Origin of the sequence: Roseofilum capinflatum BLCC-M114 (genome assembly GCF_030068505.1) — a bacterium.
GTDB classification, from domain to species: Bacteria; Cyanobacteriota; Cyanobacteriia; order Cyanobacteriales; family Desertifilaceae; genus Roseofilum; species Roseofilum capinflatum.
This window is the reverse complement of sequence record NZ_JAQOSO010000017.1, coordinates 1-57,671: the sequence shown is the minus strand read 5'-3', so window position 1 is coordinate 57,671 and position 57,671 is coordinate 1. Positions and strand designations below refer to the sequence as shown.

35 protein-coding genes (1 of these 35 running past the window's edge) are annotated in these 57,671 nt (G+C 45.5%); 16 read left to right on the top strand and 19 right to left on the bottom strand.

Annotation, left to right across the window (positions count from 1 at the left end):
- Both PMG25_RS04330 and PMG25_RS04325 read left to right on the top strand, forming a co-directional pair.
- Positions 1–1,042, top strand: part of the annotated coding region (locus PMG25_RS04330; RefSeq protein ID WP_283765684.1) for an XDD3 family exosortase-dependent surface protein (this coding region is incomplete at its 5' end). The annotated region extends 4,376 nt beyond the left edge of the window; 1,042 of its 5,418 annotated nt are in view.
- A 233-nt stretch (positions 1,043–1,275) separates the two neighbouring features.
- Positions 1,276–1,875 (top strand): hypothetical protein, encoded by a 600-nt coding sequence (locus tag PMG25_RS04325; RefSeq protein ID WP_283765683.1) that lies wholly within the window; start codon positions 1,276–1,278, stop codon positions 1,873–1,875.
- 92 nt (positions 1,876–1,967) lie between these two features.
- Here PMG25_RS04325 and PMG25_RS04320 read toward each other — a convergent pair whose 3' ends face one another.
- Entirely contained in the window at positions 1,968–2,966 is a 999-nt protein-coding gene (locus PMG25_RS04320; RefSeq protein WP_283765682.1) for a hypothetical protein, read from the bottom strand.
- 94 nt (positions 2,967–3,060) lie between these two features.
- On the opposite strand from PMG25_RS04320, the gene PMG25_RS04315 reads away from it, so the two are divergent.
- A complete protein-coding gene (locus PMG25_RS04315; RefSeq protein ID WP_283765681.1) occupies positions 3,061–5,850 on the top strand; it encodes a beta strand repeat-containing protein in 2,790 nt (929 codons plus the stop codon).
- 110 nt (positions 5,851–5,960) lie between these two features.
- Here the strand turns inward: PMG25_RS04315 and PMG25_RS04310 are convergent, their stop codons facing one another.
- A complete protein-coding gene (locus PMG25_RS04310; protein WP_283765680.1) occupies positions 5,961–6,782 on the bottom strand; it encodes an acyl-CoA desaturase in 822 nt (273 codons plus the stop codon).
- Between the two features lie 81 nt (positions 6,783–6,863).
- Between PMG25_RS04310 and PMG25_RS04305 the strand changes: the two genes are divergently transcribed.
- Positions 6,864–8,096, top strand: coding sequence for a methionine gamma-lyase family protein (locus PMG25_RS04305; protein ID WP_283765679.1), 1,233 nt, complete (start codon positions 6,864–6,866; stop codon positions 8,094–8,096).
- Positions 8,097–8,133: 37 nt separating this feature from the next.
- On the opposite strand, the gene PMG25_RS04300 is transcribed toward PMG25_RS04305, so the two are convergent.
- Entirely contained in the window at positions 8,134–10,998 is a 2,865-nt protein-coding gene (locus PMG25_RS04300) for a calcium-binding protein (protein WP_283765678.1), read from the bottom strand.
- Positions 10,999–11,742: 744 nt separating this feature from the next.
- Between PMG25_RS04300 and PMG25_RS04295 the strand changes: the two genes are divergently transcribed.
- Entirely contained in the window at positions 11,743–14,691 is a 2,949-nt protein-coding gene (locus tag PMG25_RS04295; protein ID WP_283765677.1) for a GGDEF domain-containing phosphodiesterase, read from the top strand.
- Here the strand turns inward: PMG25_RS04295 and PMG25_RS04290 are convergent.
- Positions 14,666–16,303: a Ppx/GppA phosphatase family protein gene (locus PMG25_RS04290; RefSeq protein WP_283765676.1), complete on the bottom strand. Its 1,638-nt coding sequence runs from the start codon at positions 16,301–16,303 to the stop codon at positions 14,666–14,668. The genes PMG25_RS04295 and PMG25_RS04290 overlap by 26 nt on opposite strands.
- A gap of 68 nt (positions 16,304–16,371) precedes the next feature.
- Here PMG25_RS04290 and PMG25_RS04285 point away from each other — a divergent pair, with 68 nt between their 5' ends.
- Complete coding sequence (locus tag PMG25_RS04285; protein ID WP_283765675.1) at positions 16,372–16,680, top strand: Dabb family protein; 309 nt, start codon at positions 16,372–16,374, stop codon at positions 16,678–16,680.
- 193 nt (positions 16,681–16,873) lie between these two features.
- The gene (locus tag PMG25_RS04280) at positions 16,874–18,328 is read left to right on the top strand and encodes a RecQ family ATP-dependent DNA helicase (protein ID WP_283765674.1); all 1,455 of its coding nucleotides are present in this window, start codon (positions 16,874–16,876) and stop codon (positions 18,326–18,328) included.
- Positions 18,329–18,428: 100 nt separating this feature from the next.
- Here PMG25_RS04280 and gltD read toward each other — a convergent pair whose 3' ends face one another.
- The 4 genes from gltD to PMG25_RS04260 all read right to left on the bottom strand — a co-directional run bounded on the left by gltD (position 18,429) and on the right by PMG25_RS04260 (position 26,100).
- Entirely contained in the window at positions 18,429–19,913 is a 1,485-nt protein-coding gene (gene gltD / locus PMG25_RS04275; protein ID WP_283765673.1) for a glutamate synthase small subunit, read from the bottom strand.
- Between the two features lie 145 nt (positions 19,914–20,058).
- Positions 20,059–24,648: a glutamate synthase large subunit gene (gltB, locus tag PMG25_RS04270; protein WP_283765672.1), complete on the bottom strand. Its 4,590-nt coding sequence runs from the start codon at positions 24,646–24,648 to the stop codon at positions 20,059–20,061.
- 396 nt (positions 24,649–25,044) lie between these two features.
- Entirely contained in the window at positions 25,045–25,488 is a 444-nt protein-coding gene (locus tag PMG25_RS04265) for an SRPBCC family protein (protein WP_283765671.1), read from the bottom strand.
- 57 nt (positions 25,489–25,545) lie between these two features.
- Positions 25,546–26,100: a hypothetical protein gene (locus PMG25_RS04260; protein ID WP_283765670.1), complete on the bottom strand. Its 555-nt coding sequence runs from the start codon at positions 26,098–26,100 to the stop codon at positions 25,546–25,548.
- Positions 26,101–26,284: 184 nt separating this feature from the next.
- Here PMG25_RS04260 and PMG25_RS04255 point away from each other — a divergent pair, with 184 nt between their 5' ends.
- A complete protein-coding gene (locus PMG25_RS04255) occupies positions 26,285–26,560 on the top strand; it encodes a hypothetical protein (protein WP_283765669.1) in 276 nt (91 codons plus the stop codon).
- Between the two features lie 100 nt (positions 26,561–26,660).
- A complete protein-coding gene (locus PMG25_RS04250; RefSeq protein ID WP_283765668.1) occupies positions 26,661–27,044 on the top strand; it encodes a hypothetical protein in 384 nt (127 codons plus the stop codon).
- 266 nt (positions 27,045–27,310) lie between these two features.
- Here PMG25_RS04250 and PMG25_RS04245 read toward each other — a convergent pair whose 3' ends face one another.
- The 3 genes from PMG25_RS04245 to PMG25_RS04235 all read right to left on the bottom strand — a co-directional run bounded on the left by PMG25_RS04245 (position 27,311) and on the right by PMG25_RS04235 (position 29,612).
- A complete protein-coding gene (locus PMG25_RS04245) occupies positions 27,311–27,697 on the bottom strand; it encodes a hypothetical protein (protein ID WP_283765667.1) in 387 nt (128 codons plus the stop codon).
- Positions 27,698–27,800: 103 nt separating this feature from the next.
- Positions 27,801–28,727: a LysR family transcriptional regulator gene (locus PMG25_RS04240; protein ID WP_283765666.1), complete on the bottom strand. Its 927-nt coding sequence runs from the start codon at positions 28,725–28,727 to the stop codon at positions 27,801–27,803.
- Positions 28,728–29,027: 300 nt separating this feature from the next.
- Entirely contained in the window at positions 29,028–29,612 is a 585-nt protein-coding gene (locus PMG25_RS04235; protein WP_283765665.1) for a Uma2 family endonuclease, read from the bottom strand.
- A gap of 305 nt (positions 29,613–29,917) precedes the next feature.
- Here PMG25_RS04235 and PMG25_RS04230 point away from each other — a divergent pair, with 305 nt between their 5' ends.
- Positions 29,918–33,829: a hypothetical protein gene (locus tag PMG25_RS04230; RefSeq protein WP_283765664.1), complete on the top strand. Its 3,912-nt coding sequence runs from the start codon at positions 29,918–29,920 to the stop codon at positions 33,827–33,829.
- 10 nt (positions 33,830–33,839) lie between these two features.
- Positions 33,840–36,173: a hypothetical protein gene (locus tag PMG25_RS04225; protein ID WP_283765663.1), complete on the top strand. Its 2,334-nt coding sequence runs from the start codon at positions 33,840–33,842 to the stop codon at positions 36,171–36,173.
- Between the two features lie 74 nt (positions 36,174–36,247).
- Here PMG25_RS04225 and PMG25_RS04220 read toward each other — a convergent pair whose 3' ends face one another.
- From PMG25_RS04220 to PMG25_RS04195, 6 genes are all read right to left on the bottom strand, one after another.
- A complete protein-coding gene (locus PMG25_RS04220; RefSeq protein WP_283751587.1) occupies positions 36,248–36,694 on the bottom strand; it encodes a PIN domain-containing protein in 447 nt (148 codons plus the stop codon).
- A 2-nt stretch (positions 36,695–36,696) separates the two neighbouring features.
- Entirely contained in the window at positions 36,697–36,918 is a 222-nt protein-coding gene (locus PMG25_RS04215) for a hypothetical protein (protein WP_283751586.1), read from the bottom strand.
- 60 nt (positions 36,919–36,978) lie between these two features.
- On the bottom strand, positions 36,979–38,106 hold the full coding sequence (locus tag PMG25_RS04210) for a CO2 hydration protein (RefSeq protein ID WP_283765662.1): 1,128 nt from the start codon (positions 38,104–38,106) through the stop codon (positions 36,979–36,981).
- A gap of 32 nt (positions 38,107–38,138) precedes the next feature.
- Positions 38,139–39,623, bottom strand: coding sequence for an NADH-quinone oxidoreductase subunit M (locus PMG25_RS04205; protein ID WP_283765661.1), 1,485 nt, complete (start codon positions 39,621–39,623; stop codon positions 38,139–38,141).
- 164 nt (positions 39,624–39,787) lie between these two features.
- Positions 39,788–40,750 (bottom strand): hypothetical protein, encoded by a 963-nt coding sequence (locus PMG25_RS04200; RefSeq protein ID WP_283765660.1) that lies wholly within the window; start codon positions 40,748–40,750, stop codon positions 39,788–39,790.
- 39 nt (positions 40,751–40,789) lie between these two features.
- Positions 40,790–43,513, bottom strand: coding sequence for a DUF3536 domain-containing protein (locus tag PMG25_RS04195; RefSeq protein WP_430540948.1), 2,724 nt, complete (start codon positions 43,511–43,513; stop codon positions 40,790–40,792).
- Positions 43,514–43,891: 378 nt separating this feature from the next.
- Between PMG25_RS04195 and PMG25_RS04190 the strand changes: the two genes are divergently transcribed.
- Both PMG25_RS04190 and PMG25_RS04185 read left to right on the top strand, forming a co-directional pair.
- Positions 43,892–49,150: an AAA family ATPase gene (locus tag PMG25_RS04190; protein WP_283765658.1), complete on the top strand. Its 5,259-nt coding sequence runs from the start codon at positions 43,892–43,894 to the stop codon at positions 49,148–49,150.
- 263 nt (positions 49,151–49,413) lie between these two features.
- Entirely contained in the window at positions 49,414–52,533 is a 3,120-nt protein-coding gene (locus PMG25_RS04185) for a tetratricopeptide repeat protein (RefSeq protein WP_283765657.1), read from the top strand.
- On the opposite strand, the gene PMG25_RS04180 is transcribed toward PMG25_RS04185, so the two are convergent.
- Entirely contained in the window at positions 52,514–52,903 is a 390-nt protein-coding gene (locus PMG25_RS04180; protein ID WP_283765656.1) for a nucleotidyltransferase family protein, read from the bottom strand. The genes PMG25_RS04185 and PMG25_RS04180 overlap by 20 nt on opposite strands.
- Before the next feature lie 75 nt (positions 52,904–52,978).
- Between PMG25_RS04180 and PMG25_RS04175 the strand changes: the two genes are divergently transcribed.
- Complete coding sequence (locus PMG25_RS04175; protein WP_283765655.1) at positions 52,979–53,506, top strand: hypothetical protein; 528 nt, start codon at positions 52,979–52,981, stop codon at positions 53,504–53,506.
- A gap of 46 nt (positions 53,507–53,552) precedes the next feature.
- Here PMG25_RS04175 and PMG25_RS04170 read toward each other — a convergent pair whose 3' ends face one another.
- Positions 53,553–53,804 (bottom strand): hypothetical protein, encoded by a 252-nt coding sequence (locus PMG25_RS04170; protein ID WP_283765654.1) that lies wholly within the window; start codon positions 53,802–53,804, stop codon positions 53,553–53,555.
- Between the two features lies 1 nt (position 53,805).
- Here PMG25_RS04170 and PMG25_RS04165 point away from each other — a divergent pair, with 1 nt between their 5' ends.
- Positions 53,806–53,934, top strand: a complete 129-nt coding sequence (locus tag PMG25_RS04165; RefSeq protein WP_283765653.1) for a hypothetical protein — start codon at positions 53,806–53,808, stop codon at positions 53,932–53,934.
- A gap of 52 nt (positions 53,935–53,986) precedes the next feature.
- Entirely contained in the window at positions 53,987–57,274 is a 3,288-nt protein-coding gene (locus tag PMG25_RS04160; protein WP_283765652.1) for a tetratricopeptide repeat protein, read from the top strand.
- The last annotated feature ends 397 nt before the right edge of the window (positions 57,275–57,671 follow it).

The window sequence follows — 57,671 nt, the reverse complement described above, 5'->3', positions numbered from 1 at the left end:
TCAAGGAACAGCAACTAATGGCACAGATTATCAAACTTTAACGGGTAGTGTAACCATTCCAGCAGGTTCAGTTTTTGCTCCCATCTGGATTAATCTCCAGGATGACGATCAATTTGAAGGAGATGAAACCGTCGTCATTACGTTAGCAGAAGGAACGGGTTATGTTGGCGATACAAACACCAGTCATACCATTACTATCCTGGATGACGAGGTAGCCGATCCCTTGAAGGGTTGGACATATGCCACTGATGTTGGTCATGATAGTGTCGCTGGTACAGAAGCCTTTGATGGTACTACCAAGGTTGGTGGAACCATTTATGAAATGTATGGAATGGCAGTTAAAGAAGACCCAGAGACAGGTAGAATTTGGGTTGCGTTGAATTCTAATCTACCGATTACTGGACGCACGGTTCCTACCTCCTGGTCACAAACTTTTTCTCCTTTCTTAACATTTAATGTGCCTGATGGTAATGTGGGCTGGGGCGATATGTTCTTTGATTTCTCTGGTACAGGTAATTTCCAAAATGCTTTAGATTCTGGACAAATGTTTGGAGTTCGATTTGCAGATACTAACGATTCTGGAGTTGAAGCAGGAGTATATCGCGGAGTCTCTGGAAAGAGCGTGGTCAGTGAAAATGCGGGATTCTGGAATCTAGATTCTCATAATAGCTATGTCGTTAACAATGGCATAGGATTAGATTCATCAATGGGAGATCTAGCTTGGCATGATTCCTATTATTATCCGTATGATCGCCCCGGTCTAAAGATGCCCAATGTGATTGACTCTGGCGAACGGGTTGGAGCTGTAGCGATTCACAACCGTACAGAACTGGAAAATCAAGGATTCGATCCCAGCCAATTCACCCAATTGGGAGATGAAATCTTTGGCTTTAGCTTCCAGAAACCCGATGGCATGACCGGTGATTTTATTGCCACCATTCTAAAGGAATGCATCAATGATGGCATGGCGCTTCGTAGTTCTTTTGCTTCAGGAACAAAGGGCCCAAAAGCAAGTGTTGGAATAGGTGCAATACGTTTATAGCCCATTGATCCCCGATTTGTATCCTTATTCACTTTATTTTCCTATGTTCAACCCACGAGATCCGCCCATCCTTTTCCAGCCTACAAGCCTACTAAGGCAATCCTTGTGGCTCGATAATGTAACGTTTTATTACAAGTTTATGCATCTGGCATAAAAACCGCCCCAAAAAACCGAGAACCCTATAGGGGGGTTCCTCAACCGATTCAACCTCAGACAAAACAGGAGACTTTACCATGTACGATTGGAAAACAGAAATCCGCAGCTATAGCCAAACTACCGGCTATGGAATGGACGACTATGATAGTTACTTCTTAAATATAGAAACCAGCGGCCAAGAATCTGTAGCGATTCCCTTTCTGCACTGGAGAGCGAGTTATTCTCCTCGGCCATGGTGGCAAGAACCTGGTCTTGTTCCTGAAGGAACTGCAACTCAACCCGGATTAGATGTTCTCAGCTACATTCAAATCACCAGCGATGACGATCCCGATGAATTCTTCCATTTAATCTTCCCCAGTTTCGATCAGTATAGTCAGACATTCATCGATTTCAATCAGACGTTCATTGACTTGGAGGCACAGTATCGAGACGATCTTGAGATCGAAAATATATTAGCTGAAACGGTTAGATGGGATGTATCGTACAGTTTCGAGGAAGGTAATTTTGATGTCACTTGCATGTTGCATTATGAAAGCAATCCTCAAAGCTGTTCGCCGCAATCCGTACCAGGAGACCCCACTCCAGTGCCAGAGGGTTCCTCAGTTGTGGGTATTGTAGCCATTGGCTTGGCGCTAGTGGGAATGGCGATTCGGCGTTCCTTTTTCCAGAGAGCATAGGGGTTGAAATAGCTCCCTATTATTTAGGTATGTAGGGGCGAACGGCTGTTCGCCCCTACAGATTTTGTAGTAGTGCGTGTCATTTAAAAAGTTTAAGGTTCAAGGGAATTGGGGCCAAATTGCTCCAATAATTCCTCACGAGAAGCATTTAAGCACAAGGGCATAAACTCATCTGGAGATAATGCTAGTAAAGAGTCAATGATAGCCAAGAGCGCCTCATCCAATTGACCAAACCGAGTCCTGAGTAAGGCTTCAATGAGCGATCGCTGTCCCTGTTGAACCCCCTGCTCAAGTCCTTGTTGAACTCCCTGCTCAAGTCCCTGTTGAACTCCCTGCTCAAGTCCTTGTTGAATTCCTTGTTGAACTCCTCGCTCAAGTCCTTGTTGAATTCCTTCTTGTAGGGTATCTTCTCTCCACTTTAGATAAGCTGGTGATAACTCCATAATTAACTCCCTTTCCTCTGGTTCTAACTCTATTTTAGTTTCTACATTAATCCGCCATATTCCTACCAGTTCTAGGATATTGCGACGCTGAGGATCTTCTCTAGGCAGTTCCAGCACTTGCTCAATGGCTCTTTTCTGAGTTCCTCCTTTCCCCAGCATCCTCAACCATAAGGTTTCTGGGATTTCTGGTAGTTTGTTGATGGCAATGATTCCGGTTTGGTTAATTGGGGGTAGCCGATACACTCCTGTATACGGATACTCGGAATCCGGATTAGCGCCCAACTCTTTCAAGAGTCTCTTGGATGCTGTAGGCGTTAAAATCCATAATTGAGGTAATCGCTGTTCATCCAGTGTACGATCTTGACGGTGCAGCTCGGCATGAACGTGAAAGAGTTTGAGAATACAGTTGCGAATTTCTGAATTACTGGGACAGTTGCGATAGGGTTCTAGTAAACAAGGTTTAGAAGCGAGTTGAGCGAGTAAACCCAGGGAAGGTGGGTTATTTACAGGTTCTGGAGAGGGATCGAAAATCAGATCGATTTGTAGGGTTTCCCCTGGAATTTCCCGGCTAATTTCCACTGTTCCCAAGGGTTCGAGCAGTTCCTTGAGATATTGCTTGGCAAATTGGTCGTGGGGTTGACGAGTCACAGAAGAGATATTTTAAGAGGACTAAAGATACTTTACATTTTCCGATACAATTTTACTGGCGATCGCCGGAATAACCCCCCAGGAGTAATCCCCCATGACCCAACCTTGGAAAACTTTACTGAGTCTGCCCCTAGTCCTCAGTGTATTCCCAACCCTCGCAAGTGCCCAAATTATTCCCGACCAGACTTTACCTAATCCCACCCTAGTTGCTCCTGGAAATAATCAATTCACGATTAACGGAGGGACTCAAGTCGGGGGCAACCTGTTTCATAGCTTCAGCCAATTTTCCCTACCCACCAACAATACCGCCATCTTTAACAACTCCCTCAATATTGAAAATATCATTACCCGCATTACAGGAGGGAGTCTTTCTAACATTGATGGCATGATTGAAGCTCATGGTAGTGCCAACCTGTTTCTCCTCAATCCTAATGGTATTGTCTTTGGCCCCAACGCCACGCTCAATATTGGCGGTTCATTCCTCGCCACCACAGCCAATAGTTTTACCTTCGCCAATGGCACAGAGTTCAGTGCGACCAACCCTCAAACCACACCCTTATTAACCGTTAATGTACCCATAGGCTTAAAGTTTGGCGCAACACCCGGCGGAATTGTGGTTCAAGGAACCGGCCATGATATTGTCCTCGAACCCGATGGAGCGGTTATCCGTCAATCGACCCCTGGTTTACGAGTCTCTCCCGGTCAAACTTTAACTCTAGCTGGAGGGCCCATTACTCTGACAGGCGGAAATGTAGGGGCTGATGAAGGTCAGGTCGTTCTGGGAAGTGTCGGCCCTAATGCTGAAGTTGGTCTTACCCCAACCCTAGATCTTAACTATGACAATTCTGTTAATTTCCAAGATATCCAACTGTCTGAGAGCGCTTCTGTGGATGTGAGTGGAGAAGGAGCTGGGGATATTTCTGTTCAAGGTAGACATATAAGCCTTACGGGAGGGTCGCTCATTCTCGGCATTACAGAGGGAGAAAATCCGGGTGGGCTAATTTCGGTCAATGGCTCAGAATCGATTAACCTATCAGGCTTTTCAGAAGATGGGATGATTCCCACTGCCATCCTCAGCGAAACCATCAACACAGGATCGAGTGGTGATATTGTTCTCAATACCCATCGATTAATCATCGGAGAGGGGGCACAAGCTTCGACTTCTACCTTTGCTCCTGGTGAGGGGGGACAGTTAACGGTTAATGCTTCGGGTTGGGTGGAAATGAGTGGAAGAGATCCCTCTGGATTTCCGAGTGGCTTATTCTCAGGAACATTAGGGTTTGGTTTGGGTGGCAGCGTGGTGGTTAATACCAATCGCTTGATTGTTCAAGACGGAGCCGTGATATCGAGTGTTGTAATTCCATCTCCATTTGAGGATGCAGATGCACCGGGCGGGAATATTCGCATTGATGTGAGGGAATTAACGGTGCAAAGGGAAGCGCAGATTAATTCGGATACGTTTGGTTTGGGGAATGCTGGAACAATTAATATCCGAGCTACAGATGGTATTCGTCTGAATGGAGGAACTCCAGAAATTCCGAGTGGTATTTTTTCTCAAGCTGATTTTATCCTGTTGGAGGATGGTGAAATTGCTCCCACAGGTGGCAATGCTGGAACGATTCGGATTGAAACACCATGGTTAAGCGTCGAAGATGGAGCGATTATCTCTTCGGCTACGTTTGCTGAAGGGGAAGGGGGATTAGTAGAAATTCAGGCTTCTGGGGGAATCCAGATTGCAGGATCGACTCCAGATCGGGAATTTGTGAGTTCAATTGCGGCTTCGACTCTCGGCCCCGGACGGGCGGGCGATGTGACCATTGCCACGGGTTCTTTGCTCCTGAGAGATGGGGGACTGCTGACTGCGGGAGCTGCGGATACGGCGACGGGAGATGGGGGAACCTTGCGAGTGACTGCTTCGGAGTCAGTGACGTTGAGTGGAGTAGCTTCCGAGACGCTGCCCACCCGGATAACGGTACGCACGGAAGGGGAAGGGAATGCAGGAGATTTGATTCTGGCAACGGAACGGTTAACGGTGGAGAATGGGGCGCAGATTAATCTGGATGGAATTGGCAGAGATGAAAATAGAAACATCGTTATTGACCAAACTGTGGGCAGTGCGGGGAATATTGTGATTACTGCGCCGCAAGTACAGTTAACTGGAGGACAAATTACGGCGAATACAACTTCGGGCGCTCAGGGTAATATTTTTCTCAATGGTGAAGATATCCGCTTGCGGGAGGGTAGTCAGATTGTGACGAATGCCTTCGGAGAATCCACGGGCGGTAATATTAATATCAATACGGATCTGTTAACTGCTCTGGAAAATAGCGATATTAGCGCCAATGCGGAGCAAAACTTTGGCGGTCGCGTAACGATTACGGCTCAAGGGATTTATGGGACGGAGTTTCGCAATCAGTTAACCCCAGAGAGTGATATTACGGCCACTTCGGCATTGGGCCCCCAGTTTAGTGGTGTAGTCGAGATTAATACCCCAGATATCGATCCGGCTCAGAATGCGGCGGATTTGCCCCAGGCAATTGAAACACCGCAAGGAATTCGCCCCATTTGTCGGCCGGAGGCCGAATTGCGTTCCGGGGAGCGCGAATTAAACGTCGAAGGACGGGGCTTACCGCCAAACCCCACTCAACCGGTGAATCCCGGTTCTGTGGAGGTGGAGATGATTCAACCGGTTACTCCTTCAAGAGAATTTGAAGAGCGATCGCCTCTACCAACCCAGAGCAATTTAACAACCTCTCGCCCTCAGTTACCCATTGCCACCGGATGGGTTATCAATGAGAAGGGAGAAATCTTTTTAACGACAACGCCAGAAAAGGTAACTCCCCATCGCTCCCTACAACCCGATCTAGATTGTGTGCGGGAATGAGACCATGAGTCATAGACGTTATAGTGTCTTATTCCAGTTTTTGATTCAAGGGTCAAAAATAATTAGGGTTGCTCAATGGCAACCCTTAAACCGATCGGTTAGTCAATCATCTACTGACTTGATTTCGGTTCTAGCTTCACATTAGTGGCTAATCCCAAAATCTCAAGCAGTCGAATCGTCATCCAAGTCATATCAAATTCCCACCATTGCAAACCATGGCGAGCTGAATATTGATAGGCATGATGGTTATTGTGCCATCCTTCACCATAGGTGACGAGGGCAACCCACCAGCAATTTTTGGAGTGGTCATGACTTTCATGACTCACATAACCGAACTTATGGGTGGCACTGTTGACAAACCAAGTACAATGGAAAACAACAGCCAAGCGGACAAATATTCCCCAGACAACGAAGGGCCAACCACCAAGGGCATACAATAGAAGACCAAAGGCAACTTGGATGAGGACAAAATTCTTTTGTAAAAACTGATATACAGGGTCGTCCCCAATATCTTTGGTAAAGCGGGGGACTTCACTGCGTTTGGGAATAACATGCAAAAGCCATCCCATATGACTCCACCAGAATCCAGAATTAGAATCATGGGGATCGGCTTCAGTATCGGAATAAAGATGGTGCATTCGATGAAGTCCGACCCAATCTAGCACGCCACCTTGACAGGCCAAACTGCCGCAAAAAACGAGGAAATATTCTAACCATTTGGGAGCTTGGAAGCTTCGATGGCTGACTAAACGGTGAAACCCTAGGGTAATGCCTAAGCCACCAGTAATCCAGTGGAGGGCTAGAGCTAATCCGATGGCCGACCAACTAAAGTTACTGGGTAGGAAGGCAAATAAGGCCGCTAGGTGAATTAAAAGGAAGTAGCCAATGTTGACCCAATCTAGGGGATATTTATTGGTTGTCGCAACACTCATGCAGTAATCTCAATCTATAACAATGCAGGGTTATCCTGCTATTTAGAACGATCGCGCCCCTCTACCTATTATCCGAGAAAGATGAATCCCTCAGAACAGATCCAAGAGGCACAACATGCACTCGCCCCTACTTTTTCTAGCGTGGATGCTCAGATTAAGCAAAATCTCCGAAAAGTTTTGGATGCTTTTCGATCGCAGAAAGTGGGGGTGCATCATTTTTCCAGTGTAACGGGTTATGGTCATAATGACTTAGGGCGGGAAACCTTCGATCGGGTTTTGGCTCAGGTGATGGGAGCCGAAAGCGCGATCGCCCGCGTGCAGTTGGTGTCGGGAACCCATGCGATCGCCTGTGCCCTCTTTGGGGTATTGCGTCCAGGGGATGAGCTACTGTCGGTTGCGGGCGCTCCCTATGACACCCTGGAGGAGGTGATTGGCTTGCGGGGAAAAGGCGCAGGATCGCTGATGGAGTATGGCATTACCTATCGGCAGTTGGAGTTAACCCCAGAGGGTGAAATCGATTGGGAGGCTCTCGCGCAAGGGGTAAGGGAGCAGACGCGGATGGTGTTGATTCAGCGCTCTTGTGGCTATTCCTGGCGATCGAGTTTGTCAATTACGGATATTGCCCAAATTGTGGAAATGGTGAAGCGCCAAAATCCCGATACGGTCTGTTTTGTGGATAACTGCTATGGGGAGTTTGTGGAAGAACTCGAACCGACGCAGGTGGGCGCGGATCTGATGGCAGGGTCGTTGATTAAGAATCCCGGCGGAACCTTGATGACGGCGGGCGGGTATCTGGCCGGTCGGTCTGAGCTTGTAGAGCGGGCTGCTTGCCGCTTGACGGCCCCTGGAATTGGCAGCACGGGAGGGGCCACATTTGACCAGCATCGCCTCTTATATCAGGGTTTATTCTTGGCTCCGCAGATGGTGGGGGAGGCACTGAAGGGGAATTATTTGGTCGGGTATGTGTTCGATCGCCTGGGATATGCCGTAAATCCCGCTCCTTTGGCTCCCCGACGGGATCTGATTCAGGCGATTCGCTTGGGTTCCCCAGAGAAATTAAAGGCATTTTGCCGCGCTATCCAACAATTTTCTCCGGTGGGTTCCTATCTCGATCCGGTTCCGGGGGAGATGCCAGGCTATGAGAGCGAGTTGGTGATGGCTGGCGGTACATTTATTGACGGCAGTACTTCCGAGTTGTCTGCCGATGGCCCATTGCGGGAACCCTATGTGGTGTTTTGTCAGGGGGGAACCCATTGGACGCATGTGGCTATTGCGCTGGAGGAGGCGATCGCGGCTGTAGAGTCCCCATTGTAGGGGCGAACGGCCGTTCGCCCCTACCCAGGTCGATCGCTTAAATCAAGCCATTCGGCAGTTCAACAGAGACAAACGTCAACTGTTGCAGGGTGAATTGACCAGTCAAAACACCCAAGACTTGGTTCGTAGCTGTAATACTCAACACTGTATTACTGCCTTGGGTGGTCGCCGTCAGACCCGTGGGAGTCAAGTTACCGGTCAAGCCAATCAGATCGACTCCAACTTGGTAATCACTGATAATATCGGCTTGTGCAACTGTGGCAGCAGCCGTACCGGTACGGAGGACAAACAGATCGTTACCGTTGCCACCGACCAAGGTATCCGTACCGAAATCTCCGCTCAGGATATCGTTACCATCGCCACCATTGAGCAAGTCATCGCCCTGGCCACCGAATCCGGTATCGTTACCTGCGCCACCAGAAACCGTATCGTTTCCGCGATCGCCCATCAGCGAATCATCACCCAGGTCACCACTGACCAAATCATTCCCTTGACCGCCAAACGCAGTATCATTGCCCTGGCCACCAAACACCTGGTCATCGCCAGTATTAGCACTCACCCAATCATTACCGGCATTTCCATTCATGAAATCATCACCATCCAACCCAAGGAGGGAGTCATCACCCCCCAACGCTAGAATGGTGTCATTACCCGTTGTGCCTTGCAAGGCATCATTCTGCCCATCCGTTCCCGTAATCACTCCAGGAGTCGGAGTCGGTGTTGGCGTTGGGGTTGGACTCGGACTACTCGATGGAGGAGCCACCGGATCGCCCGTTCCAGGACTTGGACTTGGACTGGGGCCAGGGTTAGGACTGGGGCCGGGATTAGGACTGGGGCCAGGATTAGGACTGGGGCCAGGGTTAGGACTTGGAGTCGGAGAAGGAAAGGCTGTCAAGATGTCAGTACCATTGAGGTTACCCACCTTTTCAATGAAACCTGTTCCTCCTGTATTGGCTGTAGCAGAGAAAAAGTTTTGAACCTCTAGATCATCATTAGCATCAAACGTCCCGTTATTGTTCAAGTCAACAATCAAACTGGTGCTAGTGTTGTTGACCCGAAATACTCCAATATTTCCAGTGGTCGCAGTTTGACCTGGGCCAGTGGTTTCCAGAGTTGTGCTGTCAATCTCCAGCACATCTAATGTCCCACCAGCATCATCAATCTTGCTGCCTTTAGCATTGGTAGTCGTCAGCTTATAAGTATCGCTTTCCAACCCAGCTTGCAGAGTTAAATTACCCGTAGCCCCTCCGGTAATCATGTCTGCTTGTGCAGAACCAATAACCCCACTTTCAATATTCGTCAGAGTGTAACTAATACCGGTTGCCGTTGCTGTGCCAGCCGTTAAATCAACGGTAAAGCCAACTGTTGCCTTAGCAAAGGAGATCCAGTCATTATTGTTACCCCCATCAAAGGTGGAGCCATTTCCATCCAGACCAGCAATTAGGGTATCATCACCATCTTCACCAAAAACTTGGTTCGTGCCTGCACCACCTTCGAGGTAGTCATTGCCTGAACCCCCTCTGAGTTCATCATTTCCTTCTCCACCAATCAGGCTATCATTATCATTTTGCCCTTCAAGTTTGTCATCTCCTGCCCCCCCAAGGATTGTGTCATTGCCATTGCCTCCTTGAAGTTTAGTGTCATTATCTGCACCCCCATCAAGGTAGTCATTACCATCATTTCCTTCTAATTCATCTTGTCCAGCACCACCGAGCATGGAGTCATCATTACCTTCACCAAATAATGAATCATTACCGGCTTGTCCTAGGAGGGTATCATTACCATTGCCACCGCGCAGTTCATCATTGCCTTCTCCACCATCTAGGGAGTCATTGCCTTCTTGTCCTTCGAGCTTGTCATCTCCAGCCTCTCCTAGAATGGTGTCATTGCCATTACCACCCTGGAGTTTAGTGTCATTATCAGCACCGCCATTGAGGTAGTCATTACCATCACCACCTTCTAATTCATCTTGTCCAGCGCCGCCAAGCATGGAATCATCATTACCTTCACCGAATAACCGGTCATTACCGGCTTGTCCTAGGAGGGTATCATTACCATTGCCACCGCGCAGTTCATCATTGCCTTCTCCACCATCTAGGGAGTCATTGCCTTCTTCGCCTTCGAGTTTGTCATCTCCAGCCTCTCCTAGAATAGAGTCATCTCCATTCCCTCCCTTTAAGGTTTGGTCGTTCCCTGCTCCTCCATTGAGGTAGTCATTATCGTCACCACCTTCTAAGCGATCATCGTTATCTCCACCGAGAAGAGAGTCCGCTCCGGCTTCACCAAATAATGAATCATTACCGGCTTGTCCAAGAAGGGTATCATTACCATTACCTCCTCGAAGCTCATCATTTTCCGTTCCTCCATCAAGGGAGTCATCACCATCTTCCCCTTCGAGCTTATCACTGCCGGTATTCCCTAGAATGATGTCATTGCCAGCACCGCCTTTGAGGACTGGATCGTTGCCTTCTCCACCATCAAGGGTATCTTGACCTGCACCGCCTTCTAGGTTATCGTCTCCCGATCCGCCAAAAAGGTTATCGTTACCGTCTTCACCCTTAAGGTTATCGTTACCATTTCCTCCATCTAGAGCATCGTTCCCCAGTCCACCTTCGAGGTTGTCATTACCGTCAGCAGCAGTGAGAACATCTTCTCCTGCTTGACCCTTGAGGACATCATCACCATTTCCACCATTGAGAACATCGTTACCATCCCCACCTTCAAGGTTATCGTTCTCATTGTCTCCATTTAGAACATCGTTGCCAGCGTTGCCTTTAATGTTGTCATTGCCATTCTGACCAGTAAGGACATCATTACCACTACCGCCTGTAATATTATCAGCATCATTAGTTCCAGATATGATCGTATCTTGTGTTTCTGTGGACGCATCGAAATCTGCCATGAGTTTAGTTCCTCCAATCGTGTCTCAAATGATTTGACAGTATTAATAGCAGGTCATCAGACCACTGGATTAAGCTGGTTAGGTTGTGATTTAATTCCTGTGAGAAATCAAGAATTTAGCTAGTCCAGCTTAAGTCAGTCTATATCTTAGCTCTACATTGCTGGAACTACAGACTCATTAATGGCAATTCCAGATTATTTTTTCGGTAATGTGATAGAGCTAGATGAAGGTCAAACAGGGCATAATAACAAATTTCTACAAAGTTTGCTACTTGAGTGACACAAGATACAAGAGGACTTGTGTTTTTTATTTGCGAGAAATCTATCTCAGTGAAATGCTAAGTGAGAAGGCTGAACTGAATTTATGGAGGGTTCTGGCTAACGGTTTATGTTTATGTAAATACTTGTTTTTTTGTATTATAAGCAACATGACTAAAGTTCGTTTTCGGTTGAGCTGGGTTTCCTCAATTTAAGTCTGTGTTAACTGCCTTGAATAAGGGCAAGTATTTATACTTAAAAGATGGAAGCAATCAGGCTAATTTTATGAATTAGATTCAAATCATATCATTTGTAACAAAAATTATAGTTGGTATAGATTAGGATGAAGGTTTCAGTCCTAAAGCTGAAGGATTTTGGTGAGCGAATCCACAACATAACCTGGATAAGTGATGGAGAACTACAGAAATGATAGTTTTCTTAGTATGTATGTTGATGGGATGCTGTAGTTAGATGGATGATGGTGAGAATGGCAGACGATAAGCTCAATGATGTAATGTTTATGAGTTCTATGTTACGGTTGTTGGGGATTATGGCGATCGCCTCCTCGATCAGTATTCTAACTCAAGCTACAACTGTAAATAGTCACGAGATGGATCGGAGAATGACTACGGGGAGTAACCCCTCTACCCAGTCAAGTCTACCAGACAATAACAGCGATCGCTCCCAAGGTCGTTTGATTGTATCCGATCATCAGGGAATTCCTCTCCTCCTTGCCAGTTTAGGACTCAGCAGTATTATTTTGATCGCTAAAACCTTGAAGAAACACAAAGATCCAAGTCAAAAAAATCATCAAGATTTTAATCATATTTTATGGGAAGCGAACCCAGCTTTTTTTGTGGCTATTGGTATGGATGGAAAAGTCCAAAAGTTCAACCAAGCGATGCTGGATATTTTAGGATACTCTGAAGAAGAAGTGATTGGTTTAGACTATCTATCTCACTTCGTTCCTGAAGCGGATCGTGCTGCATTATCTCCGGTCTTCAATCATCATTGTCATTCCCTAGAACCCACCTGTCATCAAAATCGCATATTAACTAAAAAAGGTCAAGAGATTTTAGTTGAGTGGCATGGACGCTCTATCATTAATCCAGAAACCCATACCATTGAATATTTCTTTGGTCTAGGTATTGATATTACTGATCGTCAACGTCGAGAAACAGAAATTCATCTTCTTTATCAACTCACTAAAACCGTGAGTGAATCTAAGAATTTTGATCAAGCTCTGTCGGTGACCATGGAGCTGATTTGTGAAACGACTGGCTGGGATCTTGCGGAAGCCTGGATACCTTCAACTCAGAATTTAGATCTGGTCTGTAGTCCAGTTTGGTATCAACATAGTCAAATCAATCAAGAAAATACTGAAAAAAATCAACGTTTTCGAGAAATCAGTAAAAAAATAACGTTTGCCCCAAATGTGGGTTTACCTGGACGAGTTTGGTCTTCACAAAAAACAGAATGGATTTTTGATGTGTCTCAAGAATCTGGAGAATTATTTTTGCGGAACAAAATCGCCGCAGAATCAGGAATAAAAGCGGGATTTGGTGTTCCTATTTTGGCGAACCATTATGTTTTAGCTGTTTTGGTTTTCTTCAGCAGACGCTCTCAAGAAAAAGATCCTAAATTAATGGAATTAGTGGCTTCTATGGCGATGCAATTGGGATCTGTTTTTGAATCTAAGCAAGCTGAAGCTAAATATCGGAGCATTTTTGAGAACTCCATGGAAGGAATTTTTCAAACTACTCCGGAAGGCAAAATGATTGGTGCTAACCCTGCATTAGCCAAAATTTACGGCTATGAATCGGCCGAAGATTTGATTGAGAATATGGCAGATGTAGAACATCAATTGTATGTTCACCCAGAGAGTCGGAAAGAATTTAGAAGGTTGTTACAAGAGCATGGATTTTTATCCCAGTTTGAAGCGGAAATTTATCGTCAAGATGGGAGTATTATTTGGATTTCAGAACGGGCAAGAGCGGTTAAAGATCCTCATGGAAAGTTATTATATTATGAGGGGTCTGTAATTGATATTACAGAGCGAAAACAGCAGGAACAAAAACTTCGCTATTATGCTTCCCATGATTCGCTGACGGGGTTAACGAACCGGGCCTATTTTTTGAAAGCGTTAGCTAAGGCGAATGCCCGATATTATGAAAATCCTAACTATCGATTTGCAGTTCTGTTTATTGATTTAGATGGGTTTAAGGGGATTAATGATAGTATGGGCCATTGGGTGGGAGATTTGTTGCTGATTGCGATCGCCTGGACTTTAAGACAATGTATTCATGAAGACGAGATGATCGCCCGATTGGGTGGGGATGAATTTACCATTCTGGTGGAAAATCAGGATCATCTACAGGATGTTATTAATATTGCTAATCGTATCCATGAAAACCTCAAGCAACCCTTTAAGTTAGGGGGTCATGATGTGTTTATGCAAGCTAGTATTGGCATTGCTTATAACTTGCCGGAGAATCAGGAGGTGGATGATGTTCTCCGCAATGCCGATATTGCTATGTATCGAGCGAAAAAGAAAGGTAAAAATTGTACGGTGGTTTTTGATTGGGCCATGCGCCAAGAAGCCATGGAGCGAATGCAAATTGAAACGGATCTACGCTTATTACTCTATCCAGAGAATAAGAATTATGCACCCCCAGGAGAATTTTATGTCTATTATCAACCCATTGTGGCTTTAGGAACGGGAAAAATTGCTGGGTTTGAATCCTTAATCCGATGGTATCATCCCCAGAAAGGATTTATTTCACCGGCGGTATTTATCCCGGTGGCTGAAGAGTCCGGCTTAATTGGTGCGATTGGGGAATGGGTCTTACTAGAAAGTTGTCGGCAATTAAAACAGTGGCAAACCCAATTTAGTGATTTTTCCCGTCTTAAGATTAGTGTGAATTTATCGAGTCGTCAGTTAACTCCAAGTTTGTGCGATCGCATCGATCGCATTTTAGCCGAAACTGACTTACCAGGTCGATACTTGAAGCTAGAGATTACGGAAACCGCGATTATGGAAGATCCCGAAAGCGCGATCGCCATTTTCCAGGAACTGAAGAAACGCAAAATCCAACTCTCCATTGATGATTTTGGTACAGGATACTGCTCGTTAGCTTACTTGCATCGTTTTCCGATTGATACCCTGAAAGTCGATCGCTCTTTTGTGCAAAAAATGACTCAATGGGGAGAAAATGCCGAAATTGTCCATACTATTATCGCTCTGGCTCATAGCTTAGGTATGGAAACCATCGCCGAAGGTATTGAAACGATGCCTCAGATGCAACAACTGCGCGGTTTAAATTGTACGTTTGGCCAGGGTTACTGGTTCTCTAAACCATTAAATGCTGAAAATGCTACTCGACTTCTAAAGGATAAAAAACGGTTTTTAGTTAACTCAAACCTGCACGTACTTTAACTCCATATTCAGATTCAAATACCTCTTTTTTGTCGTCAATGCTCCAAAGCTCTAATTCACAGTGGTCATTTTCATGGGCTGGATTAAGTTTCAAATATAGCTCTTTCGTTGAGGGATTATAATGACAATCGAAGGACTCAACGGCCCCAAGTTGGCGGCGGTCTAAAGCAACGGCTAATCGCAAGAATGGACTGACTTGACTGACTAATTTGCGATCGCTCTTATGCATCAAGTTCGCATAGTTTTCATGCTTTTTTTTGGGGGCACTTTTACGGTGATAGCGGGCGATATTGGCAATAATCTCTACTTCATTCTCCGTATAGCCCAGGAGTTCCCCATGGCGAATTAGATAATAGGAATGTTTATGATGGGCTGAATGGGACACATAAACGCCACAGTTATGTAAAATTGTGGCGACATAGAGCAGTTCCCGTTCTGAGTTTCCCCAATAATGGAGAATTCCTTGGGTTTGATCGAACAAATGTACGGCAAAGTTAGCCATGCGCTCGCTCGATTCTAAATTAACATGGTATTTCTGAGCGACTTTGAGGACGCTGCGATAGCGAACTTGGCTTTGATATTCTAATTTATCGCCGATTAAACCATGGGAGAGCATCCAGTCTACAATAATGCCTTCGCGCAGGGCACGCTCGCAAATCACCAGGGAATCTATCCCCAATAACTCCATGGCTTCCTGGAGAATTAAAGCACCGGCGATAATAATTTCCGATCGCTTTTCCGACATGCCTGGAACGTCCGCCCGATCGCTCTCTGGCAACTTCCGCAGACGCTCGATAATTTTCTGCAAGTTTTTCAGCTTTAGCTCGTAACCGGTTAAGGGACTCGGTTCCATGCCTAACTCTTGCCAAGCATCAATACAGGCTAGGGTTTCAATGGTTCCCGATGTGCCGACTAACCGAGGCGTTTCTCCCGGCTCAAGATAACTTTGTAGCTCTTCAACCGCTCGCTCTAATCGCCCTCGAATATAGGCTTTCAGATAATTAAACTCGCGATCGCTGATCGGATCGGTGGTTACGAACTCCGTCGTTAACCGTACCGCTCCCACCTTCGTGCTACTGAGCGATCGCGGTTCTTGCCCATCCCCCAAAATTAACTCCGTCGATCCCCCCCCAATATCAATCAAGGTATGGGGAAGCCCCTGAAAGTCCATTCCCGACAGCACTCCTAGATAGATCCGTCGCGCTTCTTCTGGGCCAGAAATCAGGTTTACCTCTAAGCCAATTTCTGATTTAATCTGCTTGAGGAAATTTCGCCCATTGGGGGATTCTCGTACCGCACTGGTGGCAACAGCAACTATTTGATCGACTTCCAGACTTTTGGCAATCTGTAAGAAACGGCGAAAGGCCGCGATCGCCCTCTCCATAATCTCTACCTTCAGCTCCCCTGTCTTCGGGTTGCGATCGCCCAAACGCACTGTTTCCTTTTCCCGATCAATAATCGTAAACGCCGGGAGTGTCGGATCGATGCGAACCACCACCATATGCACAGAATTGGTTCCCACATCGATCGCCGCTAACATCTGCGGGGTTTCCGGTTTCGGAAATGTAGGACTCTGAATCAGGGTTGAGGACTGGGGTAGAGTATTAACCATGATAATGTTCTTCGGCCTAAGCTTTACAATCCAGGGTATCTTTAAAAGGGACTCAATTCACCTTTTCTATGATTGAACATATTGTCTTGTTTCAATTTAAACCTGATGTCTCGCCAGAATCCCTATCCGCTTTCCTCAATGGACTGAGAGGATTAAAGGGGAAGATCCCTGAAATCCTACAGCTCTCCTGTGGCGAAAATTTCTGCGATCGCGCCCAAGGATTTACCCATGGCTTAGTCGCTCGCTTCCAAGATGCTTCCAGCCTAAAAACCTATCAAGATCATCCCGCCCATCAAGAAGTGGTACAAAACCTGATTAAACCCATTGCTGTTAATGTTTTAGCCATGGATTATGAGATTCCAGAAGAGGGTGAATAGGATGGGATGGGGAGATGGGGAGATGGGGAGATGGGGAGATGGGGAGATGGGGGGATGGGGGGATAGGGAGATGGGGAGATGGGGAGATGGGGAGATGGGGGGATGGGGAGATAGGGAGATGGGGGGATAGGGAGATTGATCCCCAATTACCCATTACCAATTACCCATTACCAGCACAAAGCGCTATTGAATCATGGAATTTGAGCAAGTCCGGACGGCATTTCAACAGATTTGGGGATATGACGATTTTCGCTATCCCCAAGGGGAAATCATTCAGACCTTATTAGAACAACAAGACGCGCTAGTGGTGATGCCCACCGGTGGCGGAAAATCCATCTGTTTTCAACTGCCTGCTCTCTTACAAAATGGAGTGACTTTAGTCGTTTCTCCCTTAGTCGCACTGATGGAAAATCAAGTGCAAGAATTGCGCCAACGAAATCTCAAAGCTGCCTCTGTCCATAGCGAACAGCCGACTTATGTCCGCAAACAGGTCTTTCGACAACTGGAAGAGCAACAACTGAGATTACTTTATCTCTCTCCGGAAACCTTGCTCAGTCCCCCGGTTTGGGAGCGCCTCTGTTTACCCAAACTTCGGATTAATGGACTGATTTTAGATGAAGCCCATTGTTTAGTTCAGTGGGGGGAAACCTTCCGCCCCGCCTATCGCAGATTGGGGGCGGTTCGTGCTGCCCTATTGAAGCATAAACCTAGGGGGACAAAATTGGCGATCGCCGCTTTTACCGCTACAGCCGATCCTCGCACCCAATCCATTCTCAAACAAGTCTTAGATCTCCAAGAGCCGCAAACCTTTCTCCTCAACCCCTATCGGGACAATCTCCATTTAAGCGTTAACATTGCTTGGTCACCTAAAGGACGTAAAAACCAAATTTTACAGGTTCTTAAACGAGCCAATGGGCAAACCGGCTTAATCTATGTTCGCACCCGCAAAGATAGCGAAATGCTCTCTCAATGGCTCCAGCAACACCAATTAACCACGGCTGCTTATCATGCCGGTTTAAGTCCAGAGGAACGGCGAACGATTGAAAATCAATGGTTTGAGGAACAGGTGCAAGCGGTTGTCTGTACCTCTGCATTTGGCATGGGAATTAATAAATCCAATGTGCGCTGGGTGATGCACTTCCATCCCCCCCTACTTTTATCGGAGTATCTGCAAGAAGTGGGGAGAGCGGGACGAGATGGACAACCTGCCAAAGCCATTACTTTAATCAGTGAACCGACGGGATGGCTCGATCCTGGGGATAAACAACGGCAAAAGTATTTTATCGGCCAACAGCGATCGCTCCAACAACTGGCTCAAAGCCTCACCCATACCCTACCCCCCCAGGGCGATGTACGGCAGCTCAGTCAATCCCATCCCCAAGCATCTCTCGCCTTATCCGTGTTGCATAGCCAAGGAAAGCTGGAATGGAACAGTCCATTTCACTATCAAATCCTATCGAGTTCCCCATCTAGCGACTTCGACAATAATCGAGCGCTAAAACAGATGCAGCGTTATTTAATCACCTGTAGCTGTCGCTGGAAATTCCTCCTGCAAGCCTTTGGATTTAACGTGGCAGACAATTATCGATGTTTGAACTGCGATCGCTGCCTATCCCTCTTTTTTCCGAAAGTGAAAGAAGAGGGATAACTAAAGAATAAATATCAAGTAAGGTGGGCAGGGGATAAGGGATATTGTTCAAATTCTACAAGCTACAGCCCTGCCAACCCTACCATAGATTGGCCGTCATCTAAGGTAGATCGGTCGATCCCATTAAGTAGCGATCGCACTCTCGCGCTGCACCGCGTCCCTCATTGATCGCCCAAACCACCAAACTCTGACCGCGACGGCAATCCCCAGCAGCAAAAACACCAGGAAGGCTAGTCGTAAAACTGCCATGCTCTGCTTTCACATTGCTGCGGCCGTCCCGTTCCAAACCCAGGGCATCTAACAGGGGTTGTTCTGGCCCCAAAAATCCCATCGCTAACAGCACCAATTGCGCTGGTAGAACCTTCTCCGTACCTTCGATGGGTTTAGGAATAAAGCGCCCTTGCTCATCTTTCGTCCATTCCACTTGCACCGTATGCACGGCCTTTAATTGCCCTTGCTCATCTCCCTCAAACCGGGTCGCAGTCGTCGTATACACGCGGGGGTCATCGCCAAACACCGCCGCCGCCTCTTCCTGACCGTAGTCCAGGCGGTAAACTTTCGGCCACTCCGGCCAAGGATTATTCGCTGCCCGACTCTCTGGTGGTTTGGGCATAATTTCCAACTGCGTCACACTCTTACAGCCATGGCGCAGAGAAGTGCCTACACAGTCCGTTCCCGTATCGCCACCACCGATAATAATCACATCCTTACCGGCTGCGGAAATATAATCAGAAGTCGGATTTCCTTCCAGTACCGTGCGCGTATTCGCGGTGAGAAACTCCATGGCAAAATGAATGCCCTTGAGATCCCGGCCTTCAATTTCCAAATTGCGGGGTTTCGTTGCTCCCGTACACAGCACCACCGCATCAAAATCATTAAGCAGATTCTCCACCGGCAGATCCTTACCAATTTCCGTATTACAAACAAAGGTCACCCCTTCCGCTTGCAACACATCCAAGCGGCGCAAAACCACCTCTTTCTTATCCAACTTCATATTGGGGATGCCATACATCAGCAGTCCCCCTGGGCGGTCTTCCCGTTCGTAGACCGTCACCCAATGGCCTGCCTGGTTAAGCTGTGCTGCTGCGGATAAACCGGCCGGCCCAGAGCCAACCACCGCCACCTTTTTCCCGGTTCGTTGCGGGGGCAATGTGGGCGTGATCCAGCCTTCATCCCAACCCTTTTCGGCAATGGAATACTCAATATTCTTGATGGTTACTGGAGGGTTGGTAATGCCCAAAACACAGGCTCCTTCACAGGGTGCGGGACATACCCGGCCGGTGAATTCGGGGAAATTATTGGTTTTGTGCAGGCGATCTAGGGCTTCTTCCCAGAGTCCTCGATAAACCAGATCATTCCATTCCGGAATTAAGTTATTAATCGGACAACCGCTTGCCATGCGACTAATTTCTAATCCCGTATGGCAAAAGGGTGTGCCACAATCCATACAGCGAGCGCCCTGGGTTTGCAGGCGATCGTCATCCATATGCAGATGGAACTCATCCCAATTTTGTATCCGCTCCTGGGGCGATACCTCGGCTGCGACTTCGCGCAGATACTCCATAAAACCCGTTGCTTTTCCCATAATTGATTCAATCTCTCTTCAAATACACAACACGCTTAATTGGGGGTGGGGGAATGGGGGAGTGGGGGAATGGGGAGTAGATGTTGCCGCTCCCTGAGCGGAGTCGAAGGGAGCGCTCCCCATCTCCTATCCCATCTCTTATCGACTAGCTGCCGCTAATGCGGGCAATGTCGCGGGCATTCTCTTCAAACGCCGCAGACAGGGCATCATCACCGCTTAAGCCATTGGCTAAGGCGTTCTGAATATGCTGGAGAACTCGCTTGTAGTCGCGAGGCATCACCTTGACAAATTTCTGGCTCATGGACTCCCACGATCCGAGGACTAATTCAGCCCGTTTGCTGCCGGTATATTGGCCATGTTTGGTGATCATTTCGTGGATCTCGCGGATCTCTTCTGGATCTTCCAGGGTTTCGAGATCCACCATTTCCCGGTTGCAACGGGTGGCAAAGTCACCAGCTTCATCCAAGACATAGGCGACACCGCCACTCATTCCGGCGGCAAAGTTGCGCCCGGTTTTGCCTAGAATGACGACTTTTCCGCCGGTCATGTATTCGCAGGCATGGTCTCCTACGGCTTCGACGACGGCTTGTACACCGGAGTTACGGACGCAGAACCGCTCGCCTGCCATACCTCGGATATAGGCTTGACCGCCGGTTGCGCCGTAGAAGGCGACGTTACCGACGACGATGTTCTCAGCCGGGACAAAGGTGGAGGATTTATGGGGATAAAGAATGACTTTACCGCCGCTTAGGCCCTTGCCGAAGTAGTCGTTGGCATCCCCTTCTAACTCTAGGGTGACTCCTTTGGGCACGAATGCGCCAAAGCTTTGACCGGCGCTGCCTTGGAAGTGCAGGTGAATGGTGTCTTCGGGGAGTCCGTCCCAATGGCGTTTGATGATTTCGTTGCCGAGAATTGTACCGACGACGCGGTTGGTATTTTTGATCGGTAGGGTGGCGCGAACTTGCTTGCCGTGTGCGATCGCCTCTTTGCACAGATCCAAGAGTACGGTCATATCCAAAGATTTCTCTAACCCATGGTCTTGGGGAATCTGGCAATAGCGCCCCACTTCCGGGCCGACTTCGGGTTGATGGAGGACTTTGGAAAGGTCAATGCCTTTGGCTTTCCAATGGTCGATCGCCTTCTTCGGCTCTAAAACATCCGTGCGTCCGATCATCTCATTCACAGTGCGGAAGCCGAGTTGCGCCATAATTTCCCGCAACTCCTGAGCGATAAACTTCATGAAATTAACGGTGTATTCGGGGTCGCCGCTAAAGTTTTTCCGCAGTTCGGGGTTTTGGGTGGCAACACCGACGGGGCAGGTGTTTTTATGGCATACCCGCATCATGATACAGCCCAGGGTGACGAGGGGCATGGTGGAGAAGCCGTATTCTTCTGCACCGAGGAGAGCGGCGATCGCCAAATCTCTTCCCGTTTTCATTTGTCCATCGGTTTCCACCACAATACGCGATCGCAGATTATTCAGTACCAGGGTTTGGTGAGTTTCCGCTACACCCAACTCCCAAGGCAGTCCCGCATGTTTAATCGAAGTTTGGGGACTCGCTCCCGTGCCTCCGTCAAACCCGGAAATCAGGACGACATCGGCATGAGCTTTGGCAACTCCGGCGGCGATCGTTCCTACCCCGACTTCGGACACCAATTTTACATTAATCCGCGCTTCCCGGTTGGCGTTTTTCAGGTCGTGAATTAACTCCGCCAAGTCTTCAATGGAGTAAATATCGTGGTGGGGAGGCGGCGAAATCAAGCCCACACCGGGAGTCGAGTGGCGCACTTTGGCAATCCAAGGATACACCTTACGCCCTGGCAATTGCCCCCCTTCTCCGGGTTTCGCCCCTTGCGCCATTTTGATCTGAATTTCCTTGGCTTGGCTGAGATACAAACTCGTCACCCCAAACCGTCCAGAAGCCACCTGTTTAATGGCGCTATTTTTCGAGTCTCCGCGATCGTTTGTCCAGGTATAGCGCTCTGGATCTTCACCCCCTTCCCCGGTATTGGATTTACCGCCGATCCGGTTCATGGCGATCGCCAAACTCTCATGGGTTTCCTTAGAAATTGACCCATAGCTCATGGCTCCCGTTTTGAAGCGTTTGGTAATGGCTTCTACCGGTTCCACTTCTTCTAAGGGGATCGGATCTCTAGCCTTGAACTCCAGCAGATCCCGCAGTCGGAAGAACTCCTTATCCTGCTGATTAATTTTGGCGCTGTATTGTTTGTACAGCTCATAATTCCCTTCACGAGTTGCCCGTTGCAACAGGTGAATGATTTCCGGAGCCAAGAGATGAGCTTCTCCATCTTTGCGCCATTGATATTCACCCCCAGCATCTAGGGTTTCGATACTAGAGAACCCTTGATGGTGACGTTTGATCGCTTCTTGGGTAATCACATCCACCCCAATTCCTTCTAAGCGGGAAGCTGTCCAAGTGAAGTATTTATTAACGACCTCAGAACTTAAGCCAATGCTCTCGAAGATCTGCGCTCCCCGATAGCTCTGAATGGTAGAAATACCAATTTTAGAGCCAATCTTAATCACCCCTTTGGTGACAGCTTTGATGTAGTTCTTGCAGGCTTTTTCAGCTTCCATCGGCGGAATATGTTTCTCCTCGATCATGGAGCCGATGGTTTCAAAGGCGAGATAGGGGTTAATTGCGCCGCAACCATAGCCAATCAGAACGGCAAAGTGATGGACTTCGCGGGGTTCTCCCGATTCTAGGATAATGCCCACACGGGTACGAGTACCGGCGCGGATCAGATGGTGATGGAGTCCAGAAACAGCTAATAGAGCTGGAATGGGGGCGCGATCGCCGTCCATATCCCGGTCAGAGAGGATGATTAAGTTAATCCCCTCGGCGATCGCCTCATCTGCCTTGGCAAATATGCCCTCTAGGGTGCTTTCGAGTCCTTCTACCCCGGTTTTGGGGTCAAACAGGATTGGCAAGGTCAGAGAGCGAAAATCACCAAACTTATCCTCACCTAGTTGTTTCAGTTGGGCCAATTGGGCATTACTCAAAATTGGAGTATCCAACTGGATCAGGTGACAGCTTTCCGGTTTAGGTTTGAGCAGGTTCCCTTCTTCACCAATGGTGGTAATGGGCGAAGTAATGATCGCTTCCCGGATCGAGTCAATGGGGGGATTAGTAACTTGGGCAAACAGTTGTTTGAAATACTCATAGAGCAATTTCGGCCGGTTGGAGAGAACGGCCAAGGGGGTATCGGTTCCCATGGCTCCTACCGCTTCTACTCCATTTTGGGCCATGGGAGCCAGGAGCATCCGCAATTCTTCAAAGGTATAGCCAAAGGCCCGTTGTCGCTGCACGAGGGGTAAGCTAGGTGCTGTTGTTTCTTTGGCTTCGGGCAGATCGGACAGTTTCACCTGGTGCTGATCCAGCCATTCCCGGTAAGGGTGAGCCGTGGCGATTTGATGTTTAATTTCTTCATCAGCCACAATGCGCCCTTCTTCCATATTCACCAGGAACATGCGACCGGGTTCTAAGCGCCCTTTTTTGGCCACGTTTTCGGGTTCCACGGGCAGGACACCGGCTTCTGAGGCCATGATCACTAAATCATCTTTGGTCACGTAGTAGCGAGATGGACGCAGACCATTTCGGTCTAACACGGCTCCCATCATCGTACCATCAGTAAAGGCGATGGAGGCGGGGCCATCCCAGGGTTCCATTAGGCAGGCGTGATATTCATAGAAGGCTTTACGCTCTTCACTCATGGACTCATGAGCTGCCCAGGGTTCCGGGATCATCATCATCACCGCATGGGGAAGCGATCGCCCAGCTAGGGTCATCAGTTCTAGGGTATTGTCGAAGATCCCGGAGTCGCTGCCCTCAATATTAATAATGGGTTGGATGCGCTCTAGATCGGAGCCAAATTCCTCGGAGGCGGAGCCAAATAGGGATTGACGAGCGTGCATCCAGTTAATGTTACCGCGTAGGGTGTTGATTTCGCCGTTGTGGGCGACGTAGCGATAGGGGTGCGATCGCTCCCAACTGGGGAAGGTGTTGGTGCTGAAGCGCGAATGCACTAAACCGAGGGCGCTTTCTAAGTCCGGATCGCTTAAGTCGGCGAAGTAGGCTTTGACTTGGGGCGGCATTAACATGCCTTTGTACACGAGGGTACGGCAAGAAATGCTAGTGGGATACCAATAGCGATCGATCCCTGGAACTCGGATAGCTGTATGGGAGCGTTTGCGAATCACGTAGAGTTTGCGCTCGAAGGCTAGATCCTCTTCTAGATCGGGATTTCGGGCAATAAAGACTTGCTGCATAAAGGGTTCACTGGCTCTAGCGGTTTCCCCTAAACTGCTGTTATCGGTGGGTACATCCCGCCAGCCAATGACTTTCTGTCCTTCTTCGGCTACGATCTGCTCGAAGATTTCTCGTCCTTTGCTTCTGGCTTGGCGATCGGGAGAGGAGAAAATCATGCCGACGGCATATTTACCGGGTTCTGGCAGGCTGATGCCTTGTTCTTGGGCAACTTTTGCCATAAATTTATGGGGCATTTGCAGCAGAATGCCTGCTCCGTCTCCGGTGTTAGGTTCTGCACCCACTGCGCCCCGATGTTCCAGGTTAACCAGAATGGTAAGGGCTTGGTCAACAATTGAGTGAGATTTTTCCCCCTTCATGTGTACGATGAAGCCAACACCGCAGGCATCATGTTCAAATTGGGGATCGTATAGACCCTGTTTTTGGGGTGATGTGGTTCTGTTCATGGTCTTGATATAGTTGGTTTTCAATCCTCAATGTCCTTTGAAGTAGGGAAACGGATACAGGAAATCGGGATGAAGCCGATCCGTTCATCTGTAATGCACATTTATGTCGGCGACAGCCGAAAGGCGCACTACTTATTGCTTATGGTTTGTTGAAGTCTAATCCCTGATTTTCCTGACACCTCATCTCCTGAGCTGGAAACCGTTGCTTTTAGATGTAGGATAGATTTTGACGGCAAAAAACGGCGATCGCCCATTTCTTAATAAAATGATCAGATCTGCCTCAAGGGTTCTGAAATATTTCTTAATATTTCCTTAACTAGAGTAATTTACCTCAAAATTTGTAGCCAATTTAGCAGACATGGCGCGATCAGCTCCCTGTTGTTGGCGATCGCGCTCTTACTCATTACTCATTTTCTGGAGAGCATAGGCCCGAAAGCGGTCTAAATCTGCTTGAATCGTCGATTCTACTGTGGGGCCGAGCAATTTATCCATCAGCCTGCCGACAATTCCCGGAATGGCATAGGCAACAGTTAATTTAACCACACTGGTTTCATGGCGGTCATAAAAGCGAATGGCTCCTCGATTCGGCAAACCATCCACCGATTCCCATTGAATAATTTGATTGGGAATTTCTTTTAAGATCCGCGAGAGCCAACTAAATTCAAAATTACCCGAAGCTAATTTCCAGCGCGACAATTGGGGATTTTCTTCTAAGACCTGAACCGATTCAATCCATTTCATCCACCGGGGCATTTGTTCCAGGTCTGACCATAATTCCCAAACGAATTCAATCGGCGCTTCAACTTCAACTTGTACGCTATGTTCTAACCAATCTTTCATAAAAGTATTTTGGGTATTTTTGGATCGGTGAGGGCAAGAGGACGTAAAAAATAGACTTTATTCTTCTAGTCTATCATATGGATTCACTAAAAAATTAGACGGATAAATGATACAATTTTCATTGACTCCCAGACTGGTAATCAACCCCTCAACATTACAGAAGTTTGGTGTATTAAAATTACAGGTATAGCTGCCTAAAGTATCCCCTTGACGGTTAAACAGACGGGTATTATAGCCATAGTCGCGGGCGATCGCCCCCATTTTGGTCAACAACTCATAGCGGTTGAAATAACTTGTCTCTCGCCAAACTTGACGGTTGACGACTAAATGAACTTCTCCAGGGGTCTGTTCATCTCTAGGAGGATAGGCCAACCAGGTGACCAGTAAATCCTTGCCATATTGCTCACTGGCCCACCATAAACTCGGCAGGGTTAAGCGACCTTCTTGGATCGTATTTTCCGTAATCACTGCACCTGTACTTAGGTCTACAGGTTTACTTTCCTCAACTGCCTCTACCAACTGAGTATCTAACGGCCCAATAAAGGGAAAAGGTACACCAGGATTTTGATATTGACATTGTGCCTGTGCGGGGTGGGACTCCCCCCAAAACATGATTAGGGTAAGGCTACATCCAAGAAGACCAGATAAGGCAAAGGGGAGCTTAACCATAGGGAAGATAGCGAAACAATGGGATAACTCTCCACTATGGTAATCGGATTACGGGCAATCAACAATTCGATTGAGGAAGTTCCGGATCGGCTGGGACAAGGGTGAATTTTTTAACGGAGGGTGAGCCATGGGGTTTTCTGTAAGATTGATGAGTATTTGGCGCTATTTAGAACTACTGGTTATGTGCGATCGCAGGGGAAAGATCACTGGCGTGCGATCGCTCTATCCCCAAGGTCAAATTACTCACTTTCGTCGCCAAAAGGGTGTCATGTGTAAGCCCAAAATGGTTGTCAAGATCCTCAATATATACGGCAAAGGTGGTTGGGAACTGGTAAGCAGCTACTCTCTGAAATTTTCCCAAGGATATTGTCTGGTTTATACCTTAAAAAAAAGAGTGAAGTGAGTCCCCTTAAGTTCTTTTCAAATCTTCACACATTTGGGAACTTAAAACATCATTTAAACGTCCTGTATTGACAACAGCTACAATGTGAGGCAATACAACCATGTCTAAGTCTGTAATTAGTGTTTTAACTCTTGCCGGTTTAACCTTAATTCCTTTGGGCGCTTTTGCCCAAACCCCAACCATCTTACCCATCGATCCGACCATTCGAGTGGAAGTTGAAGACATTTTTAGCCTGAGTCGGGCGAAAAATTTGGCTCGTCAAGCTGCCGAACAAGCTAATGGGGGGTTAAGTCAATATCGTGCAGAAACCTCTATGCATGGAGATGCAACATCTTCTCCCTTTGTGGATAATGGCGATGGGACTTGGACGTTTAAATTCTATGGGGGTGAACCCGGTTTTTCTGTACCTACGATCGAAAGTGTGGTTACTGTTGCTAAAGATGGCTCTTGGGTGAGAGTAGACTACAACGGGCCTATTCGCTAAAGTAATCCTAAAGTAATCAATTAAAAAGCGGGCAAGATGCCCGCACTTAGTTTTGCTATAAGTAGGATTCGATTTGGCTTCAGTGAACAGTTCTCCTCAACACCACACTCAGCCTGAAAACGTTGTTGTTTTGTCTTAAATTGACCTCCACCCCGACCTAAAGGTACGGTGATTCCTAAACCTCACGTTAGCGAAGCTCCTCCGCAGGAGGCTTTAGGTTTCTGTTTCTTAGCAGTTGCCATAACGCTCAACTCTCTACTGCCCAATTATCCTTCAATGGGTTCATCAGTGGTATAAGCAAGGAACGCTTGATAGCCTTGGCGTTTCAATTTCCGTACCAGTTGAAATGTAGGGGTATGTTCTCGATTGAAAGAGGGATTTAATTGAATTTGAGCGCCTACGATAAAACCTCGATCGGGAATCGCAAGTTTACATCGGGTAACCTGATGGGTGGGGACTTGAGCAACTTGGGCGAGTTCTTCGAGATCGAAGGTTTCTGTATTAATTACAAAAGCACTATAACCAATCTGGGGACACTCTTGAAGGTTCCTATCGGAGGGTAATTCAAAATTGAGTTGGGCAAAAGCGGGTGCAGACAGTCCCAAAGTGAGGGAGCATAGGGTTGCTGAAACCAGGGTATGGAAGTTAATCATAGAGTCATTCAGGATAACTTAAGTTAGGCGATCGCCTTTGTCTTCTTCCCTACGACTGCAACTGGCTATCACCCGGTTAATTTTCCCCTAATTGAAAACTGATTCAGTGTAGCTTGTCCATCGCTGTCTCTTCAGCTACTTTTTTGCCTTCATCTAACAGGTATGCTAAAAAAGCGTTGGCGACTACTGATAATTGCTTACCACTGGGATAGACAACAAACCAATTACGTTCAATGGGGAAATGCTCCACATCCAAGATGGCTAGTTTTCCCATTGCCCCTTCTAGGGCCAAGGTATGTAAGGATAATACGGAGATACCTAAACCGCCCACGATCGCCTGTTTAATGGCTTCATTAGAGCCTAACTCTAGTTTCACCTTCACGCTAATATTCTCCTGATTAAAGAGTTTCTCGACAGCGCGACGAGTGCCCGATCCCTCTTCGCGCATAATAAACGGTTCCCCAGATAGGCGCTCTATGGGAATGTTTTCTTGTTCCACCAGAGGATGTTCTCGCTGGGCCAAAACTACTAACGGATTTTCTAGGAACTGGTGAGCCGCAACATCTAAATTTTCCGGCACTTGGGAGAGAATATAGAGATCGTCCAAATTTTCCGACATGCGAGCGAGTAAGCCTTCATGGTTGAGTACCTGAAGGGAAAAATCGACACCCGGATAGCGCTGACAAAAGGGCCCCAGTAAGCGAGGAACAAAATACTTGGCTGTGGTGATGACACTGAGTTTGAGCTGTCCTTGTTTCAATCCCTTTAAGTCAGAGATGGTCATTTCTAACTGGGAGATGCGCTCAAAAACATCACGGCAGGCCGCGAAAAGTTCTTGGCCTGCCTCCGTCAGATATAGGCGTTTACCAATTTGTTCAAATAAGGGCATTCCCACAGCTTTCGTTAATTGCTTAACTTGCATGGAGATGGTAGGCTGAGTTAAGTATAATTCTTCTGCTGCCCGCGTAAAGCTGCCGTGACGGGCGGCGGCTTCAAAAACTTTTAATTGATGCAGAGTCGCTTGCCTCAAAACCTGTTCCTCAATTAGAAAACACTATTCATAGATAACACTCTATCATAATTATTATCAATATTGCATTAGCTTTATCGATATTCTTGCGCTATCATCTTGATCAGAAAGAGCGAAAGAAACCCTTCCGAGAGGATGCTACCCGGCGATCGCCAGTTGAAGAGGTTAGCACAGGACACCCAAATTCCTAGCTTTGCAGTTCGCCTCATTGTGGCAACCGTAAACTATTTCCCTCTTTAACTGAGCCGTTCAACGGCGTAGCCTCCTTTTTTTTATGCCTTGGACGAGCCGCCTTTTCGTCTAAAAGCACTCTTGCACTGTAATTGTGCAATCTGGAAAAGCCAGAGGACTTACAGACTGTTGACCGAGCAAAATGAGCTGGCGCTGGTAACCATTGGGTTGAGGGTCTTGAAAAATGTGAAGTTGTTGTGAGGTAATGTTGAAAACCCAGTAGTCAGGGATACCTGCTACGGCATAGAGATTGGCTTTAGTGCCGAGGTCGCGGTCAATCGTAGTATCAGCAATTTCAACGATCAAATACACTTCATCGGGTGTGGGATGATGGTCGGCATAAAAGTTGGGATGGGGATGAACAACGGCAATATCCGGCTCAGGTTCTGAGTAAGGATTGAGTTGAATGGGGTCTTGAAGTCGTACCAGAGCGCGATCGCTCAAATGATGTTCTAGCAGCTTTTCAATCCGTTTGCACAACGCACTATGGGCAGGGACTTTGGGCATTTTCTGGATAATTTGTCCCGCAATAAGTTCCACCTGTTCATCGGCTCCCAGAATGCCAATTTCTGCCATTCGATGATAATCAGCAGTGGTAATTAGCCGAAGATGAACCGAAGAAAGGGGAGTGGCAATCATAATTGGGTCAGCCAAGAGATGATGGTTTAATTGTAGCAAAGGGAGAGAGGGGAGAAAGGCGATCGCTCCTGTAGTGGCGATCGGGATATAGACAGACTCCTGTGATAGAAGAGGAGCAGGCTATGAGGGCAAATTTTTCGGCCCTCGCCGACCTGAATGGAATTCCTTTAAAAATGCTATAGTAGACTTTTATCTCTTAAGCGACAGTCATACCCATTTTTAAGTCATTGCTCTGATGTACTTCAGTGTTACTATTCTGGTTTTGTTCAGGGGGTTCTTGCTGTCGTTTCAGTTTCTTCACTAAAATTAATATAAAGACTATGAATAATTTACAAAATAATCCTTCACCAAAAACGGAAATAATAAATTCTTATTTAAAAACGATTGAAAAGAGCTTCAGAGACAACCGTTCTGAAATCAAACTTATCAATTATGGTACGGGTTCTGGGAAAACTCACCAATTTTTTCAATCCATATGTGAAACAATACAAAAACATACAAATATTCAAGTTGTAGGTGTATATGTTGCGCCTTTGAGACAGCATTTAGAACTTCCATCTTTGGTAAGTGAGAATTATCCAGAGATTCCAGTCTATAAGATAAATTCGTTAGAAATGAAAACGACGGATGAGTGTATTAAGTTGTACAAAAAATGGATACCATCAATCCTTAACAACAAAAATTTTTGGAATATTAGCTCGAAAGAAATCTCACGTGAAAAAGTGGATGAAGTCCAGAAAAATTTGATAAAAGTAAAAGATGTAATTAACAGACTTGAGTATATAAAGAAAGTGGGTTTTGGGGATGATGAATTTTATAAAGATCAAACCAAAAAAGCAGTGCGCGAACTGAATAGTTTGCTTGAGAATTTTCTAGAGTTTCTTATCAAATACAAACCAGATAAAGACTGGTCTGATGAATGTTTAAAGTTGGTTGAAATATTTTTTCCTCTTCATCTTCTGCGTGAAAAATCTGGTATTCTAATGCTCACTTATGAAAAGTTTGAAACATCTATTGCGTATTTTAACCATAATGGCAAAACATGGATCAAGAAATCAAGCCCTCTAGATAGATATATTGTCCAGCAGACGAATGAGTCTAGAAAATTTATCATCGCCTTTGACGAACAGGAAGATGGTTATCAAATTATGCTAAAGCATAAAATTGATATTATCTCTCCTCAAGAACTTGCAATTAACAATGCACTATCTTCTGTTAACAGAGAACTTGCCATTCTCTTTTCAACCAAAAACAATGAAAATAGAGCGTTTCTAGATTTTGTAGAGAAGAATCTTGGAAGTTTTCGTGAATTTGAAGAACACTTTGATAAGGGAAAGCCTATCGATCAAAAACTAGAAGAATTCGCCCCTGTATATCATCGCCTGATTGTTGAACAAGGAAACTCTATTAATTTTCTGGAGAAAGTTGTCAAAATAAACAAAGGAATTGAGCAATCATTGAAAGAGATTACTGGAGTTTTTGATGATTATGATGAGAGCAACCCCATTGTTGTAAGTTTTGAAATGTTATCTAGAGTTTTTTCAAAGTTTGAAAACAACAGAAGTCTATTAATTCCTCAGAGTCTATATTCTCAAATTAGTGATGATTTGATGAATATTTTTTCCTATAACAACCTGTATATCTACAACATTGAGCCTTTAAAAACGTTATTTTTATCCAGATCTTCAGGTGGGCATGTTCAAATTAGCGAGAAACCAGTTTCAGATAATACCACTGTTGCAGAGTTAATTTATGCTATTTTGGCTGTTCGCTTACAAATTGAAGCTATCAAAGACTTTTTAAAAAGGGTTTTGGATGCTGAAGATTCACAATCTCGCTCTTTAGATATTTGGTCAAAACAGATAGCCAAAGTCAACAATTCTAGTGAAGAAAGTTCGCTACACAATCATCGGATAAAATATCTGAATCGTACCTATGTGTACCAGAGCTATAAGTCTATCATTAACATTATGGAGATTGCCCGTTATCAACATCCAAAAAATAATTTGATTAACCACCCGTTTAGAGAAGTATCTATTGGAAGTACCGCTATATTAGCTTCTCCGGAACATAAAATAATTTCTATTCTAAAGAATAATACAAATGTGATTTTTCTTGTTTCTGCTACGGGAGGTATTGCTGGAGATTTAAGTACAAGTTATGATATGGTATACTTGAAAGATAGTTTACTGGATGAATCCGGCCAAAGTTCCTTCAGCCCAATGGTTAAGGATGAAATTAAGCTTTGTGAAAAAATTAGAAACTATCGTCACGCAAGGCGGCAAGTTACTGCTGGTTTTTTCAACGATGGCTTATCATCTTTTCCGAATAGTAAAACACGAGAAGTAGTAGAGCGAGTTGAAAAACTCGTTTTAGAGGGATTTATTAACTCTTTTGAACAAAAATGGTTTGGCAAGTATAAAAAACAAGAACTACAAAATTTTGTCCGATTTCTCTTTTATCTTTTTGAAGATGACTCAATTCAAGAAACACTTGCTTTCACTCAGACTTTACGCTGGATAAAAGATTTAATTCGATATGTAAAATTGAACCGTTTTGAATATTTTAAAATTGAAGAATCTCCCAATCATCCCAACATATTTTATGTGCGAGTAAACCATAATAAATATTCCACTAAAACTTGTATAAAAGTTGTTTTGTATAAGGCCAGTTTTGATAGTTTGTACGATGATAAAACTCGGCAAAGAACCTATCTGGATGAGCTAGTTGAAGAGGAAGACCAGAAAATTTTCTTTATTTCTGCTTATCAATCAGCTTCAAAAGGCTTAAATCCTATTATAAAAACAAAGGACGGTACTCATAAAGATTTTGACTCTTTGGTTTTATTGATGGATAGTTATTATACTGCCATGGGGCCAACTCTTGGCAAATCGAAGGATTCTGGATCTTCTCTTGCGCGTTACCATTTTTCATTAATGAAAAGTATTGTACATTTGGGAGACTCGCAGCTTGAACTCAAGGATTTTAACAAATACTTAAGTCAACCAGAAGCCATCGCATTTCGAGAGCAACAACATCAAATTTTATTGGGAAAAGGAATATTGCAAGCTATTGGCAGAACGGAGAGGCGTGATTTTCCAAATCAGATCGTAAAAATCTTCATCAACGAAGAAACGAGAAAAAATCTGGTAAACTTTTTTAGATACCTAAGCCGAGAAGAACCCGATGAAATTCGTAAATTCTCTGTTAATAACTATCAAGTTTACTTGAGCGTTCAAGAAGAAGAAGAAAAAAGAACAATTCAAAACTATGATGACCACACCTATGATGAAATTGACGCTTATCTAGATTTTCAAAATTTCAGGGAACAAATGTTGAATGAAATTGAAAATTTTCATCAGGGTACAAATACTTTTGACATTACAACAGCTTGGGATGCGTTACGCAACCCCATTGTTTTTCAAAATCCGGTTCAATATCTCGATATGTTAAAAAGGTTGGAGTTATTTCCTGGCGATTTTATTGAGTCTTTATTTTATTGCAAGTCGGATCAACCAGATTTCATACCCTATCTGGCTTTGGTTGAGGACGATGGAAAAAGAATCCAGATTGTGAGCGATAGTCTTCATGGGGAAAGAATTTACCCTTACCAGAAACGACTTTATCCTGACTATTTGAAAACCAATACGCAAGGACATGATTTGGAAGGAAATGAAGTTGCATCGGTATCTGCTTCAACTGACGCAATTTATCGAATGTACAATAAACTCCTTCCACAGCCAGAAATCTTTGATTGTTACATTCCACGTCCACATTTTTTTTATGATGTGTTGTATCCATCATTCACTGAACACTTTACAGAACGTTGGATTCAAAAGGTGATATTTGAGGGCAAAGATTGGAAGAGCATAAAATCCATTTATGGTTTTGAACCATTGCAAGATCTTAGAAAATATCGTAAGCTATATGAGAAATTTGATTTGTATTACACTAAAGGAAAGACTTTATTTTGCATTGATGTTAAAGCATGGAGTGAATCTTCAGGGAATCGCCTTTCACAAGAGAAATTACAAAAAACTCAAAACAAACTAGATAAAATCAAGTCAAGTTATCCAGAATTTAGGGAAGTGAAAGGTTTACTTCTAAATTTACAGGCTCCAAAAGAGAAAATTAATCAATACTCACCCGCCTTATCTTCTGGAAACTTGATTTACTTTAACGATCATTTTCCTATTGCATCCAATATCCTCAAAGATTTTTTATTCCATTAGGAGAAATAAAATGCTTAATATTACAGAAGCGTTGTCTGATGTATCGCGTACCAACCAGCTAAAAATCACAGAATCCCCAGAAGAAGTTGCTGAAAAACTTTTTCAGTATCTCTTTAAGATAAATAAAGGGATTGAACATTTTAGCATTAAAGGTTGGTTTAGCAAGGAAGAATACTCACAGCCTGATTTTTATAAGAAGCGACATAAGGCTATCAAAAATGAAATTCAGAAACGTCTTTTGGAATATGGAGAAGAGAAAAAGTATTCGGATATTCAATATTTTTTCTCTTATTCCAATGGAGATAACAATGTATTTTTTCTGTCTCCTAATAAAACCCATTCCGGTTGGAAACGGTTATTTAGCGAAAAACAGGGAAATAGTTTCCCAAATCGAGACAGAATTTTTAATCTGATTTTCAAGGTTTATATTCTGAGCCAGGAATCAGCCGTTGAAATGATTGATGGATTTGAGGAATTACTTCTAGTTCACTCTAGAAGTTTAAGTAAGTCTAAAGATGCTCTTTTTGTCTGGGGACAGAATCTATTTGTTAATTACAATTATTTTGATATCCTTACATTAACATTAACTCGAAAAAGACGATTGTTTTTACCCAAAGATGATTACAGAACTTTGGATGGCGATGATCTGGGTGAACTTTTAGTGTATAAAAACAAGAAATACTATTTTGACCGAGATCTTGATGCTCGTAAAAAAAATGAGATTCTCTTTATGCGATTTGAGCAAGACTTTGATAAGTTCAAAAAGACCCAACTTTATTGCTACCAGAATCTTATAACGCAGCTTGAGAACTTTTTGAGCGAGTGCGGTATTAATTATGAACGTCGCGATTTTCAAACAGATTGCTATCTAGAAAAGTCATTCATTAAGAACGTAGAATCTGTAGAATTCTTAGAGGTCATTAATAATACTGGAGATGATTTCAATCAATCAGACCAAGATTTTTTACAGTGTTTATTAAACCATCAAGGTGTATTGAATCTCACTTTTTACAATAACGGAAAAACTATCAGTAGCTATAAACCAGTTGAACTTGATAATGAAGAGGACTCTTGTTGGGAAATCACTGAAGTTATTCCTTGGTCAAATGTTAAACTGGATGAAAATAAAAACTATTTAGTTTTCAATAAGTTGCTGGAGAAAGAAGCCGATTCAACCGGTTCAATGGCTTATCAAGGAGACGATGGTCTTTGGTATGCTTCCACAAAAATAAATGGTAAGCCTAATGTGGATTTTTACTCACAGCTTAAGAACCGATTTAACTATATGGAGACAGAGCAGTTTTTTAGCATACAAGGGATTAATATATCTGAATTCAAAGCGATTAAAGATGATAAAAATAAAGAACTAAAAAAAACATTGTCTGTTCTGATTTACAATACTACTAATAAGAAAATAGACGAAGATAAACTTCGAGAAGATACAAAAGATTTTACAGATAGAAATATTTTAGATATAGAAGGCTCTATTATTAGTTATATTAAACTACAACAGGATAGCGAACAATGGAATAAATTTTGTGGCGACCATAAAATCAAAATTTCGCCTGAAGTGCAAAAGGTTTTAATTGAACTAGGGATTAAAAGTTGGGTTAGAGAAAGTCTCAATAATCCAAGTTATGGGTTGCGTATTTCACCTCAATCATTTTCTGAAAAACGTTTTTTTGCCATTTATGTGCGTAGCCCTAGAAATGAGGAAGCCAAAGCTGTGGCTGTAGAATTTCTTTATAAGGAAAGTTATATATATGTCAATAATGTCATGCATGATATGAAGGAAATTAACAAGAGATTTCGCTTTTTGAGAAGAAGGAGTAATTCGGACACGCTAAAAGATAACCAGCAATATTTTGTTGATGAGTCAGAAAAGATATACATTAGTTGTTATACCGATGACTTTTTTACTCCAACACTGATTGGCCGGAATGGTATTGTTGATGAGTTGGAAAATGGGCAGTTGAAGATTAATCGACAAGTTAAGGGTAAAAATAGTACCAGGTTGCTACCTTTAGTGTCGTATTACAATGGAGAAATTCAACCTTTTAATAAAATACACAATATGGTGTGTTTTGATTTAAAGAACGAGACGTTTATTCAATATTATGTTCCACCGGCACAAAGTCTTGACACCTCAATAAAAAGAGGTTTTCGAGTCTATCATTTACTTGGAAAAAGTTATGACGATAAACCAATTCCAACATCTGAACTGATCAAGCATCCTATTACAGCTTTGCACTTTACTACACTTACTCAAAATGTTTTGAGAATTAGTGATAATAGTCAATCTTCTTTGTTGCAAAAAGCAGCCAAAGTATTAATTGAAAATTAGACCCCGCAGGATGGGTTATCGATAGTGTAATCGTGCGATCGCCTTCTCTTCTGGTTCAACACTGGGATTTAGAATCAAGGCTGTGCTGTAGATTGAAAGGGATTAACAATATTGAGTTTCTCTGAAACTCTTAATCCATCTTGCATATCTTCAGAATATAAAATATCTGCACCACCTGCTAAAGCACTCGCCACAATCAGGCTATCCCAAAACGAGAGACTATAGCTCATTCGTAAATCAGAAGCTATTACGATAATATTGCGATCGATGTCAACAACAATACAACCCTGATATAACTCTTCGATAATTTGTCGAATTTGAATTTCACTAACCTTAGCTTTTTTGAGTAAAACTGCACAAATTTCATTAATCACTTGGGTACTAATCACAAGATTTTCCTGATTAGTCAGATTGACCGCAATGTTATACTTTCTGATTTCTTCAGAGTCATCACCGTCGGGATCGACCAAAAAACGATACAACCATAGATTAGAATCACAAAAATAAATAGAATTAGACATCACTAAAGTTGGTGAATTTCATCTCTTGTTAATTTATGCACACCAGGCACAGGAATCGGATTTCGAGTTAATTCAGCAATCATTCCTGTTTGAGAAATCCTTTTAGACTGTTTGAGTACAATTACAGTTACCTCATTTTCTTCCCTTAACTCCTGTTGATATTCTTCTGGAATCTCAATGATACCTTGTTTAATTCTTGCCTTAAATTCAACAGTATTAGCCATTTTATATTCTCCGTTCAGCAACTTGTATTCGATACTTCAGATTTTAACTGACGATCTTTCCTACCCTTGATTCACCTCTAGCAAACGAGAAGCCAGAAACCGATCCATCCAAGATTCAAAATAGGCGCGGTTGGCCTGCTTCTGCTCTGGCTCAGTAGTGTCGAGGGGATGGGGAGTCAGTCCCTTAATGGCTGCTGTGGTGACGCAGTACATGGACTTCTGAAAACTAACGCAAATTTTCACTAACAAGTCATCTTCGGCGCGACGACTGCGTTGATAAAATTGGTGCAAATAGTCGGGGAGAAAATGACGCATATCCTGCATGAGCAAGGTGGGGGGAATGCCTGCGCCTCCGGTGGGGAGGGGATCGGCATAGAGTGCCCCATAGGTGAATTCGGCTTGTTCTCCTGGAATTTGTCGGGCTTGGGCGTTGTAGGAAACGGTTCCGAGGAAGGGAGTGCCGCGAAAGAAGATGGTATCGACGTAGGGTACGGCAGTTTCCATTAAGAATTTGAAGTTTTGAGCGGGGGGGATGAGGTCGTAGGGTTGCCCTTTGATGTTGACGCTATAGGTGATGGGGGTATTGGCGGCGGCGACTAATCCGGCGAGAATATGCTCGACAACTTGGGGAATCGTTTGGATCTCTTGGCGATCATAGCGGTCGGAGAGGTCGATGAACATATCACTCATGATGCGCCAAAACTGTCCTAGGGCGCTGGTATAGACCATTTGCCGGACTTGTTCGGGGAGAAAGTCGGGAAAGAGTTTGTGGAGCAGTTGCATGGCGGGGTTGGATTTGATTTTAGCGGCGATCGCCTGTTCTGCATATTCCCCAAAAGCGGTGCTATCGAGATAGGTATCCATTTCTCCACCCCCATGCCAGAGCATCACGCGCATAACATATTCGGCATACTCATAGTTAATGCGATCGTGCCACCAATGTTTGAGCAGTTTGTTGAGGGTGACTTCTCCATTGAAGTATTTGAAGAAGGGAAAGAGGACTAAAAACTGTTCCTGAGCCATATAGATCAGGTTGTTGGAATAGGCATCAAGAACCACACCATAGCTTTTGAGAATGCCCACCACTTCTAGAAGATTTTCGGGGGAGTGGGCTAGTAAGTCACCGCCCGCTTCTAGGCGTTCGATGTAGGAGGCTAGGGGGTGTTTGGAGGGAGCGAGGGCGATCATGGAGTAATGAGTAATGAGTAATGAGTAGTTGCTTATGGGATGGGGGATTGGGAGACTAGGGTTTGAGTGGGGAAGAGGGCGGTGCTGGTGGTTTCGCTCCATTGGGTGAGGGTGCTGGGGAAGAGGCCGAAGAAGACGATCAGCAGGGTAAGGGCGATCGCCGGAATGCGATCTGACCATTGTACAGGGGGCAGGTTTTGCACGGTGTCGGAGAGGCGACCAAAGAAGGTGCGGTTAACCAGTAGCAGGTAGTACACAGCAGTTAAGCCAGTTCCCACCATGCAGATCAGGGTGGGGATGGGGAAGGTAGGGAAACTGCTCCAAAAGACGAGAAATTCGGATACAAAGCCCACCATACCAGGAATTCCGGCGCTGGCCATGACTCCGACGATCATGAGGCTGCCGATCAGGGGTAGGCCGCGCTCTGGGTTGAGGAGGCCTTTTAAGATATTGAGGTCGCGGGTTCCGGTTTTTTTGTAGACGACTCCCACCAGTAGGAAGAGAAGGGCAGAGATCAGACCATGGCTGACCATTTGCAGAATAGCGGCTAGGAAACTGAGGGAGGTGGCGGTTGCGCCAGCCAGCAATATATAGCCCATATGGGCGACAGAGCTAAAGGCGACCATTTTTTTCATATCGGTCTGGGCGATCGCACTCAAGGCTCCGTAAATGGCGCTAATGGCAGCCCACACCGCGAGGCTAGGAGCCAGGATTTGCCAGGCATCGGGGAGGAGCAGCAGGCCAAATTTGAGCAGTCCGTAGGTTCCCAGTTTCAGCAATACCCCTGCGAGGAGGACGGAGATGGGGGTGGAGGCTTCCACATGGGCATCCGGAAGCCAGGTGTGGAAGGGGACGAGGGGAATTTTGATCCCGAAAGCGAGGAGGATACCCCCCAAGCAGATCAGTTGGGTTGCTAGGGGTAGGGTTTGGGCGATCGCCGGATCGTAGGTAAAGGTGGCTGCACCACTTAACCAGGTGATGCCCAAAAATGAGGCGAGTAGGGCAATACCGGAAACGGCAGTATACATTAAGAATTTGGTGGCAGCATATCCCCGGCGCTTTCCTCCCCAGATGGCGATCAGGAGATAGAGGGGAATGAGTTCGAGTTCGTAGAAGAGGAAGAATAAGAGGTAATCTTGGGCACAGAAGGCTCCAGAAACGCAGGAATTGAGCAGGAACAGCAGGGCATAATAGAATCGGGGCCGTTGGAGCTGGAGATCGCTGCTCGTGATGGCGATTAAGGTCAGTAAGCTATTGAGTAAAATCAGGGGAAAGGATAGGCCATCAATGCCCAGATTGTAGGTCAATCCTAGGGCTTTTAACCAGGGGAGAACTTCTGTCAGTTGCAACTCTGACAGATGGGGATTAAATTGGAGGGCGATCGCACCTGTCCAAGCTAAAAGGAGAAGGCCGAGGGTGATGGCCAAGTTGCGTACTGTTTGCGGTTTGAGTTCAGCCGGCCAGAAGGCGATCGCTGCTGCACCTAAAACCGGGCCCCAGATCAAAACACTGAGCATTGATAGTCCTAAGTTGATGATTCTCTATACTATCTATTTACTCTATCAAAGGATGGGCTATTCCCTCCGCGATCCCTTCGGGGAGCGCAACAGAATCGAGTAGTTATACTCAATCCGGTCGCCGTAACCCACCATTTTAGGGTTGTCACGGCACGACAAGCTCATTACTCATAGGAAGTGGGTTCAATCAAACCATATCCCCTAGGACGAATGGAGCCAGAGGGAGCCGTAAATTGGGGTTGAGGGTTTAACGGATTAGGCGCAGTTGATTCACTCTTGTGATTGAGAAAAGGAGACAAGCGACTATAGCCAAAGCTCCGACCCTCTGAGGGAGAAGAAGAGGAAGACCCAGAGGAGAGGGTTTTGGGGGGGGAATAGCGCGACAGGCTGGTTTGTGGAAGTTGAGGGTTAGAGGTGACGTTAGATGTTAAGTCAGATGTTAAGAGACCGGAACTATAGGTGGGTAAAGTAGACGGAACGGACTCTATCTGGTCATTTTTCCCTGAGTTCAGGATGGATGTCACTGTGGGATAGAGAGAAGTGTTGTCCTCTGGTTCAGGTTGAGCGGGTTTTCGACTCCAGTAGGGAACAGAAGAAACTAGAGGATGGGAAGCGGACAAAGGGCTTTTGTTCTGAGTATTGCCTTTTTTCCCTTTTTTCCTTGATGGGGAAAGGTCTAAGGAAATGGGAGAAGATAGGTCAGGAGAGGACAAACTGTCAATTTCTTCGCCCAGTTCCTCTAGGGATAAAGCGGCCATGACTTGTTGGAGTTCTGAGTCGCTTAAACTATCCGATCGCGTGGGTAAGGTAGAATCAGATGCTTGGGGTTCCTCTTGTCGAGCAAGGGAGGGTTGCACCGGATCGATGGTTTGTGCCCTTTGAAGGGTATCTTGCAGGCTATTGAGATAGGGAGTAACTGGACTCAGGAGAGTCTGAACATTGGTGGAGATGTTGTTTCCCATCTCATGGAGGGTATCTGGGTTGGCCATGGGTTTCCAGAAAATGGCGATCGCCCCCGACAGAGGTATAAATACCCACCATAACCCGCCCCGTCTCCAGTTTATGCTTGGCAACGAGACCCATTTGGAGGTAGATAATTTCCGGGTTGGGCGATGGGAACGTTTCATAGCTCGACTCTCCTTTGAGCTGCTCAAGGGGTTAGGACATTACTCTAAGCGTTCTAACCATAAGCTAACATCGATCGCCAGAGTTTGGCCCAGACGCAGCAGGCGACGGCTTTGGGGTAAGTCCAAGGTCATCTGAACTGGGGTCTCCTCACTCTCTAGGGTGTCGCCTCCCTCAGAGCCATTTAAGGCCCAGGTGGGGATACCAAAACAGCGAGGAATGATCTTACTGTGCAGATAACTAAAGTATAGCTCTTGACAGCGAGTTAAGCATAATCCCACCTGCAAACTAGAAGACAGGTCGATCAATCGCTCTAGGCGCTCCAGATGATAATTTAAGCTGGTGGGGTCTTCATTTTGCAGCACTTCCCAAAATCCCAGTAAGGTTAAGCGCTCTAGGATTTCTTGACCATCGGGAATGGTGAGACGGCAATGGAGAGATTTGGCTTCTTTGGCGATCGCCTCCAATTCTAGCAGCAAACTTAACCCTTCTGGTGAGGCAAAATTGTCCGGTTTCAGAGCAGTCAACAGACTTAAACAGCGCTGGGACAACGCCATACTTGCGGCTACCTGTAACTCTGCCGGTGGGGGCAGATTATCCCGGTGAAATGCCCGTAATACCCCATAATTATCCCGATACACTTGGGTATACAACTGATCGACCCGGTTTAAGGTTTCCTGGGTCAAAAGGGTCATGATCCGCAAGCGTTCTTCTGCAAATAGATCGTCTAAACTAAACGTCTGGTCGCCAAACCACTCGGCCATCCCTAGAATTACATTAGCAGCGCTCGCCTGTTGCAGGGCATTAAACAGGGTTTCCTTAATCGATAAATAGGATCGACGGTTCGAGAACGGTTGCACGCAGCAATGGAAATCCCATCCTCCTAAATGCAACACGGCAAACACAAAATGGCCCCCTTCCCTGGTGACTTCAGAGGTCAGGTTAATTTCACCCACCGCTAACATCAGAGAACCCATGCGCTGGAGTTGATAATCTTGTTGTTCCACCAAATAACAGTAGAGGCAAAACTCTTTCTCTGAGGGACTCGATTTTTCCTGGGTAATTGATAGTCCTTTATGGGCAGTCGGATAGCTATTAAACAGGGAACTAATGGCAAAATGGGCGACGACTTGCTCTAAGTTCACTTGGGAGGTAATCACATTTTTGTCATAGACTCCTGCTCCGGTTCCAAAGATATCGACATTACTGGGAGCTTGGGCGAGTTGACTGAGAAAATCAGTTTCTAAATCTTTACCTGTCACTTCCCTGGCTAACTCGATCGCCCGACTCGCATATCTTAAAATTTGTGTGCCTTCCGGTCGAGAAATTTCTTCAAAGAACCAGCCGCAACTGGTGAACATTAACAGAGCATGGCGCTGCATTTCCAGTAAGCGTAAGGCATCGATCTGCTCGCTCGGTTCTAGGGCATGGCTTTGATGACGGTTCAAAAAGCGATCGACATTATCCCAATGGCGGTTATTAATCACTTCCACATACTCGTCCCGTGCCTTCCAGGGGTCTTGGAACATCTCATATCCGTGGGTTTCATAAATGTCCACTAATTCATCCCGCAGATGGTTGAGAGCATCTCGCAGGGGTCTGCGCCATTTTTGATGCCATCCGCCCCCACTGGCACACCCGCAGTCTTCTTGCCATCTGCCGACCCCATGGGAGCAACTCCAAGCGGTGACGGGTTTAAGTTGGACTTCCCAGGTGGGGGGATGTTGGCTGAGATAGTGGCCAAAGTTGCTGATGTTCCAGCCTCGGTCAGGAAATTCCCGTAGGAAGGCATAGGCGAGGGTTTTTTCGGTTCCGCCTTTGTGGTGGCCGAAGGTTTCGCCGTCGGTGGCGACGGAAATGATTTGGCTGGGGCGATCGTCCGTGTGGATGGCGTGGGCGAGGCGATCGCTCAGGTCGTAAGAGCTACTTAGGGCATCGCTAAAGCCCATATCGCTGGAGATGGGGCCATCGTAGAAGAAGATATCGAGATAGCGACCGTCGTCGATAAAACAGCGATAGGGACGGGCGGGATCGATGCTGGAGTCGGCCACATCGTACCATTCGGGATCGGGGTTGTCTTCGGTGGCGATCGGGCGACAGGTTTGGGCTTGGGAGGGGGCGAGAATGGTGAATTTAATGCCTTCGTTTATCAAGGCTTCAACGGTGGGATAATCGATCGCCGTTTCTGCTAACCACATGCCTTCGGGATCGCGCCCAAACCGGGATTTGAAGTCAGCTTTTCCCCAGCGAATTTGGGTGTATTTATCCCGCTCGTTGGCCAGGGGCATGATGATATGATTGTAGACTTGGGCGATCGCATTGCCATGGCCGCCTAATCGCTGGCAACTTTTGCGATCGGCTTCTATGATCCGTTGATAGACTTGGCGATCGTAGCGCTCTAACCAAGCCATTAACGTAGGGCCAATATTGAAGCTCAGATACTCGAAATTATTGATGATCCCAATGATTTCACCGCGATCGTTCAGCACTCTCGCAAAGGCATTGGGACGATAACATTCATGATAGATCCGCTCGTTCCAATTGTGAGCAGGAGCCGCACTCGGTTGGCGCTCAATCTCATTTAGATAGGGGTTTTCGCGGGGGGGTTGGTAGAAGTGCCCGTGAATGGTGACACAGACTCCTAAATTAACTTGATCCCCTAATTCTTTGTCTTGATCCCTTTGATTTTCTAGTAAAGAAACTTCGGGAATTGGTTGTGAATCAGGGAACACTGTTCCATCGGTTAGGAATTGGGAAATAGACACCACAGTTAATCAGACCTCCAGTTAGGCAATCCAGAATTATAAGCGTTAATTAAAAACTTAATCAATGGCTCGGTTGTTTATAAATCGTAACGTTGACTCAGCAAAACATTTATTTTTGTATCATCGCAAATGAGCCATTTATAGTGTATCTCAGACTGAGAAGCTTCTGAATCAATAAATATAAAGATATGCTTAATTACAATTGGAAAATAAAAAACTGCTTGTTAATGAAGATTTTAAGAAAACAAGGGTTTATAGCGCTTTGCGCTGCTTGCTTAAACCCTTGTACAATATAAGTCTTATCTCTTGTCTCTTGCCTAGCGCTTCGCGCTATATCCATTACCCATTACCAGCGCAAAGCGCTATATCTTACTGCTGATGATCCTGGATTCACCCCATTATCAAGATGTACAAATTCTCTATAGTGGCAGCCGTACCCTAGTTTATCGCGGCATACGCAAGAGCGATCGCCAAGCCGTTATTATCAAAATCCTGGGTAACCCTAACCCCAGCTTCAACGAGTTAGTTCAGTTTCGCAACCAATACACCATTACCTGCGATCTACAGCATCCCCACATTCTGCAACCTCTGGCTCTGGAGCGCTACGGTAATGGCTATGCATTAATTATGCCAGATACGGGGGCGATCGCTCTACCTGACTTTTGGCGATCGTTTCCTCCTTCCATAGAAAAGTTTCTCAATGTTGCCATTCAACTCGCAGACGCGCTTCACTATCTCAGTCAAAAACGAATCATTCATAAAGACATCAAAACCGCTAACATTATCATTCACCCAGAAACCCATCACGTTCAACTGATTGACTTCAGTATTTCCAGTTTACTCCCCAAAGAAAAACAGCAACTGCTCAGTCCCAATGTCTTAGAAGGAAGTCTTTCCTATCTCTCTCCCGAACAAACGGGACGGATGAATCGAGGAATTGACTACCGCAGTGATTTTTATTCCCTAGGCATTACCTTCTATGAACTGCTCGCCGGAAAATTACCCTTTACGAGCAACGATCCGATGGAATTAGTCCATTGTCACCTGGCTCAAAATGCCCAATTTCCGCCCCAAAGTCAAGTGCCAAATGTTCTACAAGCATTGGTGCTAAAACTCATGGCTAAAAATGCTGAAGACCGTTATCAAAGCGCCTTGGGATTAAAATCTGACTTAGAACAGTGCTTACATCAGCTAGAAACCACAGGAAAGATTGTATCTTTTGATTTAGGACAAGAGGATAGGAGCGATCGCTTCATTATCCCCGAAAAACTCTACGGAAGAGAACCCCAAGTGCAAACCCTACTCAACGCCTTTATGCGCGTAGCAGCAGGACGCACAGAAATGATGCTCGTTGCTGGTTTTTCCGGAATTGGCAAAACCGCAGTCATCCATGAAGTTCACAAACCCATTGTCAAAAAACGGGGTTACTTTATTCAAGGGAAATATGACCAATTCAATCGAAATATTCCCTTTTCTGCCTTTGTCCAAGCCTTTCGAGAACTGATGGTACAACTGCTCGGTGAATCCGATCAAGCCTTAGAGCAATGGAAAGCCAAAATCCTCCAAGTATTAGGAGAAAACGCTCAAGTTGTGATTGAAGTTGTACCAGAATTAGAAGCCATTATTGGCCAACAGCTTCCCGCACCTAAACTCGAAGGAGTAGCGGCACAAAATCGGTTTAACTTGCTCTTTCAAAACTTCATTTCCATCTTTGCTACTCCAGAACATCCCCTGGTTATCTTTTTAGATGATTTACAATGGGCAGACTCAGCCTCTCTTCAGTTAATGAAAGTCTTGATGGGGGATACTCATCGAGGATATTTATTAATTCTGGGAGCTTACCGGGATAACGAAGTATTTCCCACTCATCCCTTTATTGTAACTCTAGCAGAATTAGAAACAAAACAGGCCATTATTTCTACGATTACCTTAGACCCCTTAGAGCCTGTTGATATCGATCGGTTAATTGCAGATACGCTCCTCTGTTCAACCGAAAGAGTACAACCTTTAGGCGAATTTGTCTATCAACAAAGTCAAGGAAATCCCTTCTTTACGACTCAATTGATCAAAGGATTATATGAAGATCAATTGCTTAAGTTTCACTGGAGTTTGTCCGAGTGGGAATGGAATTTGGTCGATATTTACAATGCCTCTCTTACCCATGATGTAGTTCAGTTTATGGCCAGTCGCTTACAAAAGTTGCCACAAGAGACGCAGTATTTATTAACTTTAGCTGCTTGTATTGGTAATCAATTCGATCTTGGAACTCTCTCTATTGTCTGCGAAAAATCCCCAGAAGCAGTTGCCTGCAATCTTTGGGAGCCGTTAGAAGAAGGTTTGGTTTTACCCATGAGTGAAAGTTATAAAATTTTTCAAAACTCTGATGGACAAGAACCCGCAGAACCCAAAACAGTTGCTGTAAGTTATCGATTCTTACACGATCAGGTTCAGCAAGCAGCCTATTCTCTGATTCCTGAATCGGATAAAAAAGCGACTCATCTTAAAATTGGACAACTTCTCCTCGAAAATACGTCTGAGGAAGATTATCAAGAGAATATATTTACTCTCGTGAATCAATTGAACTACGGGGCTGATTTGATCGCGGATCAAAGTCAACAATATGAATTAGCTCATCTAAATTCGATCGCCGGTCAGAAAGCCAAACACTCTACAGCGTATGAAGCGGCGATCGCCTATTTTCAGACTGGCATCCGTCTTTTAGGTAAAAATAGTTGGCAAACTCACGAAAAATTAACCGTAAATTTACAGATTAAGTCCATGGAAGCTGAGTATCTCCAAACTCATTTTGACCGTGCGAAAGAAACGGGTGAAGTGATTTTAAGACAGGCTTCTAATATTCTAGATCGAGTTAAGGTTTATGAGTTATATATTCAAATTTATTCATCCGAAAACAATAACTTGAAAGGGATAGATTTGGGTCTCAAAGCCTTAAAATTACTCAATATTCCCTTGAAAAATGTTTCAATTGAAGAGAGCGATCGCCTGCAACTTCCTTCTCTAGAAGAAGTGCCGACGCTGCCAGAACTGAGGGATGAAAATCAACAGGCGGCTTTGCGAATTTTAACCCATCTCTTGGCCCCTGTTTTACTCAGTAAACCGGAGTTATTACTGCAAATTGTGTTAACCCAAGTTCATCTGTGTATTGAACAAGGTCATTGTGCCTTAGCAGCTCTATCTTACAGTTGGTATGGAATGCTTCTTTGTGGGTCTTTGGGGGATATTGAAAAAGGATATCATGCCGGTCAGTTATCCCTGAAACTCTTAGAGCGATTTCACGATCCTTCCCTGAAATGCCATGTGTGGGATATTGTTTATGTTTTTATTAAACCGTGGAAAGATCATATTCAAGACTCTCTTGACCCCTTGCTGGAAGGATTTCAAACAGGACGGGAGTTTGGAGATATTATTTATGCTAGTTATTGCGCCCTTAATTATTGCTGCTATTTATGCTCGACGAGTTTGAATCTAAAAACGGTGACGGAGAAACAAACGCCTTATTTAGAGACTTTGATTGAGCTAAAAAATAATTTGGCCATTTGTCATACCCAAGCCTGGCATCAATTTGGGGCGAATTTGCAAGGTTTGAATGCAGACCCGACTCAGTTAGTGGGTGAAACATTTGATGAGAGAAAAACTGTACCTGAGTTACATGATTGTTCGGACTTCTGGACGTTGTTTAATGTCTATCTGTTAAAAGCGATTCTGAGCTATTTATTTGGCGATCGCGAAGCAGCCTTAGCCCATGCAGTGCAAGCTCAAGAGTATACCAGCTCTGTGGTGGGCTTTATGTATTCAGCGACTCATAAAATGTACTATTCCCTGATTTTACTGGCTCAAGATTGTTCATCTGCACAGTTAGAGCAAGTAAGTTTCAATCAGACTATTTTACATCGATGGGCTATTCATGCTTCGATGAATTTTCAGCATAAATACGACCTGGTAGAAGCGGAAAGATACCGGGTATTAGGACAGAGGACAGAAGCGATTGAATATTACGATCGGGCGATCGCCGGAGCGAAAGCGAATGAATATCTGCAAGAAGAGAGTCTTGCCAATGAACTCGCGGCCAAATTCTACTTAGAGTGGGGTAAAGAAAAAGTGGCGGCTGGCTATATGCAAGAAGCCTACTATGGCTATGCTCGATGGGGAGCCAAAGCCAAAACGGATCAACTCGCAACCCAATATCCCCAACTTCTCGCGCCCATTTTCAACCGTTCCAGTACGCCAGTCTCAGGTGAGACCCTCACCAGTACCTCCGCAGAAACCTCTAGCGCTTTAGATCTTCTGAGTGTGATTAAAGCTTCTCAAGTTCTCTCGGAAGAAATCTCTCTTAATGCTTTATTGTCCAAGTTCATGCACATCCTGATTGAAAATGCTGGAGCGACTCATGGGACTCTGCTTTTAGGGGACTCAGGAACCTGGGAAATGATGGCTCAATATCGCGATCGCACTTGTCATCTTACGACCACTCCCCTAGAGGAAGCCAGGACTCTACCGACGAGCATTATTAACACGGTCAAACATAGCCAAGAAACGGTGCTGATCAATAATTTGCAAGAGAATCACCCCTTTATAACAGACTCCTATTTACTACAACACGCACCGAAAAGTCTGGTTTGTATGCCCATTCTTACTCAAGGTCAATTCATGGGTATTCTGTATTTAGAAAATGATCTCACCTCAGAAGCCTTTACTCCAGAGCGGCTCAATGTTCTTAATCTGCTCACCACTCAGGCCGCTATTTCCATTAATAATGCTCGCTTTTATCAAACCTTAGAAGATAAAGTCACGCAACGCACAGGTGAACTGGCAGCAGCGAATGCAGAAATCACGAAACTGAATCAAAAACTGAAGGTGGAAAACTTGCGCTTGGGGGCAGAGTTGGATATAGCGCGTCGGGTACAACAGATGATTTTACCCCGATCTGAGGAACTGGAGGCGATCGCCAACTTAGATATTGCCGGTTATATGGCTCCTGCGGATGAGGTGGGGGGAGACTATTACGATGTGTTGGTCGAAGATGGCGTAGTCACCATCGGCATTGGAGATGTAACCGGTCATGGTCTCGAAAGTGGCTTAGTGATGATGATGGCTCAAACCATTATTCGCACGCTGAAGGAGTTGCGAGAAGCCGATCCGGTACGATTTTTGAATACGGTGAATTCTACTCTCTACAAAAATATACAACGGATGGGAGTCGATCGCCACCTGACCTTAGCCATTCTCAACTATGTTGACGGCCGTCTGAGCATTAGCGGACAGCATGAGAATATTTTGGTGATGCGTTCTGATGGCACTTTAGAGGCGATCGATACCTTAGATTTAGGGATGACGGTGGGTTTAATTGACAATATTGCTGAGTTTGTCGATCAAACGACTCTAGACTTGCAACCCGGCGATGGCGTGGTTCTCTATACTGATGGCATCCCAGAGGCAGAGGATGCCGCCGGTCAATTCTATGGCTTAGAGCGACTGTATAAAGTGATTCAAGATAACTGGAGCCATTCCGCTCAGGAAATTCAAGAAGTGGCGATCGCCCATGTACAAGACTTTATCGGCAACCACAAGGTCTTTGATGACATCACCTTGCTAGTCTTCAAACAACAACATTCCTAATTAAGTCATTGCGAACGGAACGCAGTGAAGTGAAGCAATCTCTGCCATCTCGCTATTCTTGGCGTTTCCGCTTCGCGGACATGAAAGCGAAGCTTGCGCGTTTCGGCTGTCGCGGACATGAAAGCGAAGCTTGCGTGAAACGCGAAGCGCGAATGCTTCCCTGCGGTCGCAATGACAACAGTTAAATCTAGAGTTAACTTACCGCGCACTCGATCTTCATTGAAGAGTTTTTGTAAAATAAGGGTAGCGTGGAGATTTTTGGTATGTCTGTTGGGCGATCGCTGGTTAAATTAGGAATGGGTAGCAGTTGTGTCTTTGGCGGTCTCGTCTTTGCTGGCGTTGGCGGAGTGTTAGCCGATGCTCTCCTCAGTGTAGCGGCTGGAAACACAGCTAATGCCCTAGATGCTTTGGTTGATTGGCGGAATGGAGAAGAGGTTTCCTTAGAGAACAACGATTTAACCAAAGCTGTAGGCAAAGCCATTGCTGCCGTTATTACCCTAGAAGCCAAACGACAGCAACGCCCCATTCGTCAGTACCTACAGAAAATTGCGGCTCAAGCTAACAAGAATTGGCTCAGGCTGGCTCAACAGGAACTTTCGCAGCAACGCTACCCTGAATTAAGAGAAGCCAACCTGGAAAAATTCCTAACTCCAGAAGAATATAGCCTTACTCAACAGGGGAACCTGGCGATCGAAGAATGGCTTACTATATTTGTCAAGCTCGATATTCTGGCCGATCCCAAGGGACACTTTGAAATCCCCGATCCAGTCAAGCAAAGGGTTGCTGAGTTATTGCATAGCGCATTCCCCAAAGCCTTACGGGAAACGCTCAAGGAAGATTTTGTAACAGAGGGTAAAGCATTTGCGGGATTAACCTTGCAGTTACTCGCGGGAATGAACGCAGCACTGATGGAATTGCGAAACTCACCGAGAGGGGAGAATTTAGACGATTTAACCCTTGTCTTGGAGCAGTTTCAGCAATTGGCAAGTCAGTTACGGGGAACTGAAGCACAGCAGCAGAGCTTTTTTAACGATATTGCCCAACAGATTCATTCGGGTTTTGCTGATGTTTGCCAACAGTTGGGCGTGATGGAAACGACGATTACCGGACTGTTGCACAATCTTGAGGAAAGTCTAGAACAGTTGCGCCAAGAGATGCGCCAAGGGTTTGCAGAACTTTCATCACGTCTTCCATTGCCAGAGCAAGAGAGCCAAACGCCAGCGCCTCGCGAGTTTCGGCTCAACCGCTATGCTTACAGACCCCAGACTTGGGTGGGACGGGAGGAGAGTGGCAGACTGGGGGAGAGTCTCAGGGGAGAGTGCCGGATTTTGATTGTAACGGGGATTACCGGGCAGGGAAAGACGGCGCTGGCGGAATGTATAGCGGTCACAGAATTGGCTCATACGGGGTTAAAACCGATTCGGATCAATTTTGATTATGGGAGCTGGCAACAGGGGTTTGACGGCTTTCTAGTCCAGTTCTGGGAGACGTTGACAGGAAAACCCCTACCCCCACAAACGCCGAGCAAACAGAGGTTTAATCAGGTGGTGGCGAAGTTGCGGAAGGAAGGGTATTTGTTGCTGTTTGACTCCATGGAAAAATTGTTGCAGCCGAAAACGGGGCGAATGGTGGATAGTGTGTTTGCGGATGAGGGATGGTGGCGGTTGTTTGAGGCACTGTTGGTGGGAGAGAGTTGTCAGAGTCGAGTGATAATTACATCTCAGGATAGGTTAACCCAGTTTGATCTATGCAAACAGGATCATTTTTGGCAGGAGGAACCTTTAGAAGGTTTGGCAGAAAATGAGCAGCAGCAGTTATTTCGCCAGTGGTTTGAGAATAAGGAGATTAAATTTCCGGAAGATGAGGAGAGTTTGGGCTATCTCCAGCAGATAGGGAGAGCATTTGAAGGACATCCGTTAGTTATTAAAGTGGTTGTTAGAGAACTGTTGGCTAAACCGTTTCAAGGCAATGTGAAGTGCTATTGGCGCGAGTTTGGCAAGAGCTTCACGGAGGAAGACTCTAGAAACCGACATCAAAACTTAGAGCGGAAGGTAAAAAAACGGGTGCGAGAGGTGTTATCTCGGTTGCGGGAAGATGAAGCGGTTGCCTATTGGTTATTAGTGCGGGGTGCGGTGTATCGGAAACCGGTGGAAAAGCTGTTTTATGTGGCAATGGGGGAAGAGTGGGGAGAGGATGCAGCCTGGCAAGCGTTGGAACTGTTGCAGTTGCGGGCGTTGGTGCAAGCAACCGCAACTGACGAAAAGCTATTGCTGCGACAACATAACCTAATTCACGAAGTAGCGCTGGAAGAGTTACGGGAGGCTCAGGAGTGGCATTCGGTGCAAGAGCAAGCAGCGCAGATTTGGTTACGGGAATATGAACCCCCCGCAGAGGCGAGTAACCTGGAAACAGTACGAGGGTATTTAGAGGCGTTTTATCATTATTGTCAGGCTGAGAAGTGGGAAGCATCTGTAAAGATTATGCAAATCCGATTAGATACCCCCACCAAAGAGCCATTGCATAATCAACTAGATACTTGGGGTTATTATTGGCAACGGCTTGAGATATATACTCAACTTTTGGGTAAAGTTAGCCAGAACTATGATCCATTTTTGTGCTGCAATATAGGAGTTATTTTCTATCATTTAGGAGAATATGAAAAATCAAAAAATTATTTTCACAAGTGTTTGGCTATGACTAGGGAAATGGGCGATCAGATCGTAGAAGAAATCGCACTTAATAATCTGGGGAATATTTACAATATACTAGGAAATAATGAAAAGGCAATGATCTATTTTCAGCAGCATTCAGCTATCGCAAAAAAAACTGGCGATCGTCTAGCAAGAGCAAAGTCAAGTATCAATATGGGACATATCAATTACTCCCTAGGAGAATATCAAACAGCAAGAGAGCATTATCAGCAAGCGTTAGTCATGTTTAGAGAAATCGGCAATCAATCTGGTGAAGGAGCAGCATTGGCAAATCTAGGATTTATTTGTATCTTTCAAGAAGAATATGACCAGGCAATGAAGTATCTTCAGCCAGCTTTAAAAATAGCTAGAGAAATTGGAGATCGTGCTGGAGAAGCTTATAGATTACAACTTTTAGGTGATCTTTTCATCAAAGTTCAAGACTACTCACAAGGTAAAAAATACTTGCAAGAAGCTTTGAATATTTCGATCAATATTGGATGCCGTGAAAATATGTATAATATTTATCTAAAATTTTCTTCTCTTTATATGAATATTGGCAATGTAGATTTATCAATACGTTTTGTTGATAAAGCGTTGAATTGTGCTAAGTCATTGGGCATACATCAAGCAAGCAAAACTGAGGATTTATTAGCTAGGATTAGCATACAGACTACGGAGCAGGAAAACTGATGCCATAAATCACCTGTGCTGATTCTAAAATAGATTTACGTCTTAACCAGTTCCGACTATTGGCAATTCCCTGCTTACTGACTAAATCAACCTTTCGATCGCATAAATGTTCTAGCTCTTCCTTAATATCGAAAAACTCAAATCCATAGGTTACCCCAGAATCAAAAACATAGAGTAGATCGATATCACTGGGATCGTCTCCTGCAACCCGAAAGTCATCGCGCAGTACCGAGCCAAATACTGCGAGTTCTATAATCTTCCACTTCTGACAAAACGCCATAATTTGTTCGGGTGTAACCTGCAAACGTTTGTAAATTGTCTCAATGAGACCGTTAGACAGACTAACATTTGACTTTACATCAGTGTCCATGGGATTATCGTAGCCTTTAGGTTTTATTGTACAATGAAACATTGAAGTGGTAAAGACTTTAGAGAATAATCAACTATGTTGAAACGAATTAAACTGATGGCAGATTATGAATGCTATCCGTTGTGGCATATGGATGGAGAAGTGGGAGATATCGATCCGATGACTTTATCTTTGAGTTCTGAAACTCGCTCTGATTTGCACGCCTGGGCAGCGATGTACGACGATACTTTAGATTGGGACGATCCGGCACAATCTGGGTTTAAATTCCCTGAAGATGCAGATAGGTTTGAACGTAAAGGTCTAGAATTATGGCAGACATTACAGGTAGAGTTGTCCGGTGAATATGAAGTGGTTTATCAAAGTTATAAGTTATATCAAGTCCCGTTAAACAGTTGTCATTGCGACCGCAGGGAAGCATTCGCGCTTCGCGTTTCGCGTTTCACGCAAGCTTCGCTAACACGCAAGCTTCGCTTTCATGTCGGCGACAGCCGAAACGCGCAAGCTTCGCTTTCATGTCCGCGAAGCGGAAACGCCAAGTTTACCGGGATAGGCGAGATTGCTTCATTCCACTTCGTTCCATTCGCAATGACATATTACAACTGATCCAACGGACATGATATTACAAAAAACAATCAGCGATCTGAGGGAATTAGAAGCCATAATGACTTAAACACACCCCCTCAGAGACAACCTGAAATTGTTCAGGCATCACAATCACGTTTGTATATTGAAATCCTCCGACTAAATCTATATTCGGTAGGGCAATGTCTACAGCATAACCTTCAGGGTTTTCGTAGCATTCAACAATCACACCTTCGGTATTTTCGGGAAAAACTGTACTATTAAAATCAGAGTGAATAGAGGTTAGCGTTTTAATTTTATCGTAGAGTTGAGCTTTCATTATGGAGTCTCCGGTTTCCAAGAGTATTATCCGCGAGCGATCGCAAATTTCAACGATTCCCTCACTTTTCCCCATGCGCGTACCGCTCTACAGTTGGCACACCTTCCCTGGAGGCGATCGCGTTCAATAGACAATAACACAATTCCGATACACTAGATCTGTGCGACTTTCCCATTTAAACCGTGGATATTACCGTACAACTGAATCAGATTATTGGCGCTATTCAGGGGGGAAAACTCCAGGAAGCGGCGAACCTTTGCGGGCAGATCCTCCAGCAAAATCCCCAAAATGGGCAGGTTTGGCATCTGTTGGGGGTGACTTGCTATAGTGCGGGGGATATCGAAAAGGCGATCGCCGCATATCAAAACGCTCTCAAGATTGACCCCAATCAACCGCAAACCCATAATAATCTAGCCACTGCCCTAGCTCAAAGCGATCGCCCCACGATCGCGATCGAGCATTATCAACAGGCGATCGCCCTTGCGCCTGACTATACGGAAAGTTACTATAATCTGGCTAAAACCTACAAAACTCTGGGTAATCTGGATTTAGCTCTTGAGAATTACCAAGAAGCCTTAAAACTCAACCCTGACTATACCCAAGCACGGCAAAATTTAGGCAATCTCTATCTGGAACAGGGAGATTATGAAAGCGCTATTCTTGAGTTAAAACAGGTCATCGATCGCGTTCGCGATCATGCTGGAGTTCACTATAGCCTCGCCTTCTGTTACCATCAACAAAACCAACGGAAAGAGGCGATTTCCCATTACCAAAAAGCGCTAGAACTCAATCCTGAATATACCCAAATTCATGCTCATCTTGCCTCCCTGCTGCACCAAGAAAACCAGATCGAGCAGGCGATTCCCCACTATGAAAGCGCTCTGATTCACGATCCCAACTCGCCCAAATTGCACCACGATCTCGCGGTTGCTCTGAGCGATCGCAAACAACTCGACAGGGCACTAAAACATTATTATCGCTCCTTAGAACTCGAACCCAACTCACCGGAAGCCCACAATAATTTAGGGGTAACCCTGAGTCAACAGGAAAAAGTGGAAGAGGCGATCGCCGAATATCACAGATCCCTAGAACTGAACCCCCATTATGCCGATGCGTATAATAATCTCGCGGTTGCTCTGGATAAAATAGGAGACTATGATGGGGCGATCGCAGCTTATAAAACCTGTATTGCCCTCAAACCCGACTATGCCGAAGCTCATACGAACCTAGGTATAGCGCTCTTACTTGCGGGAGATTTTAGCAACGGTTGGGCAGAATACGAATGGCGCTATCAATGGCAAACTTCTGGCCATCATAAACCGGTTTATCAGCCCCGATGGAATGGCTCCCCATTTATAAGACGAACGTTACTCCTCTATTGTGAACAAGGATTTGGAGACTCGATCCAATTTTTGCGCTATTTGCCTCTGGTGCAAGAGCGCGGGGGAGAAGTGATCCTCGAATGTCCCCGACTGCTGATCGCATTGTTTGCAGATTTTGTAGCGGAACATAGCGCCGATGGGTATAAACCCGTTAGGTTAGTGCCACGGGATCAACCTTTACCGGACTATGATATCTGGGCCCCATTGATGAGTTTGCCCTATATTTTAGGAACGACTTTAGATACGATTCCCGCGCCTATTCCTTATCTTCGCGCTCCGGTTAGGGAGGGTTTAGAACAGGTTGATGGGGCGATCGCCAAATCGGATAAATTCAAGGTGGGGTTAGCCTGGGGAGGGAATCCTAACCATGGCAACGATCGCCAACGCTCCTGTAAATTCGCCGATCTTCTGCCCTTGTTAGCCATCGAAGGAATCGACTTTTACAGCTTGCAGAAAGGCGATCGCGCCCAAGAACTAGAAGGCGTAGAAAACATCACCAACCTCGACCCCATTATCCAGGACTTTGCCGACACCGCCACCCTAATCGATCAACTCGACTTAATTATTACCGTCGATACCTCCCTCGTGCATCTTGCCGGAGCCATGGGTAAACCCACCTGGCTGTTACTCTCCTTCGTTCCCGACTGGCGCTGGATGCTCGATCGCTCCGACAGCCCTTGGTATCCCACCGTCCGCATCTTCCGCCAACCCGCACGCAGCGACTGGCATTCTGTCATCACTACCGTCAAAACCCAATTAGTCACCCGTAGGGGCAGGTTCACCCAAGATTTAGAAGATCAACCCAAATTGAAGTTAACCCGCCCCACCATCACCCAGAACACACAATTAATCCCCTCCAGCGTAAGCGCGGGGGCGGGTTCACGGAGATCTGGGTGGGATAGCGAGGTTATGGGTGAACCCGCCCCTACCGACCCAAATATTACCCAAAATGGTATCGGAATTGCTTGGCAACTCGGCAACCACACGGGGTGGGGAATCTACGGACTCAATCTAGCCTTGCAACTGATGAAAAACCCAGAAACTTATCCCCACTTACTGGTTCCCCCTGGTAATATTCAGAACTTGCACCCCTTGCATCAAATCGCCTTGCGTCAAGTGTTTGCCGAAGCCAAAGAAAGGGGCCCCTTACCCAAAGTCAGCCCCAATATTCCCATCTTCCATGGTTTAGGTCATGGGTTTAGAAAATCACCGTTAATGGAGCGTTTACAGGGTAATTCTGCGGTAGGGATTGTGTTTTTTGAAGATACGGATTTAGACAAGGAGGCGATCGCCAACGCCCAAACCTGCGATCGCCTAATTGCCGGTTGCCATTGGAACGCCCAACTCCTGACCAGCGCTGGACTCGGCAACGTTGAAACCGTCCTACAAGGCATCGATCCCACCCTCTTTCACCCTGCCCCTAAACTAGGAATTTGGGGAAAAGACCGCTTTGTTATCTTTGCTGGCGGTAAACTCGAATACCGCAAAGGTCAAGATCAGATTGTGGCTGCCTTCAAAGCCTTTCACCAGCGCCATCCGGATGCATTGCTCGTCACCGCTTGGCATAATGGCTGGCCCAGTTTAATGCTCGGCTTAGACACCACCGGCAATGTTACGGGATTACCCCAAGTGAGCCAGAATGGAGGGTTACAGATGATGCCATGGTTGCAGAAAAATGGGATTTCAAAAGAGGCGGCGATCGCCCTCGGCCCCACCCCCAACCACCTGCTTCCCCCAATTCTCCGGGAAGCCGACGTAGCCATCTTTACCAGTCGTGCCGAAGGCGGAACCAACCTAGCCGCCATGGAATGTTTAGCCTGTGGCATTCCCACCCTTCTCTCTGCCAATACCGGCCATTTAGACCTACTCAACCGAGGCGCAGGTTACCCCCTAAAAAGCCAATCTCCCGTCCCCTCCCATCCCCATTTCCGGGGAACAGAAGGCTGGGGAAACTCCGATATAGACGAAATTGTAGAAACCCTAGAATGGATTTACCAAAACCGCACGCAAGCCAAAAAACAGGGGAAACAATTCGCCAAAATCATGCAATCTTTAACCTGGAAAAACCAAATTCAGAAACTCTTGTAGGGTAAGCAGGAGCCTAAGTATAGCTAGTCTCAATGAGTTGTGCAACTGGAAATGCCCTCTCCCTATATCCCTCTCGGAGTGCTCGTCTTGTAGGGGTTTCTGCGAAACCCCGTCTAATGGGGCTTGTAGGCGAGGTGGAAGGAGAGTCTCATCAGGTGAGACTCCCCTCAAATCAAGAGGGTGTTGGCCATGAGAGACCCTCTTCGTGATACCATTTCTCTTTAACCTTGCAACTAATGATTTCTCTAGAGAAAACTGTCTGAGGCATTTCATTAAGCGCAGTATCATAGAGAAATGGTATGAGGCGATAAAACTCCGTTTTCGGCTGTCGCCGACATGAAACGCTTCGCGATAAAACTCCGTTTCGCTTCGCGATAAAACTCCGTTTCGCTTCGCG

Excerpts from the sequence above, each read along its gene's own strand:
- PMG25_RS04200 (WP_283765660.1), bottom strand. The coding sequence starts at position 40,750 with ATGAAACGTTCCCATCGCCCAACCCGGAAATTATCTACCTCCAAATGG.
- PMG25_RS04210 (WP_283765662.1), bottom strand. The coding sequence starts at position 38,106 with ATGATCGCCCTCGCTCCCTCCAAACACCCCCTAGCCTCCTACATCGAA.
- PMG25_RS04265 (WP_283765671.1), bottom strand. The coding sequence starts at position 25,488 with ATGAAAGATTGGTTAGAACATAGCGTACAAGTTGAAGTTGAAGCGCCG.
- PMG25_RS04225 (WP_283765663.1), top strand. The coding sequence starts at position 33,840 with ATGCTTAATATTACAGAAGCGTTGTCTGATGTATCGCGTACCAACCAG.
- PMG25_RS04290 (WP_283765676.1), bottom strand. The coding sequence starts at position 16,303 with ATGGTTAATACTCTACCCCAGTCCTCAACCCTGATTCAGAGTCCTACA.
- PMG25_RS04170 (WP_283765654.1), bottom strand. The coding sequence starts at position 53,804 with ATGAAAGCTCAACTCTACGATAAAATTAAAACGCTAACCTCTATTCAC.
- PMG25_RS04285 (WP_283765675.1), top strand. The coding sequence starts at position 16,372 with ATGATTGAACATATTGTCTTGTTTCAATTTAAACCTGATGTCTCGCCA.
- PMG25_RS04280 (WP_283765674.1), top strand. The coding sequence starts at position 16,874 with ATGGAATTTGAGCAAGTCCGGACGGCATTTCAACAGATTTGGGGATAT.
- PMG25_RS04305 (WP_283765679.1), top strand. The coding sequence starts at position 6,864 with ATGAATCCCTCAGAACAGATCCAAGAGGCACAACATGCACTCGCCCCT.
- PMG25_RS04245 (WP_283765667.1), bottom strand. The coding sequence starts at position 27,697 with ATGATTAACTTCCATACCCTGGTTTCAGCAACCCTATGCTCCCTCACT.
- PMG25_RS04190 (WP_283765658.1), top strand. The coding sequence starts at position 43,892 with ATGATCCTGGATTCACCCCATTATCAAGATGTACAAATTCTCTATAGT.
- PMG25_RS04300 (WP_283765678.1), bottom strand. The coding sequence starts at position 10,998 with ATGGCAGATTTCGATGCGTCCACAGAAACACAAGATACGATCATATCT.
- PMG25_RS04325 (WP_283765683.1), top strand. The coding sequence starts at position 1,276 with ATGTACGATTGGAAAACAGAAATCCGCAGCTATAGCCAAACTACCGGC.
- PMG25_RS04250 (WP_283765668.1), top strand. The coding sequence starts at position 26,661 with ATGTCTAAGTCTGTAATTAGTGTTTTAACTCTTGCCGGTTTAACCTTA.
- PMG25_RS04315 (WP_283765681.1), top strand. The coding sequence starts at position 3,061 with ATGACCCAACCTTGGAAAACTTTACTGAGTCTGCCCCTAGTCCTCAGT.
- PMG25_RS04185 (WP_283765657.1), top strand. The coding sequence starts at position 49,414 with ATGTCTGTTGGGCGATCGCTGGTTAAATTAGGAATGGGTAGCAGTTGT.
- PMG25_RS04205 (WP_283765661.1), bottom strand. The coding sequence starts at position 39,623 with ATGCTCAGTGTTTTGATCTGGGGCCCGGTTTTAGGTGCAGCAGCGATC.
- gltD (WP_283765673.1), bottom strand. The coding sequence starts at position 19,913 with ATGGGAAAAGCAACGGGTTTTATGGAGTATCTGCGCGAAGTCGCAGCC.
- PMG25_RS04220 (WP_283751587.1), bottom strand. The coding sequence starts at position 36,694 with ATGTCTAATTCTATTTATTTTTGTGATTCTAATCTATGGTTGTATCGT.
- PMG25_RS04230 (WP_283765664.1), top strand. The coding sequence starts at position 29,918 with ATGAATAATTTACAAAATAATCCTTCACCAAAAACGGAAATAATAAAT.
- gltB (WP_283765672.1), bottom strand. The coding sequence starts at position 24,648 with ATGAACAGAACCACATCACCCCAAAAACAGGGTCTATACGATCCCCAA.
- PMG25_RS04255 (WP_283765669.1), top strand. The coding sequence starts at position 26,285 with ATGGGGTTTTCTGTAAGATTGATGAGTATTTGGCGCTATTTAGAACTA.
- PMG25_RS04260 (WP_283765670.1), bottom strand. The coding sequence starts at position 26,100 with ATGTTTTGGGGGGAGTCCCACCCCGCACAGGCACAATGTCAATATCAA.
- PMG25_RS04175 (WP_283765655.1), top strand. The coding sequence starts at position 52,979 with ATGTTGAAACGAATTAAACTGATGGCAGATTATGAATGCTATCCGTTG.
- PMG25_RS04295 (WP_283765677.1), top strand. The coding sequence starts at position 11,743 with ATGGCAGACGATAAGCTCAATGATGTAATGTTTATGAGTTCTATGTTA.
- PMG25_RS04180 (WP_283765656.1), bottom strand. The coding sequence starts at position 52,903 with ATGGACACTGATGTAAAGTCAAATGTTAGTCTGTCTAACGGTCTCATT.
- PMG25_RS04215 (WP_283751586.1), bottom strand. The coding sequence starts at position 36,918 with ATGGCTAATACTGTTGAATTTAAGGCAAGAATTAAACAAGGTATCATT.
- PMG25_RS04165 (WP_283765653.1), top strand. The coding sequence starts at position 53,806 with ATGGAGTCTCCGGTTTCCAAGAGTATTATCCGCGAGCGATCGCAAATT.
- PMG25_RS04310 (WP_283765680.1), bottom strand. The coding sequence starts at position 6,782 with ATGAGTGTTGCGACAACCAATAAATATCCCCTAGATTGGGTCAACATT.